We start from the raw sequence: 45,119 nt of genomic DNA, 5'->3' as shown, positions 1-45,119 counted from the left end.
TCGGGACAACACAACACGAGAGCGGAACGACCGGACGGAATAAGACCGGTCGTTCACAGCGTCCTCGCTGTGTAATTGCCCACCGGGTCAGTGACCCCGTGGGACTTTCAAAGGAACCTCCAACCTGCCGAAGCAGGCCGGGGTATCAACATATCTGGCGTTGACTTTTGGCACGCTGTTGAGTTCTCAAGGAACGGACGCTTCCTTTGTACTCACCCTCTCGGGCTTTCCTCCGGGCTTTCCCTTCGGTCTTGCGTTTCCGACTCTATCAGACTCTTTCGTGTCCGATTCCCGGTCGAAGCGGGTCCTGCTCCGCTTTCCAGTTCTTCGCTTTCGCGTTTCCCTTTCCGGCGAGTCCGACTCTATCAGGCCTTTTCGCTTTCCTTGACCAGTCCCTGCAGACATGCAGGTGCCCAGTCAGGGTTTAGAGTCAGGACTTAAAAGTCGCTGCCGACCCCCGACTCAAAGTCGCGTTGGGGCCAGGCAGGAGTACGACAGTACAGGCCGCCGGGAGTCGAGGCAAATCCTTTCCGGTGCGTCTCTAAGGCCGCGAACCCCTAGGACTCGGGCGGAACCGGGACTTCTTATGACTTACGCTGCTGAACAGCACGCCGTCGCCCACAGGCTGTGACGGCGCCGATCAAGCTCCACCCCTGGGAGGCTCCCTATGACCACTGTGACGTCCCCTCTTGCCGGACGTGCCATCGGGCTCGCTGCGGTACCCGACCCGGTCTTCTCCGGCGCGATGGTGGGCCCTGGAACTGCCATCGATCCCGTGCGCGAGCCGTCCGAGGCCGTGTCTCCGGTCGACGGCATCATCGTCTCCCTGCACCCGCACGCGTTCGTCGTCGTGGACGAGCGCGGCCACGGTGTCCTCACGCACCTCGGCATCGACACCGTTCAGCTCAATGGCGAGGGCTTCGAGCTGCTTGTGAACAAGGGGGACACGGTCACCCGCGGTCAGGGCATCGTGCGCTGGGACCCCGCGGGGGTCGAGGCGGCCGGCAAGTCGCCCGTGTGCCCGGTCGTGGCGCTTGAGGCCACCGCCGAATCCCTCTCCGACGTCCGCGAGGACGGCGATGTGAAGGTCGGCGACACCTTGTTCGATTGGCAGTGACGGACCCGACGCTATGACAGCCGACTGGATATCCATCGCGGCGGCACGGACCACCGCACGACCGGAGACGGGTGAAATGGAGACAACGCTGCGAGGCGTCGGTGTGAGCCATGGGGTGGCGATCGGCGAGGTTCGTCATATGGGTACGGCGGTGCTCGAACCGCCGGCCAAGCAGATTCCCGCCGAGGAGGCCGCGCGCGAACAGGGGCGCGCCCGGCAGGCCGTGGAGGCCGTGGCGGCCGACCTGATCGCGCGCGGCAACCTGGCCGGTGGCGAGGCTCAGCATGTGCTCGAGGCCCAGGCCATGATGGCGCAGGACCCCGAGCTGATCGCCGACGTGGAACGGCGCATCGCCGTCGGCAGCACCGCCGAGCGTGGTGTCTACGACGCGTTCGCCGCGTACCGGGCGCTGCTCGCCAACGCCGGGGAGTACCTGGCGGGGCGCGTCGCCGACCTCGATGACGTGCGCAACCGGATCGTGGCCCGGCTGCTCGGTGTGCCGATGCCCGGTGTGCCGGACAGCGACGAACCCTATGTGCTGATCGCCCGGGACCTGGCGCCCGCGGACACGGCGCTGCTCGACCCGGCTCTGGTGCTCGGCTTCGTGACCGAGGAGGGCGGGCCGACCAGCCACAGTGCGATTCTCGCCCGGGCGCTCGGGGTGCCCGCCGTGGTGGCGCTCCCCGGTGCCGGTGAGCTCGCCGAGGGCACGGTCGTCGCCGTGGACGGCAGCACCGGTGAGATCTTCGTCGAGCCCAGCGCCGAGAAGCGTGCCGAGATGGAGAGTGCCGCTGCGGCGCGCAGGGCCGCGCTGTCGGCTTCGTCCGGTCCGGGTGCCACCTCCGACGGTCACAAGGTCCCGCTGCTCGCCAATGTCGGCGGGCCCGGCGACGTACCGGCAGCGGTCGAGGCCGGTGCGGAGGGCGTGGGGCTGTTCCGTACCGAGTTCCTGTTCCTGGACGACAGCGAGCAGGCGCCGTCCGAGGAGAAGCAGGTCGCTGCGTACCGCGCGGTGCTGGAGGCGTTTCCCGAGGGGCGGGTCGTCGTACGGGTGCTGGATGCCGGGGCCGACAAGCCGCTGGACTTCCTGACTCCGGCGGACGAGCCGAACCCGGCGCTGGGCGTGCGTGGGCTGCGGAGTCTGCTGGACCACCCCGAGGTGCTGCGTACCCAGCTGACCGCGCTGTCGAAAGCGGCCCAGGGGATGCCCGTCCACCTTGAAGTCATGGCGCCGATGGTGGCGGACCGTGCGGATGCCAAGGCCTTCGCCGACGCCTGCCGAGAGGCCGGTCTGCAGGCGAAGTTCGGTGCGATGGTGGAGATTCCGTCCGCCGCGCTGCGGGCGCGTTCGATCCTGCGGGAGGTGGAATTCCTCTCGCTGGGCACCAACGACCTGGCGCAGTACACCTTCGCCGCCGACCGTCAGGTCGGCGCGGTGTCGCGGCTGCAGGATCCGTGGCAGCCCGCGCTGCTCGATCTGGTCGCGCTGTCGGCGGAGGCGGCCAGGGCCGAGGGCAAGAGCTGTGGTGTCTGTGGTGAAGCCGCCTCCGATCCGCTGCTGGCCTGCGTCCTGACGGGGCTGGGTGTGACCTCCCTGTCGATGGGTGCCGCGTCCATTCCCTATGTACGCGCCACGCTCGCGAAGTACACGCTCGCGCAGTGCGAGCGCGCCGCTTCCGCCGCTCGTGCGGCGGACTCCGCCGAGGAGGCGCGGGTCGCGGCTCAGATGGTGCTGTCGGGCGAGTAGTCCGCGCGGCGTTCTGTGGTGAAGGGGCTCCCTGCCGGTGGTGGCGGGGAGCCCCTTCGGTCTGTCAGTGGTGCGCTTCCGGCTCGTCCGCGCCGAGTTCGAAGCCTGCGCAGTACTCCACGTGCGGCTCCGGGGCGACCGGTTCGCCGGTGTCGGCGTCGGTGCAGTAGGCGCTGAATACCTCACCGGCGCTGAGCGGGACCAGGTTGCCGCGGGTCAGCCGCCAGCCGTGCACCCGGTCCTGGGCGCCGGCGCTGCTCGTACGGAGCACGACTCCCCCGGGCCTTTCGAGTGCGACGGCCACGGCGAGCACCGTGACGAACTCCGCGCCTTCCTCGGATTCGAGCCGGGCGGGGCCCGCGGTGCCGCGCTCGGTGTGCAGGACGGCGAGCAGGTGCTCGTTGTCGGTGGGGGTGCTGCAGACCAGGTGGTGAGTACCGGGGCCCGCTGTCTCCAGAATGCGGAGCAGCAGGTGCGAGGCCCGGTCGAAGGCGGCGTGGCCGATGTCCTGGCCGCAGTCCGCACACTCGCCGAGGCCGGCCAGGAGCGTCGTGGCGTACTCCCAGGTGGCCCTGCGGACGGCCCGGCCGACCAGGATCGGGATCAGGGTGTCGATGGGTTGTCCCGAGTACGCGACGGTGGCGCCGGCCGATGCGATCTCGGCGGTGAAGCGGCTGCGGCTGGCCGGGGCGTCGGGGGCGATTCCCGACTCGGCGCAGAACTCCGCGTACTCCTCGGGGTCGAAGAGGGCGACCGTGGCGTGCATGCCCTGTGCGGAGAGGGCTTTCAGCAGGCTTTCGACCTGCTGGAGATAGATGGTGTGGTCGTCGAAGGTGAAGGTGCGGTAGCGCCGCATCGCCGCGAAGTCCTGCTCGTCGGCCAGGAGGCCGATGGTGCTGGCTGCTTCGCGGCGCAGCGTGCGTCGCATGGATGTGCCGTGCCTGCTGTTCCCGTTGTTCCTGATGTGCGCCATGAATCCCCCAGTGCGCCGTCAATCATTGCTCACTCAGAGTAATCATGGGCACTGACAACGCGGACGGTCAGTGACGCTTGCGGGCGAGCTCCTCGTAGAAGTGGAGGAGTTCGAGGTTGTCGATCGAGCCTGGGTTGACCGCCTTGGCCAGGGGTGTGCCCTGCAGGAGCCGCTTGACCGGGACCTCGATGCGCTTGCCGGTGAGAGTGTGCGGGATGGCGGGGACTTCGATGACCTCGTCGGGGACATGGCGCGGGGAGAGGTTCTCCCGGATGGTCCGCTTGATGCTGTCGCGCAGCTCGCCGTCGAGCCGCGCGCCTTCGGCGAGGTGGACGAAGAGCGGCATCCAGTAGCCGCCGTCGGGCTCTTCGAGGCCGATGACGAGGGATTCGCGGATCTCGGGGAGCCGCTCGACGGCCTCGTAGATGTCGGCGGAGCCCATCCGTACACCCTGGCGGTTCAGGGTGGAGTCGGAGCGTCCGTGGATGACGACCGAGCCGTGGTCGGTGATCGTGATCCAGTCGCCGTGCCGCCAGACGCCGGGGTACATGTCGAAGTAGCTGTCGCGGTAGCGGCTGCCGTCGGGGTCGTTCCAGAAGCGGATGGGCATGGAGGGCAGGGGCGCGGTGACGACGAGTTCACCGACCTCGCCGATGAGCGGTCTGCCGGCGGGGTCCCAGGACTGGAGGTCCGTGCCGAGGCACGGGGCCTGGAGTTCGCCGATGTGCACGGGGAGGGTGGGGACCGCGCCGGCGAAGCAGCTGCAGACGTCCGTGCCGCCGCTGACGGAGGCGATCCACAGATCGTCGGCCACCTCGTCGTGGAGCCAGCGGAAGCCGTCGGGCGGGAGCGGGGAGCCGGTGGTGGCGACGCACTGGACGCGGGAGAGGTCGTAGTCGCGGCCCGGGTGGATGCCGGCCTTGCGGCAGGCCATGACGTAGGCGGCCGAGGTGCCGAAGAGGGTGGCTCCGGTCTGTTCGGCGACGCGCCACTGGGCGCTGACGTCGGGGTAGCCGGGGCTTCCGTCGTACAGGACGAGGGTGGTTCCGGTGAGGAGGCCGGAGACGAGGAAGTTCCACATCATCCAGCCGGTGGAGGTGTACCAGAAGAAGCGGTCCTCGGGGCCGAGGTCGCAGTGCAGGCCGATCTGCTTGAAGTGTTCCAGCAGGATGCCGCCCTGGGACTGGACGATCGCCTTGGGGAGCCCGGTGGTGCCGGAGGAGTAGAGCACCCACAGCGGGTGGTCGAAGGGGACCTGTTCGAAGACGGGCGCGGTGTCCGCGGAAGTGAGGGCGGACCATGCGAGGGCGCCCTCGGGGGCCTCGGTGCCCAGCAGCGGGATGTGGACGACGGCGCGCAGGGTGGGCAGTTCGCGGCGCAGCTCGGCGACCGTGTCGGCCCGGTGGTGTTCCTTGCCTCCGTAGCGGTAGCCGTCGACCGTGAAGAGGACGACGGGTTCGACCTGCTGGAAGCGGTCGAGGACGCTGCGGGCGCCGAAGTCCGGGGCGCAGGACGTCCAGACGCCGCCCACGGCCGCGGTGGCGAGGAAGGCGATGACGGCCTCGGGGATGTTGGGGAGGTAGCCGCTGACGCGGTCGCCGGGTGCGACGCCGAGAGCGCGGAGTTCGGCGGCGAGCGAGCCGACCCGGCGGCGGAGTTCGGACCAGGAGACGGGGACCTGGGTATGGGTCTCGTCGACGTGGAGCAGGGCGGGGGCGTCCGCGCGCAGGGGGTCCTCGGCGGTGCGCAGTGCGTGTTCGGCGTAGTTGAGGGTGGCGCCGGGGAACCACTGGGCGCCGGGCATGGTGCGGTCGGCGAGGACGGTCTCGGACGGGGTGGAGAACCGTACGTCGAACCATTCGGCGACGGCCCGCCAGAAGGTGTCGAGTTCTGTCACGGACCACTGGTGCAGTGCCGGGTAGCCGCCCTCGGCCGGTGCTCCGTAGCGCTGGGACGCCCAGCTCTGGAAACGGGTGACGGCGGCGGCCGCGATGCGGTCGGGGCCGGGCTGCCAGAGGGGGGCTTCGTGGGCTGCTGCGGTCATGGGGCGGCTCCCTGGCTGTACGGGTACGCGGGATGGGCGTGGGTCGCGCACACGTGCTGGGGTGTGCGCGTGAGGCGGCTTTTACGGACGATGCCATGTGATCGTCTTTCGCACCAGGGTTCCCCACCCATGGTCGTGTGTCCGGACATGTGGTCCGGCCACTGGTCCGGCCCCGGGTGAACGGAAGTTGAACGGAGCCCTCATCCGGCCCGTCGGATGGCAGGGTGAGCCGCATGGACGGTCGTGACCTGGTGCGCTCGGTGAAGATGGTGGGTTCGGTGCGGGGGCTGCGTACGGTGCGCTCCTCCTGGCGGCGCCGGAGTGCGGACGCGCGGGCGCTGCCGCCGCGTGGTGCGGAGCGGGCGCGGGTGCCCGGCCCCGTGGTGGGGGCGGAGCCGGAGCCGGGTGGGGGTGTGGTGCGGTTCGCGCGTTCGGAGTTGCGGGTGCGGGTGGCGGTGGGCGGTGCGGTGTTCTGGGGCTGGGACGGGGCGGAGCCGTTGCCGTCGTACGCGCTGCCCGGTGCGGCGCCGGAGCCGGATCCGCGGGCGGTGCTGGAGCCGGACAAGGACGGCGGCTGGCAGGTGGTCTCGGAGCGGCTGACCGTCGCGGTGTCGCGGCACGGGGCCGTGGAGCTGCGTACTCCCGGTGGGGTGGTGCTCCGGCGCGAGCTGCCGCCGCGCTGGTGGGAGCCCGTTGCGGGTGGCGGTGCCCGGTGGGTGCAGCGTTCCGAGGTGCCGGCGGACGCGCGGTTCTTCGGGCTCGGCGGCCGGGCGTCGGGGCCTCGGCTGCGGGACGGTGTGTACGAGCTGTGGAACACCGATCCCGGCGGGCGGTTCGGGCCCGGTGACGATCCGCTGTATCTGACGATGCCGGTGCAGCTCGTGGTCAGTGACGCGGGGACGCATCTGATGTTCCACGACAACTCCTGGTCGGGGCGGGTGACGCTGCGCGAGGGCGAGGAGGGGGCGGGCTCGGGCCATGACCGGCCGGGGATGTGCGAGGTGCGGATGGACGGGGGGCCGTTGCGCTGCTGGGTGGTGACGGGGACGCCGGCCCGGGTGCTGCGGGGCTGGACAGCGCTCACGGGTGCTCCGGCGCTGCCGCCGTCCTGGGCGCTGGGTCCGCAGCACGCCAGGTGGGGGTTCGGGAGCGAGCGGGAGGTGCGGCGGATCGTCGCCGGATACCGGGAGCGGGGGCTGCCCCTGTCCGTACTGCACCTGGACATCGACCACTACGACGCGCACCGGGTGTTCACCGTCGATCACACGCGTTTTCCCGATCTGCCGGGCCTGGCGAAGGAGTTGCGGGAGGACGGGGTGCGGCTGGTGTCGATCGTCGATCCCGCGGTGAAGGCGGAGCCCGGGAACGCGGTGTTCGACGCGGGGGCGGCGGCCGGGGACGACGGGGCGTTCGTCCGGGACGCACGCGGGCATGTGGTGCGCGGGGAGGTGTGGCCGGGCGAGTGCGTGTTTCCGGACTTCACCGATCCGCGGGTGCGGGAGTGGTGGGGCGGTCTGTACGAGGAGCGGCTGGCGCAGGGGTTCTCCGGTGTGTGGCACGACATGAACGAGCCGGTGTCGTTCGCGGCGTTCGGGGATCCGACGCTGCCGCGGTCGGCGCGGCACTCCCTGGAGGGGCGCGGAGGTGATCACCGCGAGGCCCACAATGTGTACGGGCTCGCGATGGCGCGTGCCGGTTACGAGGGGCTGCGCCGGCTGCGGCCCCAGGAGCGTCCGTTCCTGTTCTCGCGTTCCGGCTGGGCGGGGATGCAGCGCTACGGGGGCACCTGGTCCGGCGACGTGGCGACCGGCTGGCCGGGGCTGCGGGCCTCGTTGGCGCTGGTGCTGGGGCTGGGGCTGTGCGGGGTGCCGTATTCGGGGCCCGATGTGGGCGGGTTCGACGGCTCGCCGTCGCCGGAGCTGTATCTGCGGTGGTTCCAGCTGGGTGCCTATCTGCCGCTGTTCCGTACCCATGCGGCGATCGGCGCGGGGCGGCGGGAGCCGTGGGAGTTCGGGCCGCAGGTGCTTCAGCACGCGCGGGCCGCGCTGGAGGAGCGGGAGCGGCTGCGCCCGTACTTCGTGACGCTGTCGCGGCTGGCCGGGCTGACCGGCGCGCCGTATGTGCGACCGCTGTGGTGGCGTTCGCCCGGGGACCGGGCGTTGCGGGAGTGCGAGGACGCGTTCTTGCTGGGTGACGCCTTGCTGGTGGCTCCGGTGCTGGAGCGCGGCGCGGATCGCCGGGCGGTGCGGCTGCCGCGGGGGCGTTGGTACGACACGGCGACCGGTGAGGTGTACGAGGGGCCGGGGCAGGTGTTGCTCGATGCGCCGCTGTCCCGGGTGCCGGTGCTGGCGCGGGCGGGTTCGGTGCTGCCGGTGCGGGGTGCGGACGGTGGTGTGGAGCTGGAGGTGTGGGCCCCGGCGGCGGGGCGCGGCGGGGGCGGGCCGGTGGTCCTGGACGCGGGGGACGGCTGGGAGCGGGCGGAGGTCGAGCGGTACACGTCGCGGTGGGTGGACGGGCGGGTCGTGGTCGAGCGGGAGGGTGTCGAGGGGCCGGTGCGGTACCCGGTGCGGGTGCGGGGGTTGTAGGACGGTCCGTGGTGTGCGCGGGGGTTGTGGGGCCGGTCAGTGGTAGCCGCCGTCGAACCAGGTGCGGACGGCACGGGTGTGCAGGGGGAAGGCGAGCTCGGTGGGCGCGCGGAGCAGCTGGAAGCCGGAGGTCTCGGCGGTGGGGCCGGAGGGCGGGAGGGCGGCTGCGGGGCGCGGCGGGAGGAGGCCGAAGAGGAGCAGGTGTCCGTCCGGGGCGCTGACGGCGTCGGCGAGGCGGACCTCCCGTTCGTCGGCTCCGATGCCGGTCTCCTCGCCGAGTTCCCGTACGACCGCGTGTTTCCAGTCCTCGTCGTGGTCGATGTAGCCGCCGGGGAGGGCGAGCCCGCCGCGGTGGGGCGGGATGGTGCGGGTGATCACGACGAGGGCGGTGCCGTCGCGGTCGGTGACGGGGAGCAGGGCCACGGCGACCGGCAGCGGATTGCGGTAGGCGGTGCTGCCGCAGGCGGTGCACGTGCGGGGCCAGGTGGCGGAGGCCGCGTAGGGTGCTCCGCAGCTGCCGCAGTGGGAGTCCTTGGCCGGCTTCCCGGGCTTGCTTCCCGGCTTGTTTCCCGGCTCACTCTCGGACTTGCTCTCGGGCTTGCTCTTCGGCTCGGACACGCGCGGACTGTACCGGATCGTCCGGCGGACTCCCCCGTACTGCTGGATTATGTGCTCATGACAGGTCTTGCTTCCGCTTTCCGTGTCCTGGCGGCCGCTGCCGCCACCCTGCTCGCCGTCACCGCCGCCGCCCCCACGGCTCAGGCGAGGCCCGAGCCCAAGGCACCCGAGGAGTTCGTCGCGCTGAGCTCGGTGGATCCGACGATCATCCAGGAGATGCGCTACCCCACCGCCCACAACTTCATGGGCGTCCCGGTGGACGGCTACCGCAAGCCGCTCTGCATCCTGACCCGGCCCGCGGCCCGGGCCCTGCACGACGCACAGACCCGGCTGCTGCGCCGGGGCTACTCGCTGAAGGTGTACGACTGCTACCGGCCGCAGCGGGCGGTCGACCACTTCGTACGGTGGGCGAAGGATCTCGACGACGAGACCATGAAGGGCGAGTTCTACCCCCGGGTCGACAAGACACGGCTCTTCGCGGACGGCTACATCGCGGAGAAGTCCGGGCACAGCCGCGGCAGCACGGTGGACCTGACGCTGGTGAAGCTGCCCGCCGCGCCGACCCCGCCGTACCGGCCCGGCAGCCCGCAGGTGTCCTGCTACGCACCCGCGGCCGAGCGGTTCCCGGACAACTCCGTGGACATGGGCACCGGATTCGACTGCTTCGACACGCTTTCCCACACCGACGACCCGCGTATCCAGGGAACGCAGCGCGCCAATCGGCAGTTCCTCAAGAAGACGCTCACGGACGCCGGTTTCGTGAATCTGGCCGAGGAATGGTGGCACTACACCTTCAAGCCCGAGCTGTTCCCGGACACCTACTTCGACTTCCCGGTGACCCAGCGGTCCGTCGCGGGGCACTGACGCCGGTGCGTGGAAGCGGACGGCCGGGACCACCCCCGTGGGTTCCGGCCGCCCGCTTCTTCCTCTCGGACGCGGACCGGCCGTGTCCGGTTGCGGTCCCAGCCACTACGGTGCCCGTATGTCACAGCAGACGTTCGATTCCTACGAAGAGTTCTGGCCCTACTACGTGGCGATGCACTCCAAGGCCGCGACCCGCTGGGTCCATCTGACGGGCACCCTGACCGGGCTCGCGGTCACCGCATACGGTCTGGCGCGAGGGCGCAAGAGGTACGCGGCCGCGTTGCCGCTGATCGGGTACGGGACCGCCTGGCCCGCGCACTTCCTGATCGAGAAGAACAATCCGGCCACCTTCGGGCACCCCGCCTGGTCGCTCCGCGGCGATGTGCAGATGATCCGGATGATGCTGGCGGGACGCGACCGGGAGCTGGCCGAGACGGCCGCCGAGTGGCTCGCCGAAAACGGCTGCCGCCAGGAGTGCCAGGGGTCTTGACGGTCCGTCACAGCCGGAGAGGACTCCTGGCCCAGTCACACGACGACGCACGCCCGTACCCCGGTCGGCGGGGGTACGGGCCGTGTCGTTCCGGGCCTGCCCGGCCCTGGACCGCCGGACAGTTGCTACGTCGCGGCGGGCTCACGGACACGGTTCTCGCGTGTCACCGCGTCCTCGACGACGGCCACCAGCACGTCCCGTACGGAGCCGCGGTCGCGCGCGTCGCACATGAGCACCCGCACCTCCGGGTCGAGGTCCAGCGCCGCCTGCACCGTCTCGGTGGGGAACTTGTCGGCTCCCTCGAAACAGTTGACGGCGACGGTGAACGGAATGGCGCGGCGTTCGAAGTAGTCGACCGCCGCGAAGCAGTCCTCCAGCCGCCGGGTGTCCGCGAGCACGACGGCCCCCAGCGCGCCCTGGGCCAGTTCGTCCCACAGGAACCAGAAACGGTCCTGCCCCGGGGTGCCGAACAGGTACAGCACGAGGTCCTCACGGAGGGTGATCCGGCCGAAGTCCATGGCCACGGTGGTGGTGGTCTTCGCCTCCACACCCGCCAGGTCGTCCACCGGGCGGCCCGCCTCGCTGAGTCGTTCCTCCGTACGCAGCGGCCTGATCTCGCTGACCGCGCCGACCAGAGTCGTCTTGCCCACTCCGAAGCCGCCCGCCACCAGGATTTTCAGGGTAACGGGCTCCACGGGCCGCTTCTTGCGGCTAGAGCGCCCGAAGGCCATTGATCACCTCGCGAAGAATGTTCACATCCGGCAGCTCGGCCGGCGGAACGGGACGGGTTACGTGCACCAGCTCGTCCTCGACGAGGTCGCCGACCAGCACCCGGACCACCCCGACGGGGAGATCCAGGCCGGCCGCGAGCTCCGCGATCGACTGGGGCATGCCATTGCAGAGTTCGATGATCTCCACGTGCTCCGGGGAGAGCGTCTGGTCCCGGCCGGGATCGTCGGCCTCGGGTTCGGGGACGACGATCGCGATCAGGTCGAGCCGATGACGGGAGGCACTGCTGGTTCGGCCCCGGGTCATCGCGTACGGACGGACCACCGGCCCCGCTTCGGCGTCGTACCAGCGCGAGGCCTGCGGGTCGGTGGGCGTTGCCGGAGATCTGGAGGATTCGGCGCTCACCGTTCACTCACCCCCCGGCGGACAGACCGGTCGTCCGGGGAGCGTTGGCCAGGTGGGCGCCGACGCGCTTGACCATCAGCGTCATCTCGTACGCCACCTGGCCCACGTCGGAGTCGGCGTCGGCCAGCACCGCGAGACAACTGCCGTCACCGGCCGCCGTGACGAACAGGAACGCCTCGTCGAGTTCGACGACGGTCTGGCGGACCCGGCCGGCGTCGAAGTGCCGGCCGACCCCCTTGGCGAGACTGTGGAATCCGGAGGCGACGGCCGCCAGATGTTCACTGTCCTCGCGGGTCAGGTCCTTCGACGTGCCGGTGGCGAGGCCGTCGCTGGAGAGCACCAGCGCCTTGTGGATACTGGCGACGCGCTCGACGAGTTCGTCGAGCAGCCAGTTGAGCTGGCCGGAGCCCTGACGTGCGGCGTTGGTTGCTGCGACGTTCGGTGCGGTCATCGACCGTCCCCTCCCGGAGTGGTTCCTCGTGCTGTGTCACCGGGGCCGGTCACGTCCTCGGCGTTCTGCCGTCGGCCGCGTTGCCAGCCGCGCTGGAGCGAAGCCATGCGGCTGCGCACCTCCTCCGCATCACGCTCGAAGTCCTGATCCGGTTCCGTTCGGGCCGGCTCGGTGTCGCGGACGACCGATTCCTCGCGCAGTTGCGGGGCGAGACTGGCCTGCCGGATACGGCGGGGCAGACCACCCACGGTCTCCCGGACGCTCGGGGCTCTTCGGGACACGGAATCCTCGGGTGTGGCGGGCTCGGTGGGTTTCCGGAAGCCGGTGGGCTGCCGGGGTTCGGTGGCCGCCCCGGGACGCGATCCGTCGGCGTCGGGAGGCGTGCTGCGGGTGGCGGGTCCGCCCGCGTCGGCGGAGCCCTGCGGGATGCCGTGCCCGGCGTTCGCGGGACGGGCGCGGCCCGCTTCGTCGACCCGTCGGCCGTTGTCGGTGATCAGGGTCGGCGGCTTGCGGCGGGGCAGCGGCACCGGGCCGGCCGGGCGCATCGGACGTACGCCCGCCGTCGGCTCGGCCGAGTGGTCGGTGGCCTGCTGGTGCTGTTCGCGGTCGGCCTCGCGCCGGAGGTCGCGGGCGCGGAAGATGCCGCCGCGTTCGCTCTCGGTGTCGTCGATGTCGGAGGAGCCGCCCAGCAGCGGATCGAGCACGGGGTCGCCGTCGAAGCCCAGCGTTCCGACAGGGCCTTCGAGCTCGACGGGCCCGTCGAGGAGGGCCGGGTCGATCAGGCCCGTCGGCACGGGGGCGAGGCCCGGGGACCTGCCGGCGGCCCGGCGGTCCGGTGCGCCGTCCCTGCGGTCCCGGTCGCTGCCGGACACCTCGCCGGCCGCCCTGTCGCCGCTGCCGATCGCCCGCTCGGCCCGGCGGTCGAGGCGGAAACCGGTGCCGTGCGTGTCCGGGGCGTCGGTGAGCAGCGCCGCCGGGATGAAGACGACGGCGGTCGTGCCCCCGTACGGAGAGGTCTGGAGCGAGACACGGACGTTCTGGCGCTGGGCGAGCCGGCTGACCACGAACAGGCCGAGCCGGTCGGTGTCGGAGAGTTCGAACTCGGGGGTCTCGGCGAGCCTGAGATTGGCGTCCAGGAGGACTTCGGCGGGCATGCCGAGGCCGCGGTCGTGGATTTCGAGCGTGAAGCCGTTGGAGACGCGTTCGCCGTGCACCTGGACCGCGGTGTGCGGGGGCGAGAACACGGTCGCGTTCTCCAGGAGTTCGGCGATCAGGTGGGTGAGGTCGGCGACGGCGGGGCCGCCCACACCGATACGGGGCAGCCGGCGGACCTCGATCCGCTCGTAGTCCTCGACCTCGGCGACCGCCGCCCGCACCACGTCCATCAGCTGGATCGGCTTGCGCCACTGGCGGGACGGGGCCGCGCCGGAGAGGATCACCAGGCCCTCGGCATGGCGTCGCATGCGGGTGGTCAGGTGGTCGAGGCGGAAGAGGTCCGCGAGTTCGTCGGTGTTCTCGGTGCGGCGCTCCATCGCGTCCAGGAGCGTCAACTGCCGGTGCAGCAGCACCTGGTTGCGGCGGGCGAGGTTGACGAAGACCTCGGAGACGCCGCGTCGCATGTCCGCCTGCTTGACCGCCGCCTCGACGGCCGCCCGTTGCAGTGTGTTGAGGGCCTGGCCGACCTGGCCGATCTCGTCCCGTTCGTACTGGAGGTGCGGGGCCTCCGTCTCGACGTCGACCTGTTCCCCGGCGGCGAGGCGGCGCATCACGCTCGGCAGCCGTACGCCGGAGACCTCGTGGGCGTCCTTGCGGAGCCGGGAGAGGTCCCGGATCAGCTCACGGCCGATGCGTACGGAGACGAACACCGAGGCGATCAGGGCGAGGAAGCCGAGGACGCCCGCGACGCCGGCCTTGATCAGGACGCTGTAGCCGGCGGGCTTGCCACGGTCCTGGAAACGGTTGTTCATCTCCGTGGAGTCGTTGGCCAGCCGCTCCAGGACCGGTGGGGCGGCCTCCTGCCAGCGCTCGGCGTCGACGGCGCGCGGGTCCTGGGTGGGGCCGCCGTCGATGAGGGTCTTCTCCGCCGTCCGCAGCGGCTCGCTGTCCGGACTCGCCCAGTACTGCTCCACGCGCCGGCGCTCGGAGGCGGGCAGCGCGTCGATGTTGATCTCGTAGAGCAGCTTGCGATTGGCCACGAGGTCGGAGATCTGGCGGAGCTCGGAGGCGGTGAGCCGTCCGGCGATCAGCGAAGAGGTGACCAGGGCGTCTTCGCGGGAGAGCATTTCGCGGGCTCGTGAGATGCCGACCAGCGCGCGGACCTGCTTGTCCATCGACACGTTCTCCATCGTCCGGAGGCCGGTCAGGAAGCGGTAGCACGGGTCTATGAGCCGACCGTAGAACTCCATCGCCTTGGAGCGGTCGATGGTGCGTCTGTCGACGGATTCGCGAAGCGCGCCCAGGCCCTCGACGGTGCCGAGGATCGAGTTCAGCTGTGCGTCGTCCTCGGAGCTGAGCGCGTCGCGGATGTCCTCCTGCCGGGCGCTGTCCTGGACGCCGGCGAGGACGCGGTCGGTGGCCGCGCGTTGGCGTTGCAGGAGCGGGAGGGCGTCGGAGGCCCTGGGGTCGGCGAGGAAGACCAGAGTCTGGCGGCGCTCGTCCTGAATGGCGCGGACGGTGTCCTCCAGAGGATGAGCGACCTTCTCCACGATGGTGCTCGCGCTCAGCAGGTGACGGGCCTCGCGCCCCGTCAGGTAGGTGGCGAATCCCCAGAGTCCGGTGAGGGAAACAAGGGGCACCAGCAGCAGTGCCACGATCTTCCTGCGGATGGACTTTCCGCGAAAGCGCATGGACTCCCCCAGCTCGACCCCGCGGGGCGGGGGTCGTGTTTCGTCAACAAACGGCGCGAGCCTACTACTGACGGAGTAGCAACTCGAAGGGTTGTCCGGACTATTTTCAGCCGCGCTATCCTATGTTGATCACGGGTTGCCCTGGTATTCCGGGCAATGAAATTCGCGAAAGCGGCAGAAGAGCCCAGCCATGGCTTCACCCTGCCCCCTAAGGCAGTTGGCTGGAATTCTTCGCTTCGCAACGGCTCGGGGGAATCTTCACGGCTGTTCACTCGTCTCTCTGTACGGGGCAGGGGCAACACAGGGAGAGCCAGAGCCTGTTCGGCGGGATCATGGTCGAGGTCACGATGCCTGATCCGCCGGGCGGGCGCCGCGGAACGGACGCCGCGAGGCAGGATGGTCCGATCCTCCGGCGTAGAAACGGCGCATGCCGGGCAGCAACCCTGAAGTCGGACAGCGGTGGGGAGTTGAGAGTCCTTGAAAACGGAACAGCGTCGGGGAGCGATGCCACCGGCACCGGCCGCGACGGCGAACTCGGCGGCGGGCGGGGCGAAGATCCCGCGCCAGCAGCTGTGGGTGGAAGAACCCGCGACGCGGCGGCGGATGCCGGACCCGGTGCGCGGCTCCGCCGTGCGTGCCGTGCTCATCATGTCGCTGACGATCATCCAGGCCATGGTGGCGTTCCTGTGCACGCTCGCCGGGTCCTGGCTGGCCTTTCCGATGGTGCTGAGCAGCGTGGCCGGCACCGTGGTCGCGACCTGGTCGGTGCTGGACGTCTGGGTCACCCGGCAGGTCTGGAATCAGCGCAACGGCGTGATTTCGGTGCCGAGCAGTTCGGCGCGGCAGCTGCGCCGTGAGCGGCGCAGGGCGCGGCGGGCGGAGCGGGCCGCGCAGCGGGACGAGGCCCGGATACGCCGCCGGGGCGCGGAGAGCCTCTCCCGGGCCTGAGCGCCGGCGGGCCGCGGCCGCGAGCGTCCTCCGGCCCCGGCCCCGCGCGTCCCCGCCCGCCCTACTTCTCTTCGGCCGTGTCGGGGGGTGTCGTGGCGCGCTTGAACATGCGGGTGGCGGTGATCTCGCCGTGCACCGTCTCGCCATTCGGGTCCTGCTGCGGCAGACCGGGGCGCAAATGCTCCTCCACGCTGATGTATTTCAGCCCGGCACGCAGATCCGCGTCATTGCGCAACCGGATGACCAGCGGGAATTCGGCGAGCGCCGTGGTGTCGAACAGTCCGGTCGTGTAAAGCAGCTGCACGCCCAGGGCGTCCGACACCGCGCGCTGGAGCTCCAGCAGATAGGTCGCGTTGGCGCGGCCGATGGGGTTGTCCAGGAAGAGGGTGCCCGCGTGCCGGTGCTGGTGCCGGTCACGGCCCCGGTCGTTGCTGCGCAGCGCGGCCATCGTGCAGTACAGGGCGATGGCGGCGGTGAGCAGCTGGCCGCCGGAGAAGACGTCGCCCATCTGTCCGACCGGGACGCGCTCGGCGCGGAGCACCGCGTCCGGCTTGAGGATCTCCACGGCGATGCCCTTGGGCTCCAGCGCCGCCTGCACACCGCGCAGCAGCAGGGACATGCCGTCCCTGCGCAGATCGGAGTTCTTCCTCAGCGCGGCGCGGGTCGCCTCGTCGACGACCTCGCCGAGCCGCTCGGTGAGCGTCGTCTGGTCGGGTTCCTCGAAGCGGATCCGGAGGAACTCCTGACCGGACCACTCCCCCAGTCCTTCGGGGAGCCGGGAGAGCCGCTGGGCGGATCGGAGGGTGGTGAGCGCGGACTCCACGAGACCGCGGAGCCGGTCGACGATGGAGTCGCGATTGCGCTCCAACTGGGCCAGCTCGTCGGTGAGTACCCGGAGCCGGGGCGCGAAGGCGGCGGCCCACTTGTCGGCGTGCTCGGGCAGCGCCGCGGCGGGCAGCTCGCGGATCTGCTGACGGGCGGGGGTGCGGACCTGTTCGAAACGCGTGGAGTTGGCGTGCCGTACGAGGATGTCGCTCGCTTCCCGTACGGCGCTCTCGGCGGCGGACAGGTCGGCGGCGCAGCCGCGCAGTGAGCGGCGTGCGTCGGCGGCGGACTGGCGGGCCTCGTCGAGGCTGCCGGGGTACGGCTCGGGGGCCTCGGTGTCGTCGTCCGCGCCGTGGTCCCGGAGCACGTCGCGCAGGAGGGCCGCCGTCTCGTCGAAGCCGCCTGCCGAGTCCTCCGCGGTGCGGTGGGCGTGCAGCAGCTCGGCGTGGGCGGCGCGGGCGGTGTCCAGGGTCGCGGTGGCGGAGGCCAATTCGGCCGTGGCGGTACGCAGGAGGGTCTGGGCCCGGTCGGCGTCGGCGGGGACCAGCTCCTCGGGGAGTTCGGTGTGGTGGGGCTCGCCGTCGGCCGGGGCCAGGCGCTCGGCCTCGCCGCGGAGCCGGCCCAGCTGCTCGCTCGCCGTGGAGGCCCTGGTCTCCAGGAGCTGGACCAGGGACTCGGCGCGGACGGCGGCCGCCTGCCGGGAGGGGCCGTCCGCGCCGTCGGTGCCTTCGAGGAGCTGGGCGGCGCGGGTGCGGACCTTGTTGGTGAGCCGGTCCAGTTCGGCGAGGGCGGCGCTCTCGTCGCTCTCCGCGCGGGCCTGTTCGGCGCGCAGATCCGCGCCGACGCCGACCTTCTCGTACAGCTGGGACGCGGCCCGGTACGCCTCGCGCAGGGCGGGGAGCGCGGGGCGCGGGTTCTCGTCGCCCCCGGGTTCCGGGAGCTGTTCGGGGGCGCCGGCGATCTCCGCCCGTTCGGCGCGCAGGGCGCGCGCGGTACGCCGGGCGTCGTCGGCGGCGCGCTGGGCGGCCCTGCGGTCCTCGTCGGCGGCGCGGGCCCGCTCCAGGCAGACGGTGGCGCGGGCCTCGGACTCGGCCGCCTCGTCGACGAGTTCACGGAGCTTCACCTGCCAGCCCGCGCGCTCGCGGAGCCGGTACGCGAGGCCCGCGAGGGCGTCGGCGGCGCGGCGGGCCCGCTGCGCGGCCTCCTGGCGCTCGTCACGGACGCGGGCGGTGTCCACGGCGGCCTCGTCCGCCTCGGCGCGGACCGTACGGGCTTCGGCGAGCTCGGCCTCGGCGGTCTGAGCGGCCGTGCGGGCGGTGCGGGCGCCCTCGGCGAGCTCGGCGAGCATGCCGGGCGGGCAGTCGGCCCGCCAGGAGCCGATGCGGGCGGCGAGGGAACGGTCGCCGGTGAGGCGGGCCACGAGGGTGCGGATGTCCTCGTCCCGGGCCGCGGCCCGGCTCCTGAGGGCCTGCCGCTCCTCGTCGGCGGCGTGCTCGTCGTGCATCGCCGGGTTCGGCGGGACGAGGAACACGCCTTCGGTGCCCGCAGCCGGGCCCGTGCCCGCCGCCGGGACGGGGGCGAGCAGCGCGGCGGCGGTGCCGACGGCGACCGCGGAGCGCGGCAGCAGTGCGGCGCCGCTCAAGACCTCGCGGGCGCGGGCGTGCGAGTCGGGGTCGGTGATGACCACGCCGTCGACGAGCTCGGGACGGGTGGCGAGGACGGCCGCGTGGTCGGCGGGGTCGACGGCCTGGGCGAGGTAGCGCCAGCCGGGCAGGGCGGGGATACCGTGCTCGCCGAGGTACTCCACGGTGGCGAGGACGTCGGGTCCGGGCGGCAGCAGTCCGCCGTCGCCGAGTGCGCCGAGGATGCGGGAGTCGTCGGCGGCCGCGGTGCGCAGTTCGAAGAGGCGGCGTTCGGCGGAGGCGATGGACTGGTCGAGCAGCTCCCGCAGTTCGGCGGCGCTGCGGTCGAGTTCCTGGGCGGTGAGCGGCTGTTCGTGGGCGGTGGTCTGTTCGGCCGTGGCGGTGTGGGTGCCCTGGGCCGTGTGAGCGGGGTGAGTCGCCTCGCCCGTCTGGCCGGGCGCCTCCCCGGCGGTCCGTCGGTCGGTGGTGTCCGCGCCGGGCGGGGTTTCCAGGTCCGTTCCGGCCGCGCCGCGGCGGGGCCGGGGCACGCCGGTGCCGTGGGCTGCGGGCAGGCCCAGCAGGTCGGCCAGCCGGTGGTCGGCGGCGATCGACTCGGCTGCCCTGAGCTCGGCCTCGTAGGACTGTTCCGCGGCCTGTGCGGCATCGGCGGCGCGCGCCGCCGCAAGTTCGGCGCGGCTCTCGGCGGCCGCGGCCTGCCTGGCCACGTCGGCCGCCGAGCGGGCGGCCTCCCTGGCGGTGTCCCACGCGGCGACGGCGGAGGTCTCGGCGTCGCTGGCGGCGAGGGCGGCGCGCGCCGGGTCGGCGTCCGGTGCGGTGTCGTCGAGCCAGCCGGCCCGTACCGCCTGTGCCGTCTCCTGCTCGACCTCGGCGAGGCGCTGGCGCAGATGTCCGGCCTCGCTGCGGGCGCGCTGGGCCTCGGTGGCGGCGGTGGTGGCATCCCGGTGGGCGGTCTCGCCCTCGGCCTGGAGGGTGTCGGAGCGCTCCTCCTCCTCGTTGGCGAGCGTCTCGCCGGCCTCGGCGGCGGTGTGCAGGGCCCGCACGAGGTCGGCGGCGGCCCGGGCGCGGGCGGCGAGCGCGGGCGCGGCGTCCCGCTCGGCCTCGCGAATGGCGGCGGCCACCCGTGCGGAGCGGTCTGCGGCGGCGCGGTGGCGCAGCACCGCCTCGGCGGCCTGCCAGGCGGAGTGCAGGGTGCGGGCGTCACCCAGTTCTCGGCGTTGGGCCGCTGCGCCCTTCTCGGCCGCGGTCAGGGCCAGGGAGGCATGCCGGAAGGCCAGTTCGGCGGCGATCAGGGCGCTGCGGCTGCGGGCCTGTTCGGCCGTGGTGACGGTGTGCGCGGCGCCCGTCACCTGCTGGGCCAGCTCGGCGGTCCGGCCGCGTTCCTGCCCGGCGCGGGCGGAGAGCCTGCGGGCGAGCGTACGGGTGCGGCGCTCGGCGCCCGCGTGGATGTCCCGGGCACGGGAGCGGGTGCCGCCGGTCTCCACGATCCGGCCGAGGAGGTCGACGGAGCCTGCGGTGAAGTCGCGCTCGGCGGTCAGTTCGGCGCGGCGGCCCAGCTTGTTGCCGAAGCCGCTCACCAGGTCGGCGAGGCCGTCGGTGTCGCGGGTGTCGGTGACGGCGCGGAGCAGCAGGTCGGTGAAGTCGGAGTCCTTCTTGACCGCGAAGAGCCCCGCCGCCTCGCCCTCGTCGGCGTTCATCTCGCGCTGGTAGCGGAAGAGTTCGGGGTCGAGCCCGAGGTCTCCGAGGTGCTCGTTCCAGCGGTCGTGGATCTCTTCCCAGTGCACATCGAGGTGCTGGTAGAACTTGCCCGCCTCGGTGAGGGCGTCGCGGAAGCCCTTCATCGTGCGCCGTCTGCCCTGCGCGCCGGAGACGCCTTCGACGGGCCGGCGTACGGACGTCGCCTCGGCGACCGGCAGGGAGTCCAGGCTGAGGCCGGGTCCGGGCCGGAAGGAGTACCACGCCTCGGCGAACTTCCGCGGGTCGTTGGAGACCTGACGGCCACGCCATTCGCTGACCTTGCCGACGACCACGCACTCGCCGGTGAGGGTGTGCTGCCACTCCAGGGCGACATGCCCGCAGTCGTCGGCGAGCAGGAACTTGCGCAGCACGCCGGAGCTGGCGCCGCCCAGGGTGTTGCGGTGGCCGGGCAGCATCACCGAGAAGATCAGCTTCAGCAGCACCGACTTGCCGCCGCCGTTCTCCAGGAAGAGCACACCGGCGGGGGCGGGGCGGCGCGGCGGGCCGACCGGCTCCTCCTCGAAGAACTCCGCCTGGGCCGGCGCGGGGTCGGGCACGGGCTCGCCCACTCCGCGCAGGTCGAGCACGGTGTCGGCGTAGCGTGCGCCGGCAGGCCCGATGGAGTAGAGGCGGACCCGGGACAGCTCGTACATGGCGGCGGACTCTCGTCGTTCAGGCAGCGGAAGGGAGAGGGCGGTGGCGGGGCGGGCCGGTCAGGCGTGGAAGGGCAGACCGGCGTCGGCGGCCAGCTCCAGGTCGTCGGCGCCGGGCGGCGGCAGCAGCGTCGCCGTGCCGTCGGTGACCGGTACGACGCCGAGCTCCAGCAGTTCGGCCATGGCGGCACTGCCGGCCATGTCGCGGACCTGGAGCTGGTAGCGGGCGGTGGTGCGGAAGGCTCCCCCGGCGTCGTCCCCGGTGCGCTGGAGGAAGCCGGAGTCGGTGAGGAAGGCGACGGCCTTGCCGACGATGCCGGTGGTGGAGCCGGCCAGTCGCCGGGCGTCCTTGGTGGCGCCGGTGGAGCTGCGCCGGGCGTAGATCCGCCAGGCCGCTTCGAGTCCGGGGGCGTCGGTGGCCGGGTCGGTGTTGTCGCCGTGCTCCTCGGCGCGCTCCTCCAGGCGGTGGCAGGCCTGGCGGACGAACGAGTCGACGCCATTGACCGTGATCCGGCCGATGTACGCGTCGTCGGCGAGGTCCTCGGGGCGGGGGAAGGCCATCGCGGCGACGGCCAGGTGTGCGAGCCCGTGCAGGAAGCGGTCGGCGGAGTCGGACGAGGCGCGGCGGGCGTAGTCGCCCATGCGGACGGCGAAGACCGAGTCCTCGCCGGCGGTCACGGCCATGCCCGCGCGGGTGGACACCTCCAGCACGACCAGGCCGAGTCCGGTCGCCACGGCGTCGGCGAGCCGGGCGAAGGCGGGCTCCTCCCGGTAGCGGCGGAGCAGTTCGGCGTATTCGGCGTCGCGTGCGGGCAGCAGCTTGGGCTGGAGGCCGAAGGCGACGAGGCGGGCGGCGTCGGCCGCGTCGGCCGGGGTGACGGACGCGGTGGCCGCGGGGCCCACCGGCTCGGCGGGCCCCGAGCCCTCGGTCGCGTACCCGGCGGTCGGCTCGCCCCACGCGTCGGCGTGCTGTGCGCGGTGGTCGCTCACGACTGTCGCTCCTTGCTGCGGAAACTCTTCGGTACGGGGTGGACGGCGCCGGCTCTCGCGGTGTCCGTCCGGTCGGTGCCCGCGGCGTGGGTACCGGCGGGGGCCGTCAGGGTCGGCGTGCGATGTGCCGCGCGTACCGCGCCGGTCATGACGCCTCTGTGCGGTCGGCGGCCATTCCGGCCGCGTCCAGCAGGGCCGTGCCCACGATCAGGTCCGCGCCGCCGAACTCGGCGTCGTCGAGCTGCATACCGTCGTCGACGGAGAACAGCAGGCGCTGTTCACCCTGCCGGTAGGCGGTGCCGACCGGCGGGCTCGCGGCGTGCACCGCGAGCAGGGCGACCAGGTAGGGCAGTTCGGGATCGCGGAGCCGGGCCTCGGCGAGGAGTCCGGACAGGCGCCGCGGGGCGTCGTGCTCCAGGTCCAGGAGCTCCATGGCGCTCGCGAGCTGCTCCTCGCTGAACCTGCTGTCGTCGGGGGTGGCGATCAGATCGGGCTCGGGCATCTCGGCGCCCAGGTGTTCCCGCTCCAGGGGCGGGGTGAGCAGCATGTCGACGAGGTCTCCGACCCGTACCGAGGTGGGGGTGCGCAGCCCGGTGCCGCGGGCGAAGAAGGCGTCGGTGACGCGGATCGCCTGTTCGACGGGGAGCGGCAGCAGTGGGGCGACCAGCTGGCCGTACAGATCGAGGCCGGCGCGGGCCGTGGGAGTGGCGAAGGCCTGCCGGTCCTGTTCGGCGCGGAACAGCGGTCCGGCTTCCAGCAGGCGGGACTGCAGCTGGGTGTGGCGGCGGATGCAGTCCTTGACGATGTCGACGAGCTCGGCGGCGCGGCGCTTGTGCTCGGGCTCCTCCGCCTCGTCGCGCGCCTTGCGGATGTTGGTGAGGATCGCGTTCTCGTGGCGGTAGCGGTCGGCGACGTGGTCCAGCGCTTCGGCGATCATGTCGGGGACCGCGTTGAGCCAGTCGACCGCGCGGACGTTGCGCCGGGTGGCCTCCAGCGTCTTGCGGAGGGTCTCCGCGTACTGCACGGTGCGGTAGCGGGCCTGTTCGGCGGCGAGCTGGGCGTCCGCGAGGCGGCCCCGGCTGATGAGGACCTCCAGCTTCACCTCGGCGGCGATCTGGGCGCTGGTGACGTCCGTGTCGAGGGCACCCACCAAAACGTTGACCGCTTCGTCGGTGGCGCGGAGGTAGACGGTGCCGCCGTATCCCGGGACCTCTTCGATCAGCTTGAAGTCGTAGTCCCGGCGGACATAGACCCCGTCGGGGCCGAATGTGCCGTACACCGCACGGAATCCGCGGTCCACGCTGCCGACGTTGATCAGGTTCTCCAGCACCCAGCGCGCGACCCGCTCGTGCTCGGCCACGGGGCGGCCCGGGGCCTGGGCGGCGACGCGGGGAAGCAGCCTGGTCACTATCTGGTCGTGGTCGGCACCCGTGTCGAAGTCCATGTTGAGCGTGACGAGGTCGATCGCGGCGAGGGCGACCTCGGCCATCGCGTAGACCGTGTACTCACCGGCCAGATTCGCCTTGCGCACATCGAGGTCGTGCAGCGGCGCCGTGCAGGCGAGCGCGCGCAGCCGCCGCGAGAGCCCCTCGTCGGCGGCCGGGCCCGGGGCGGGCCGCGGCCCCGCGCTGAGCTGGGGCGCAGCGTTGTCCGTGTAGGCAGGCGAAGTCACGGTGCACAGATTAGGTCCTCACACCGACAACGGTCGAAACGACGCAGAAGCGACCCCTGGCCCAGGGCCGGCCGGTAGTGGCGTCACGGCCGTTCCCCACCGCTCTCCGCACCGTCGTCGCGGCCCGGCTCCGGGGTTCCGTAGCCCCCGCCGCCCGGTGTGCGCAGCACCAGTACGTCCCCCGGCTCCAGCTCGGCCGTGTCGCAGCCGCGCAGCGGTGTGGCCGCCCGGTCGTCCGGGTGCTCGATGTGCTGGTCGCCCGGTGCGCCGGGTTCGCCGCCCGCCATGCCGTACGGCCGGATCCGGCGGTGGCCGGAGAGCAGCGCCACGGTGACGGGTTCCAGGAAGCGGATCCGCCGCTCCACGCCGCAGCCGCCGTGCCAGCGCCCGCCGCCCCCGCTGCCCTCGCGCACCCGGAAGCTCTCCAGCAGGACGGGGTAGCGCCATTCGAGGACTTCGGGGTCGGTGAGGCGGGAGTTGGTCATATGGGTCTGTACGGCGTCGGCACCGTCGAAGCCGTCGCCCGCGCCCGAGCCGCTCGCCACCGTCTCGTAGTACTGGACGCGTTCGTTGCCGAAGGTGAGGTTGTTCATGGTGCCCGAGCCCTCGGCCTGGATGCCGAGGGCCGCGTACAGGGCGCCGGTGACGGCCTGGGACGTCTCCACGTTTCCCGCGACGGTGGCCGCCGGGTGGACGGGGGCCAGCATGGAGCCCTCCGGAATCCGGACCTCCAGGGGCTTGAGGCAGCCGCTGTTGAGGGGGATGTCCTCGGCGACCAGGGTCCGGAAGACGTACAGCACGGCCGCCATGACCACGGATTTCGGTGCGTTGAAGTTGCCCGGCTGCTGCGGCGAGGTGCCGGTGAAGTCGACGACCGCGGAGCGGGCGGCCCGGTCCACGGTGAGGGCGACCTCGATGAACGCGCCGTTGTCGGTCTCGTAGCGACAGGCGCCGTCGTGCAGTCCGGCGATGATCCGGCGGACGGACTCCTCGGCGTTGTCCTGCACGTGCCCCATGTACGCGGCGACGGCTTCGGGCCCGAACTGCTCGACCATGCGGCGGAGTTCGGCGATGCCCTTCTCGTTGGCGGCGATCTGGGCGCGCAGGTCGGCGAGGTTGGCCTCCGGGTCGCGGGAGGGGTACGCGGCGGTGGTGAGCAGCTCGCGCGTCTCGTCCTCGCGGAACCTGCCGTCGCGTACCAGCAGCCAGTTGTCGAACAGCACCCCCTCCTCGTCGATGGTGCGGCTGAAGGCGGGCATGGAGCCGGGGGTGATGCCGCCGATCTCGGCGTGGTGTCCGCGTGAGGCCACGAGGAAGCACAGCTCCGGCCGCTCGCTGTCGGCCCCGTCGAACACCGGTGTCACCACGGTCACGTCGGGCAGGTGGGTTCCCCCGTGGTACGGATCGTTGATGGCGTACGCGTCACCGGGACGCATCGTGGCGCCGTTGCGCCGCAGGACCTCCTTGATGGACTCCCCCATCGAGCCGAGGTGGACGGGGATGTGCGGGGCGTTGGCGATCAGGTTGCCGTCCGTGTCGAAGAGTGCGCAGGAGAAGTCGAGCCGCTCCTTGATGTTGACGGAGTGCGCCGTGTTCTCCAGGCGCACCCCCATCTGCTCGGCGATCGACATGAAGAGGTTGTTGAAGACCTCCAGCATGACGGGGTCGACCCTGGTACCGACGGCCGTGCGGTCCGGGCGCGGGCGGACCCGGGTGAGCAGCAGATGGCCGGTGCCGGCGAGAGCGGCCCGCCAGCCCGGGTCGACGACGGTGGTGGCGTCCGCCTCGGCGATCACGGCGGGGCCGGTCACGGTGTCCCCGGGACGCAGTTCCTCGCGGCGGTGGAGCGGCGTGTCCTGCCATCGGCCGTCGGCGAACATCCGCACGGTGTCGCGCGGTCGGGGCTTGGTGCCCGCGCGGGGCGTGGGCTCGGCCGCGCGTGGCTCGTGCCGGCCGGCCGTTCCGGTCGCCTCGACCGAGACCGCCTCGACGACCAGGGGTTTGTCCATGGTGAACGCGTAGCGCGCCCGGTGCTCGGCGGTGAACGCCTCGGCCATGGCGGGTGCGGTGTCCAGGTCGACGGGGAGGCTCGAATCCGTACCGGCGTAGCGCAGCAGCACGCGGGCACGGGTGCTGATCGCACTGTCGGGGACGGCGTCGGCGCGCAGTTCGGCGCGGGTCCGGGCGGCCAGTTCGTCGCAGAGTTCGCCCACCTCGGTCCGGGCCGCCTCGTTCAGTTCCGCCTCCACCGACTGCTCGCGCATCGCGGTGGCGTCGGCGAGGCCGATGCCGTACGCGGACAGCACACCCGCCAGCGGCGGTACGAGGACGGTGTCGATGCCCAGGGAGTCGGCGACGGCGCAGACGTGCTGGCCACCGGCGCCGCCGAAGCCGGTCAGGGCGTAGCGGGTGATGTCGTGCCCGCGCTGCACGGAGATCTTCTTGACCGCGTTCGCCATGTTGAGCACGGCGATCTCCAGGAAACCGGCGGCGGTCTCGGCGGCCGTGCGCCGTGTTCCGGTGGCCCGCGTCACGTCCTCGGCGAGCGCGTCGAAGCGTTCGCGGACCAGGTCGGCGTCGAGCGGGAGGTCACCGTCCGGTCCGAAGACGGCGGGGAAGTGCGCGGGCTGGATCCGGCCGAGCATCACATTGGCGTCGGTGACGGTCAGCGGGCCGCCGCGGCGGTAGCAGGCCGGGCCGGGGGTCGCGCCCGCCGAGTCGGGGCCGACCCGGTAGCGCCGGCCGTCGAAGTGCAGGACGGAGCCGCCGCCGGCCGCGACGGTGTGGATGCTCATCATCGGGGCACGCATCCGCACACCGGCGACCTGGGTGCCGAGCTCGCGCTCGAACTCGCCCGCGTAGTGGGACACATCGGTGGACGTTCCGCCCATGTCGAAGCCGATGACCCGGCGGAATCCGGCCTGTTCGGAGGTGCGGGCCATGCCGACCACGCCGCCGGCCGGGCCGGAGAGCACCGCGTCCTTGCCCCGGAAGTGGGAGGCCTCGCGCAGCCCGCCGTTGGACTGCATGAACATCAGCCGGATGCCGTCGAGTTCACCGGCGACCCCGTCGACGTACCGGCGCAGGATCGGTGAGAGATAGGCGTCGACGACGGTGGTGTCGCCGCGCGGTACGAGCTTGATCAGCGGGCTCACCTCGTGCGAGCAGCTGACCTGGGTGAAGCCCGCCTCGCGGGCCGCTTCGGCCACGGCGCTCTCGTGTCCGGGGTGGCGATAGCCGTGCATCAGGACGACGGCGGCGCTGCGCAGTCCGTCGGCGCGGGCGGCCCTCAGCCGTTCGGTGACCGCTTCCCGGTCCAGTGGGGTGACGACCCGGCCGTGGGCGTCGATCCGTTCGGGGACCTCGATCACCCGCTCGTACACGGCCTCGGGCAGCAGGATGCGGCGGTCGAAGAGCCGCGGCCGGTTCTGGTACGCGATGCGCAGGGCGTCCCGGAAGCCTTCCGTGATGACCAGGACGGTCGGTTCGCCGTGCCGCTCCAGCAGGGCGTTGGTGGCGACCGTGGTGCCGATCCGCACCGCGGCGACCCGGTCGGCGGGGACCGGGTCGCCGGGGCCGAGGCCGAGCAGCGCCCGGATTCCGGCCACGGCGGCGTCGCGGTAGCGGTCCGGGTCGTGGGAGAGCAGCTTGCGGGTGACCAGGTGCCCGCCGGGATCCCGGCCCACGACATCGGTGAACGTCCCGCCTCGGTCGATCCAGAACTCCCAGCGTCCGGTCATCCCTCCATACTGACCCGCGGCACGGACGACGGCCCGGACGGCCCGGCCCCCTGCACGCCGGTCGGCTCTACGGCGGTCAGCGCGCTCCGCAGGGCCTCCTCGGCACGCCCGTCGAGGTGTGCGACCGTGCCGCACGCCCGGTGCCGCAGCTCCGCTCCGGCCAGGCACAGCAGCCGGGGCAGGAGATCGGTGCTCCGGCGGGCCAGCCGGCCGGTGCCGGCGGTGGCGAGCCGGAGCCATGAGTCGAGGCGGCTCGGGGGCGGCCGGCGGGGCTCGAGCCCGGGTGCGGCGCCGGTGGCCGGTCCTCGGGCGGCCGGCAGCGCGTGGAAGCCCGCCGCGGCCGTACGGTGACCGCGTTCGGCGGCGACGACGAGCGGCTCGTGACCGCGGCCGACGAGATGCCGGGCCGTCTGGAGGGTGCAGTGGGCCACGCCGTTGACATCGGGCGGGAAGGACTCGGTGACGATGACGACACGCATGTGCGTGTTGTCGCCACGCCGGGCGTGACCGGGCCGACTTGGATCTTTCCGCCCGGGGAACGTCCCGTGAGCGTTTGGGCCGGGGTGCTTGCGGGCCCGCCCGTTCGCGCCGCGCGCCCCCGACGCGCGTCGCTGTTCGTACTCGGTCAGACCGCGGGGGTGTCGGGCCCGATCCGGCTGCGTACCGCCGTCTGCACCTCGGCCTCCTCGGCCGGGTCGGCGGCGAGGCGGCGGAGTCGCTCGGCGACCCTGATGTCGCCGGTCTCCGCGTGGAGTGCGGCGACCTCTCGGGTGGTCTCCTCGCAGTCCCACAGGCATTCGACGGCGAATCCGGTGGCGAAGGAGGGATCGGTGGCGGCCAGTGCGCGGGCCGCCCGGCCGCGCAGATGCGAGGAGGAGGTCTCCCGGTAGACGTGCCGCAGCACGGGGGCGGCGCAGGCGATGCCGAGCCGTCCCGTGCCGTCGACGAGGGTCCACAGGCGTGGTGCGTCCGGTCCCTCGCCCCGTACGGCCTCGCGGAGTGCGCCGAGGACCAGCGGGGCGTCCTGGGCACCGCCCCGGCAGGCGAGCACACCGGCCGCGGAGGCGCCGAGCGCGTCGGGCCGCCGGGCCCAGCGCCGGGCGCGGTCCACCGCCGCGTCGCCGCACATCCGCTCGAAGGCGGCGACGGATGCGTCGGCGACGGTGCGCGAGGCGCTGACCGCCGCGGCCTCGATCAGGTCGAGCACGGCCGGGTCCCTGGCCTCGGCCAGGTAGTGCAGCGCGGCACAGCGTGCGCCCTCCGGGCCGCTGCGGGCGGCCTCGACGATCGTGGGCCGGTCCTCGGGGCCCGCGACGGCGGTGAGGCAGCGGGCGGCCGGCACATGGAGGGTGCTGCCGCGTTCGAGTCCCTGCTGGGCCCAGTCGAAGACCGCCTGGACGCTCCAGCCCGGACGGGGGCCGCCGGGCCGCAGCTGGCGCTGCCAGCGGTCGAACGAGCCCTGTTCCGAGGCGGCTCGGACCCTGGCGCCGACCGCGTCGCGCGGGTCGTCCGCCCACAGCCGCCAGGGGCGGGGCTCGTAGGCGTCCCGTACGGCGGCGGCCAGCTCGGCGGCGCCCTCCTCGGTGGCCGGGAACCGGCCGAGCACGGGTACGGCCAGGGCACGGAGTCCCGCGTCGTCGTCGCGCAGGGCGAGCTCGTCGAGGGCCCAGGCCCAGTTGGCGCCGGTCGCGGCGTACCGCCGCAGCAGGGCCAGGGCGTCGCCGCGTCCGTACGAGGCGAGGTGGCCGAGCACGGCGAGGGCCAGCCCGGTGCGCGAGTCGTCGGTGTCGAGGTGGTCGTCGGGATCGCACAGGTGCCGTTCGATCTCTTCGATGCCGCCGTCGAGGTCGAGATAAAGGCGCGCGTAGTAGAGGGAGCGGTTCTCCACCTGCCAGTCGTGACGCGGATCGCTCAGGACGCAGTGGTTGAGAGCCGCCAGGGCCTCGGGGCGTGGTGCGGCGAGTGCGTGGAGCGTGCCGTCGCCGCGGCCCCTCTGCAGCAGACCGAGCAGGGTGCCGCTCGGCGCTATGAACGGATCAAACATGGAAAAAGCCTCACATCAAGCTGTCGACGCAACCGGGACTGTGCAGTTCCAAGTGCCGGGTGGGCACTACGCCGCGCAGCAACATGATCGGCCGACCGCCGTCTTCTGCTTGGTGTAGACCATCTTCCTCTGCCTCTCGTCGGTGGCCCGGAGCCGGGCCCGCGACGTCATGATGACCCAGCCATTTCGCCACCGCGACCACATTTACGGCGTACCCGGTCAGCGGGAGCCGAAGAGTTCCAGCAGGTCGGCCTTGCCGAACATGCGAGCGGTGTCGAGGGCGGAGGGCGTTCCGGCGGCCGGATCGGCCCCTGCGGAGAGCAGCGCCTCGATCACCGCGTCCTCGCCCTTGAAGACGGCACCGGCGAGCGGCGTCTGCCCGCGGTCGTTGGCCCGGTCCGGGTCGGCGCCGCGGCCGACGAGGGCCGTGACTGCGGCGGCGTGCCCGTGGTAGGCGGCGAGCATCAGCAGCGAATCGCCCCGGTCGTTCGTGAGGTTGGCGGGGACACCGGCGTCGACGTACGCGGCGAGCGCGTCGGTCTCACCTCGGCGGGCGAGGTCGAAGACCTTCGTCGCCAGCTCGACCACCTCGGGATCGGGTGTTTCGCTCATCGGACGGACCGCCTTCCATCAACCGGTTTCACCACTGTCGACCTGCCGCGACGTACGCCGTGGGGGCCGTACGAGTGAACCGACAGGGTACTGCCCGGCCGGGCACTTGACCCGGCCCACCCGTGGCAAAGGATCACGAATGGTGCCGCGGAACAGTACGCGACACCGGATGTTCCACCTCACCGGGATCACCCGGGCGGCCATTCGAGTGAAAATAACGACTTTTCACCCAATTGCAGCTTTTATCGTATAGATACTTCCGGTGAACCTGGAAGGACTCATGGTGACTGTCCCCCCAACCAGGAGAACCACTCATGATCCTGTCCATGTCAGGCGTCGTCATCCTCGGCATCATCGTCTTCCTGTTCTTCAGGAAGGACGGCCTCAAGGCCTCGCACGCCCTCGTCACTGCCCTGTTCGGCTTCTATCTGGCAGGCACCGCCATCGCACCGAGTATCACCGCGGGCGGCGCGAGTCTCGCCGGCCTCCTGGGCGGGATCAAGTTCTGACCCTCCGCGACCGCTCCCACCCCGTCAGGAGACCGACGTGGCCCGGCGACCACTCCCCCGCATTCTGAGCAGCGGCAGCGCCTCGATCACTCGCAGTCGCGAGTTCGCGCGCACGGCCGCCGACAACGCCACGGACGTCCTCCATCCGCTGATCACGATCACTCGTGGTCTGCGGCTGCTGGCCGGAGCCGGACGGCAGAAGTGGGCCGCGACGCCCAAGGACAAGCGTGGCCCCACGCTGTTCCTCGTCGCGGCCTGCGTACTCGCGTTCGCGCTCATGCCGTACGGGGGTCTGATCGCCCTCGTCACGGTGATGGGCGCGGCCGCCTGGACGGGGCGGGAGCGGACACCCGTGAAGACCGGCCCCGACGAGGCCGAGACCGCACGGCTGCGCTCGCTGTACGAGGCGCTCGTGCCGTACTTCTCGGTGGCTGAGGACCCCGGACCGCTCTTCTCCCACGGCGGCGACTGGGAGAAGGCCTTCAGCGGTTACGAATTCGACGGCGACGGACGGCTGACCCGTCTCCAGGTGACGTACCCCGCCTACTTCACCGACAGCGAGGCCGCCTCCCGTGCCCGGATCGAGCGGCTGCTGCACGCCAAGTCCGGCCGCGGCCGCGAATACCACTTCGCCTGGGACGAGGAGGGCAACCGGCTCGTCATGAGTGTCCTCGGCGCCCTGCCCACCTCGATCGGCGCCCAGCGCTTCGTCACCGCCCCCGGCGAGACCGTACTGGGCTTCACCGACGGCGACGCGGTGCAGCGCACCGTTCCGGTGCACGACGGCGACACCACCCGCGACGCCCCACCGGTCGTCTGGCGCACCGGCGCCCGCTCCACCGAGCCGCACCTGCTGGTGATCGGCCAGCCCGGCAGCGGCACCACCACCCTGATGCGCTCCATCGCCCTGCAGGCGCTCCAGCACGGCGACATCCTGATCGTCGAAGGCGGCGGGACCGGCGAGTACGCCTGCCTGACCGGGCGGGACGGCGTGCTGGCCGTGGAGTGCGGGCCGGCCGGCGCACTGACGACCCTGGAGTGGGCCGCCCACGAGACGGAGCGGCGGCTGATCGCCGCGAACCGCGCGCGGCAGGCCGGCCACCCCGTGCCCGACGACATCAGGCGCCCGCTCTGGATCCTGCTGGACCGGCCCGGTGTCCTCGGCCATCTGGCCGCCGCCGACGGCAGGCGCGATCCGCAGGAGCTGCTCCAGGTGCCGCTGCGGCACGGCAGGGCGGCCAACGTGACCGTGGTGCTGACCGATCAGTTCGACGGCCTGGACACCCTCGGCGAGACCGTGCGCACGCACTGCCGGGCCCGGGTCGTGCTCGGTCACTGCTCCCGCGAGCAGGTGGAGTCGGTGCTCGGCACCGAGCCGCACACCACCCCGGCCGCCGATGTCCCGCCCGGCCGCGGATACGCGCGGCTCGGCACCGGTCCGGTGCTCCGGCTGCAGGTCCCGGCCACGCCCGATCCGTACGACGAGGCGACCGGCGAGGCGGAGCGGCAGGCGGTCCTCGGGCTGCTCCCCGAGCGGCAGGAGCCGGTCGTCGAGGCGGCCGTGCCGGCCGCATCGGGCGTCCCGGAGCCGGTGCTGCCGCGCTCCGTGACCGTGGCGGCCGACGGCATGGCGGTCACCGACTGAACGCACGTGCCCGCGGGGTGAGGGACCGGCGGTCCCCCACCCCGCACCCGTTTCCGGGTCAGGCGACGAACGTCCGCGGCGCCTCGGCCCCTGCGGCCGCCCCCGAACCGACCAGCTGCGCCGCCGCCGCGAGCCGTACCGCCGCCTCGTCCGCGACCGGCCCCGCGACCGTGAACGGCAGCCGTACGTACCCCTCGAAGGCGCCGTCGACCCCGAACCGGGGACCGGACGGGACGCGTACGCCGACCCGCTCCCCGGCCACCGCCAGCCGGGAGCCGGAGAGGCCGCCGGTCCGCACCCAGAGCGTCAGGCCGCCGAGCGGAACGGAGAACTCCCAGTCGGGCAGCTCCCGGCGGACCGCGGCGACGAGCGCGTCCCGGTTCTCCCGCGCCTGCTCGCGCCGGACCTGCACGGCCTCCTCCCAGCCGCCGGTGCGCATGAGCCAGTTCACGGCGAGCTGCTCGAGGACGGGTGTGCCCATGTCGGCATAGGCGCGGGCGGCGACCAGGCTGCGGATCACGTCCGGGGCGGCGCGCACCCAGCCGATCCGCATGCCCGCCCAGAATGCCTTGCTCGCCGATCCGACCGTGATCACGGTGGAGCCCGCCGGATCGAAGGCGCAGACCCGGCGCGGCATCCGCACATCGGGGTCGAGGCAGAGCTCGTTCATGGTCTCGTCGACGACCAGGACCGTACCGGCGGAACGCGCCGCGTCCACCAGCGCACGCCGCCGGTCCTCGTCGGCCAGCGCTCCGGTGGGATTGTGGAAGTCGGCGACGACGTAGGCGAGCCGCGGCGCCGCGTCCCGCAGCACCTGCCGCCACCGGTTCATGTCCCAGCCGCCGAGCCCCTCCTCCATCGCCACCGGCACCAGCCGGGCACCCGCCTCCCGCATCAGCTGCAGGATGTTGGCATAGCTCGGGGACTCCACCGCGATCCGCTCGCCGCGGCCCGCGAAGAGATGGCAGATCGCGTCGATCGCGCCCATCGCACCGGTGGTGACCATGATCTGTTCGGGCATGGTCGGGATGCCGCGTCCGGTGTAGCGGTCGGCGATCATCTGCCGCAGCGCGGGCAGCCCGGCGGGGTAGTCGCCGTGGGTGTGGGCGTACGGCGCGAGCTCCTCGACGGCGCCCTGGACCGCCCGGGTCAGCCACGGCTCCGGGGCGGGCAGCGAGGCGCAGCCCAGGTCGATCATCGAGCCGAGGGACTCCGGGGGCAGCGGCTCCAGACCGCGTGCGGGCAGCGGGTTCCCGGCGGGCACGGCGGTCCAGCTGCCGGCTCCCCGGCGGGACTCCAGGAACCCCTCGGTCCGCAGCGCCTCGTACGCGGCGGCGACGGTGGTGCGGCTGACGGAGAGGGCGAGGGCCAGCTCGCGTTCGGCAGGGAGCCTGGCGGCGACCGGCACCCGGCCTTCGAGGACGAGCAGACGGATCCCGTCGGCCAGCGCACGATAGGCGGGCGGCCTGCGGGCGCCCGGTCCGGCGGGCCGGGGCTGTTGGGCCTGGAGCTGCCGGGCGAGCTGCGCCGCGCCCACCGCCGAAGTCCACTGAGCCATGGAAATCAGTCCACCTTCCTCGGATTGGCCATAGTTGGCAGCCAATCCCCTGCCACAGAGTGACATGCGGCAGTCCACCATCACCACACCAGGGGGCATCTCTTGTCCAACGGCACCGCCCCTCGCGGGGCTCACCTCACCCGTCGCCTGATCCAGCTGTACGCCGGTCTCGCACTGTACGGAGCCAGCTCCGCGCTCCTGGTCCGCGCCGGTCTGGGGCTCGAACCCTGGGGCGTGCTGCATCAGGGGCTCGCCGAGCGCTCCGGACTGTCCATCGGGGTCGTCTCGATCATCGTCGGCGCCGCCGTCCTTCTGCTGTGGATACCGCTCAGGCAGCGTCCGGGCCTGGGCACCGTCTCCAATGTCTTCGCCGTCGGCATAGCCATGGACGGCACGCTCGCGCTCGTACCCGACGTGCACGGCCTCGCCGCGCAGTCCGCCGTGATGGCCGCGGGGGTCGTGGTCAACGGCGTCGCCACGGGGCTGTACATCGCGGCGCGGTTCGGCCCGGGGCCCCGCGACGGGCTGATGACCGGACTGCATCTGCGCACCGGCCGCTCCATCCGGCTGGTGCGGACGCTGATCGAGGTGGCGGTCGTGGCGACCGGCTTCCTGCTCGGCGGCACCCTCGGGGCGGGTACGGTCGTGTACGCCCTGGCCATCGGCCCGCTCGCCCAGTTCTTCCTGCGCTCCTTCGCGGTCGGCGGGAAGCCCGTGGCGGGAAGCGGCAACGACGGGGAGACCGGGACCGGCGGGGAGGACGCCGTCGCGCCCGCGGCGGACAACGGCGACACCACCGTCACCCCCCGGACACCGGAGCAGGCCATACTTCCGCAGTGACCTCCGTACGCCACCCCTATCTGGACCATCCCGCGACGATCGCGTTCGCCCACCGAGGCGGTGCGGCGGACGGGATCGAGAACACCACGGCCGCGTTCCGCCGGGCCGCCCACGCCGGGTACCGCTACTTCGAGACCGATGTGCACACCACCTCGGACGGCCGCCTGGTCGCCTTCCACGACGCCACCCTGGACCGGGTGACGGACGCCCGCGGCCGGATAGCCGAGCTGCCGTGGAGCGAGGTGCGACGGGCCAGAGTGGCGGGCCGGGAGCCGCTGCCGCTGTTCGAGGAGCTGCTGGAGACGTTCCCCGGGGCCCGCTGGAACGTCGACATCAAGGCCGCGTCCGCGCTGGTCCCGCTGGTCGAGCTGATCCGCCGCACGGACGCCTGGGACCGGGTGTGCGTCGGCTCGTTCTCGGAGGCCCGGGTCGCCAGGGCGCACCGGCTGGCGGGCCCCCGGCTCGCCACCTCCTACGGCGTCCGGGGGGTGCTCGGGCTGCGGCTGCGCTCCTATGGGATCCCGGCCGCGCTGCGGGCGGGCGCGGTGTGCGCGCAGGTGCCGGAGAGCCAGAACGGCGTCCGGGTGGTCGACCGGCGCTTCGTGCGCGAGGCGCACGCGCGGGGGCTCCAGGTGCACGTCTGGACCGTGAACGAGCCCGAGCGGATGGCAGCGCTCCTCGATCTCGGTGTGGATGGCATCATGACCGATCACATCGAGACGCTGCGCACGGTGTTGAGCGAGCGGGGGGCCTGGGCCTGACGCCGGCCGTGCCAGGTCTTCACGGGGAGAGACGAGGGGGTGCGGGTTGAGCGCCGAGACCGCGGAAACCGCTGAACCGACGGAACCGACTGCGGATTCCGCCGCTGCCGCGAGCCGCAGAAGTGAACAACGCGGCTGGTATTTCTACGACTTCGCCTGCTCCGTCTACTCGACGAGCGTCCTGACGGTCTTCATCGGCCCCTATCTCACCTCGATAGCCAAGGCGGCCGCCGACGCCGACGGCTTTGTGCACCCGCTCGGCATTCCGGTCCGCGCCGGGTCACTGTTCGCCTACGCGGTCTCCGTGTCCGTGGTGGTCGCGGTGATCGTGATGCCGATCGTGGGCGCCGCCGCGGACCGTACGGGGCGCAAGAAGCCGCTGCTCGCGGCCGCCGCCTACGCCGGGGCGACAGCGACCACCGGCATGTTCTTCCTGGACGGCCACCGCTATCTGCTGGGCGCCTTCCTGCTGATCGTGGCGAACGCCGCGATCTCGGTCTCGATGGTGCTCTACAACGCGTATCTGCCGCAGATCGCCGAGCCGGAGGAACGGGACGCGGTCTCCTCGCGCGGCTGGGCCTTCGGCTACACCTCGGGCGCGCTCGTCCTGGTCCTGAACCTGGTCCTGTACACGGGCCACGACTCCTTCGGCCTCTCCCAGTCCGACGCGGTACGGATCTGTCTCGCCTCGGCCGGCCTGTGGTGGGGCGCCTTCACGCTGGTGCCGCTGCGCCGGCTGCGCGACCGGCGCGTGACGGCAGGCGGCGAGGGGGCGGTCGGTTCGGGCTGGCGGCAGCTGATGGCCACCCTGCGCGACATGCGCCGCCATCCGCTGACGCTCTCCTTCCTGCTGGCGTACCTCGTCTACAACGACGGTGTGCAGACGGTGATCTCCCAGGCCTCGGTGTACGGCTCGGAGGAGCTGGGCCTCGACCAGACCACCCTGATCACGGCGGTGCTGCTGGTGCAGGTGCTCGCGGTGGCCGGAGCGCTGGGGATGGGCCGGCTGGCGCGGTCGTACGGTGCGAAGCGCACGATCCTCGGCTCGCTCGTCGTCTGGACGCTGATTCTCGTCGCCGGATTTTTCCTGCCTGCCGGAGCGCCGGTCTTCTTCTATGTACTGGCGTCGGCGATCGGCCTGGTGCTGGGCGGCAGCCAGGCACTGTCGCGCTCGCTCTTCTCCCATCTGGTGCCGCGTGGCAAGGAGGCCGAGTACTTCTCCGCGTACGAGATGAGCGACCGCGGGCTGAGCTGGCTGGGGCCGCTGGTGTTCGGACTCGCGTATCAGCTGACCGGCAGCTACCGGGATGCGATCATCTCGTTGGTGATCTTCTTCGTGGTCGGTTCCGTGCTGCTCGCGAGGGTGCCGATCCGGCGGGCCGTGGCGGCCGCGGGCAATCCCGTACCGGAACGGATTTAGACGTTGAAGTGAAAGGCCGGTAGTGTACGCCTTTGGCCTGTCCGGAGGACCGTTACTGCGAGCGGAAGAAGCCAAAGCGTTGGGTGACAACTTCCGCCAGATGTGACAAACCGGGCATCGCTGGGTACTTGGAACCCTGGGAAACCTGAAAAAGCAGCGGCACGACGGGCGACGCATGACCGGCAACGGGAATCTTTACCGCCGACCGGACGTTGACCGGATGACGACGACAGCGACACCTGTCCTGTGGGCGACAAGCCCGGGAGGCACGATTCATGAGTGAGCGAGCTCTCCGCGGCACGCGACTCGTGGTTACCAGCTACGAGACGGACCGCGGCATCGATCTGGCCCCGCGCCAGGCGGTGGAGTACGCATGCCAGAACGGACATCGATTTGAGATGCCGTTCTCGGTAGAGGCGGAAATTCCGCCGGAGTGGGAGTGCAAGGCGTGCGGCGCCATGGCACTCCTGGTGGACGGGGATGGCCCCGAGGAGAAGAAGGGCAAGCCTGCGCGTACGCACTGGGACATGCTCATGGAGCGGCGCACACGCGAGGAGCTGGAGGAAGTGCTCGCCGAGAGGCTGGCGGTCCTGCGCTCCGGAGCCATGAACATCGCCGTGCACCCGCGGGACAGCAGGAAGTCCGCCTGACCGACCGCGTAACACCGCAGTACGACAGAGCCGCGGGCCGTGACACCGACTGTGTGTCACGGCCCGCGGCTCTTTCGTGGTGTGCTCCGTCGCAGCGCGACGGGCGCTCCCGCCCGCTCAGGACGTCAGCGGTGGCCGCGGGCCCTCGTCGGGGCGTGCGCCGGGCCGTGCGCCCTCCTCGCGGATGACCTCACCCTGCACGACTTTTCCGTCCGGCCGGTGGATGCGGGCCTGCTGGAAGGCGTCGGAGAGGCTGCCAGGGCTCGCGGCACGCATCCGGCGCTCCAGCGACCGCTCCGCGTACCGGCCGAGCCACGAGCGGACCGGCGGCACCAGCAGCAGAAGCCCCGCGACGTCCGAGACGATGCCCGGGATCATCAGCAGCAGCCCGCCGAGCATCAGGAAGCCGTTGCCCCTGCCGCTTGAGCCGGTGGCCGGCGGGGCGGCGGCCGCCCCGGGCTGCCCCGGCATCTGCTGGAGGGTCTCGGTGAGGTTGCGGAAGGCCCGGCGGCCGGCCCGCTTCATCACGGCGGCCCCGAGCACGATGCCCGCCGCCAGGAGCAGCAGCACGGTGAACCCGCCCGCCGCATCGGCCACGACGGTGAGCAGCCAGATCTCCAGCACCGCCCAGGCGGCGATGGCGAGGGGGACGAGAGTACGGGCGCGGGAGCGCTTGGGGGCGGTCGGGGGCGGTGTGCCGGTCGTCATGGTCCCCAGTGTGCCCGTACGGCCGTCCGAACGGCACAAGGGGGTGATCATGGGCGGCTGCCCCGATGCCCCGCCGCCGTCGGCGGCGGGCCCGGCGGATCAGAGCTCCTTGCGGCCCAGGACCCGGTTCGTACGGGAGGTGACGCCCCAGGAGGTGACCCGCCAGAGCGCCTCGACCAGGATGTCGCGGCTCATCTTCGAGTCGCCGATCTCCCGGTCGACGAAGGTGATCGGGACCTCGACGACGTGATAGCCGGCCTCGACGGCCCGGCGGGCCAGGTCGACCTGGAAGCAGTAGCCCTGCGAGGCGACCTGGTCGAGGCCGATGCCGTCCAGGGTCTCGGCGCGGAAGGCCCGGTAGCCGCCGGTGACGTCCCTGGTCCGCAGCCCGAGGAGGAGCCGGGAGTAGGTGCTGCCGCCGCGGGAGATCATTTCGCGGGACTTCGGCCAGTTGACCACGCGCCCGCCCGGCACCCAGCGGGAGCCGAGCACCAGGTCGGCGCCCTTGAGCGCGGTGAGCAGCCTGGGCAGTTCCTCGGGCTGGTGGGAGCCGTCGGCATCCATCTCCACGAGCACGCCGTAGCCGTGTTCGGTGCCCCAGCGGAATCCCGCGAGGTAGGCGGCGCCGAGCCCTTCCTTGCCCTTGCGGTGCAGCACCTGGACCTGGCTGTCCCCGGAGGCGATCTCGTCGGCGATCTTGCCGGTGCCGTCCGGGCTGTTGTCATCGGCGACCAGGATGTCGGCGTCCGGCACAGCGGCGCGCACCCGGCTGACGATCGGCTTGATGTTCTCGGCCTCGTTGTAGGTCGGAATGATCACCAGGATTCTGCCGAGCGGGCCGTACCGCCGCTGACCGCCGTCGTTCACTTACTGCCCCTTAAGTCCGTACGCAGGTGCACACCATATCCAGCGGACGGGGACCCATCGCCGACACGGTCGGACGGGGCTGTTCGGCGCCGGGGACAGAAGGACGGAAGTGCGGACAGAAACCCGGGTGCGCACGCGGACGGGGGCTACGGATGGGGGCCCAGCGCCCTTCGGGCCGACCTGGGACCCGCTGGCTGCGGGTCGACCTAGAGCCGTTGTCTACTGAACGTCCGGGCCCCACCCGGGTCGCACCGCCGTCCGGATGAAACCTTCCCTCGCCCCCGAGGCGCGGACGCTGAACCTGGCTGTCAGTGACGGTGTGCCGGTGCGGCACACCTCCCCATGACCCAGCGGCGTTCGACGACATGCGTGGAGGTTCAACCGGTCGGACGTCCTGTGGTGGACTCGGCCGAACCTACCGGCCGGTGGGCGCGTTCTGTCAATAGCCGTCTGACCTGCAATATTTACGAAACTTGCCTGGTCAGTAGCGAAGATCCGCAGGTCGCGGCGGAGCGGGGACCACTATCGGCGACGATGCGAAATGTCCGCACGTCACTCGTTCGGCCGCGCATAGACAGTTTGTCCGAAGACCACGGTCCTCAGGCAGACCGGCAGCTCGGCGCCGGGGGTGAGATCGGGCAGGCCGGGCGTCCCCGACCGGGGGTCGGTGGACCAGCGGGCGACCCGGTCGTCCGGGGCCTGGACCACCAGGTCAGCGGTGCGCCAGACCGCGTAGTCGGCCGGGGCGCCGGGCACCAGGATCCCCGCGTCGTCGCGGCCGATGGCCCGCCAGCCGCCCCGGGTGTGGGCGGTGAAGCCCGCCCGTACGGAGATCCGGTGTTCGGACGTGCGGTGGAAGGCGGCGGCCCGTACGGTGCCCCACGGGTCGAGCGGGGTCACCGGGCTGTCGGAGCCGAAGGCCAGGGGCACGCCGGCCCGCAGGAGCGCCGCGTACGGGTTGAGGGACCTGGCCCGCTCGACGCCGAGCCGCTGTGCGTACATGCCCTCCTCGCCGCCCCAGGCCGCGTCGAAGGCGGGCTGGACGGAGGCGGTCAGACCCAGCTCCGCGAACGCGGCGACAGTCTCGGGGGTGAGCATCTCGGCGTGCTCGACCCGGTGCCGGGCGCCCCGGATCCGGGGCAGGCCGAGCGTCTCGGCGGCGGCCCGGACCCCTTCCACCACGGCGGAGACCGCCGCGTCCCCGATGGCGTGGAAGCCGGCCTGCAGCCCCGCCTCGGTGCACGCGGTGACATGGGCTGCGATCTGCGCCGCGTCCAGGTGGGCGGTGCCCGTGTCTCCGGCCGGCCCGTCGGCGTACGGCTCGTGCAGGCAGGCGGTGTGCGAGCCGAGCGAGCCGTCCACGAAGAGGTCCCCGGCCGCTCCGACGGCGCCGAGCTCCCTGATCCGACGGGCGTCCTTCTCGTCGGCGACCTGCTCGGCCCAGTAGCCGAAGACCCGCGGTCCGCTCTGAGCGGCGGCGAGCTTCAGCAGTGCGGCGAAGTCCTCCTCGTCGGAGATGTCGGGGCCGCCGCACTCGTGGACGGTGCCGATGCCGAGCGACGCGGCGTGCCGCAGGGCGGCGCGCTGGGCGTCGGCACGCTGCCGCGGCGAGACGGCGCCGTGGGCCGCGGAGCGGACCGCGTGGTGGGCCGCGCCGGTCAGCGGGGCGTCGGGGTGGTAGCCGGTCAGCCCGGTGACGCCGGGGACCAGGTCGAGCAGGGCGGTGGTGACGACGGCGGAGTGCACATCGATCCGGGGCAGGTAGGCCGGCCGTCCTCCGGCCGCCGCGTCGAGCTCGCCGCGCGACGGGGGGCGCTGCTCCGGCCAGCGCGTGGCGTCCCAGCCGTGGCCGAGGACGACCCGGTCCTCGGGGTGGGCGGCCACGTACGCGCGCAGCAGGCCGAGCGCCTCGTCGAGGGTCCGGGCGCCGGACAGGTCGAGGCCGGTGAGGGCCAGGCCGGTCGAAGTGGTGTGGACGTGGGCGTCGGTGAACGCGGGGGTGACCAGCGCACCGTCGAGGTCGATCACTTCGTCGACGCCGCTCGCGAAGGCGTCGGCGGCCCCTTCCGAGCCCACCCAGGCGACATGGCCGCGTTCGACCACCATGGCGGTGGCGAAGGGGTCGGCGGGGCTGTGGACGTCTCCACCGCGCAGCAGCACGGTGCGGTGTTCGCTCTGGGGGGCGGTGCTCTCGGTCATGGGACCAGTCTCGCGCCTGCGGGGAGCCGCGCGGTCCCCGGCCCCCTCAGATCCGTGGCGGCCGGGCCTCGTACGGCGTGGACAGCACCACCGTGGTCCGGGTGGAGACACCGGCGAGCGAGCGGATCCGGGTGAGCAGGTGCTCCAGCTCCAGCGGCGTGGCGACGCGGACCTTGAGGATGTAGTTCTCGTCACCCGCGACGCTGTGGCACGCCTCCAGCTCAGGGACGTCCGCGAGCCGCTCGGCGATGTCGTCCGGCGCGCTCGGGTCGAAGGGTTTCACCGAGATGAACGCGGTGAGCGGCAGGCCGACGGCCTCGGGGTCGACGACCGCGGCGTAGCCCCGGATCACCCCGCGCTGCTCCAGCCTGCGGACACGCTGATGAACGGCCGATGTGGACAGGCCCGTGGCCTTGCCCAGGTCGGTGTAGCTCATCCGCCCGTCCTTGACGAGCAACTCCACGATCTGTCGGTCCAGCTCCTCCATACGGATCAACCTATTGCCCCAGGTCCCTCCAGGCACAGCGGCAGGAGCTCCGGAAGGGGCCCCTGCGGCAGGCATGTGACGAATGCCACAGGTTTACGGGTGGGTAGCGGGCCACCTGGCGGTTACGGCCGTCGCACGACGGGAAGTGCTTGCTGTGGTCGAGGCCCTGTCGCCTGGTCGGCCCACCTGAGGGGGGAATTTCCCATGCAGAGCCTGAAGCTCACCGGACGTACCGAACCGGATCCCGTCGAGGATGCTGCGCCCGTCGAGGACACCGCTCCCGACGCGTACGACACCTTCGAGATGTACCGGGTGATCTGCCCGGACTGCGCGCAGCCGATCGCGCTGCTGGCGGGCGAGGAGGTGCTGCCGGAGCACGCGCTGTGCCCGACGCCGTGGAATCCGTTCGTGCTGACCGTCTGCGCCGGTACGGGCCGCGCGGCGTCGCAGTCGCGGCCCGCCGACGATTCGCTCGACGCCCAGGAGCAGGAGACGGGCCTGCTGTTGACGCTCCCTCAGGGGCTGGACTGGAGAATGCAGCCGTTCTCGCACGCCGGCGGCCCCGGCTCGCGCCCGCTGCGGATGCGGCGCGACGCCGCCTGACAGCCGCTCCCGCGTGCGCGCGGGACCGGCCCGGACACACATCCGGGCCCCACAGCCCATCTGCGCCCGCACCACGACGGCCCGGCCGCGTGGTGCCCGCTGAGGACCGCCTGCCGCCCGGGGACGGGGCGAACGGGCTCTCGATTCGGCCGGACAGTGACCAGGGCCCGCCCGGCGCCGTTGGCCAGGCATGACCCTGCTGCACTCAACGGCCGGTCCCGGCCGCCGCCGCCTCGCCGCTCCCACCGCCGAAGAATCGGTTCCGCAGCCCGGTTCGCGACCGGTGCCCCAGCCCGTGCCTCCCCGTTCGGTGCCGCGACCGGTGCCGCACTCCACCGATCCGCCCATCTACCGGGCGTTGCTGCGCCATTGGGAGAGCGCCGACCGCACCCTGCCGGGCCGCCATGACCAGGAGTGGAACCGGATCATGGCGACGCCCGTGTGGTCGGACCGGCCGCTGCGGGTCAGCGTGACTCAGGACCCGCGAGGTGGCGTGCGATGACCATCCGCTGGATCTGATTGGTGCCCTCGACGATCTGCAGCACCTTGGCCTCGCGCATCAGCCGCTCGACGGGGAAGTCGAGGGTGTAGCCGTAGCCGCCGAGCACCTGGACGGCGTCGACGGTGACCCGCATGGCCGTGTCCGTGCAGAACAGCTTGGCCATGGCCGCCTGGCGCGAGAAGGGCTTGCCCTCGTCGCGGAGCCGGGCGGCCTCCAGGTAGAGCGCGCGACCCGCCTCGATCTGGGTGGCCATGTCGGCGAGCATGAAGCGCAGCCCCTGGAAGTCCGCGATGGGGCGGCCGAATTGCTGCCTTCCGGAGGCGTAGCCGACGGCCTCGCCCAGGGCGGCCTGGGCGACGCCGATCGCGCAGGCGGCGATGCCCAGGCGCCCGGAGTCGAGTGCGGACAGGGCGATCGCGAAGCCCTGGCCCTCTTCGCCGATCCGGCGCGCGTCGGACACCCGTACGCCGTCGAAGTTCAGCTGGGCGGTGGGCGAGCCCTTCATGCCCATCTTCTTCTCGGGGGCGGCCGCGTTGAGCCCCTCGGCGTCGCCGGGGACCAGGAACGCGGTGATGCCGCGGGCGCCCTCGGCTCCGGTGCGGGCCAGGACCGTGTAGAAGTCGGCGATGCCGCCGTGGGTGATCCACGCCTTGGTGCCGGTGACGACCCAGTCGTCGCCGTCGCGTACGGCCTTCGTGCGGAGCGAGGCGGCATCGGAGCCCGCGGCGGGCTCCGAGAGGCAGTAGGCGCCCAGCAGGCCGCCTCCCAGCATCGCCGGGAGGTGTTCGGCCCGCTGCTCCTTGGTGCCGTATCCGGCGACCGCGTGGCAGGCGAGGGAATGGACGCTGACGCCGAGGCCGACGGTGAGCCGGGCGGCCGCGAGCTCTTCGAGGACCTGGAGGTAGACCTCGTACGGCTGGTCGCCACCGCCGTACGCGGAGTCGTAGGGCAGTCCCAGCAGTCCGGAGTCGGAGAGCAGTGTGAAGACTTCGCGCGGGAACCGGCCCGCTTCCTCCTCCTCGGCCGCCCCGGGCGCGATCTCGCGCTGGGCGATGTCGCGGACGAGCGCGACGAGTTGCCTGGACTCCTCGGTGGGCAGACGGCGTTCCACCAATTGCGAAGCACGGTCGGTCATGACGGCGCTCTCCTCCCTGTCGGGCGTTGCGACGGTCGCGCGCGAGGGGTGTGGGCGGCGCCGCCGGGGGCTTCCGGGCGGAGCCCGGAAAAGCACTGCTGTCCAGCCGACGCCGCCCCCCTCGGATTACGAGAGCTGCTGGCCAGCGGCTGTGGCGGCTTGAGTATGCCCGATCGGACGATATCCGTCACGGGGTGACCGGGCTACTCGGCACCGGGCGGAACGATCACCGGAGTTGGTCCGAACCATTGACCCGACTGGTCTAGTCCATCTACGGTTCCCAGCGGAACGGTCTCTGCGCGTTCATGCCAAGTACACGCGACGGCCGACCGTCAGCCCCCACAAGCAAGTTCCCTCCCCCACGAGGAGACAAGATGTTCGGACTGCATCGTCCACACGCCCGCTTCCGGGCGCTCGCCGCAGCCGCCTGTACCGCCGCCCTCGGCGCCACCCTGCTGGGTGTCGCGGGCACCGCGTCGGCCGGCACTCCCCCCACCACGCGAGCAGCGGCCCCCGCCTCCGTCGGCGCCACCCCCACGGCGGCCGGCGGCAAGGTGGTCGGATACTTCACCAACTGGGGTGTATACGGCCGCAATTACCACGTCAGGAACATCGAGACGTCCGGCTCGGCCGACAAGCTCACGCACATCAACTACGCCTTCGGCAACGTCACCGGCGGCAAGTGCGCGATCGGCGACTCGTACGCCGACTACGAGAAGGCGTACACCGCCGACCAGTCCGTCGACGGTGTGGCGGACACCTGGGACCAGGATCTGCGCGGCAACTTCAACCAGCTGCGCAAGCTGAAGAAGCTGCACCCGGACCTGAAGGTCATCTGGTCGTTCGGCGGCTGGACCTGGTCCGGTGGCTTCGGTGAGGCCGCGAAGAACCCGGCCGCGTTCGCCGAGTCCTGCTACAACCTGGTGGAGGACCCGCGCTGGGCCGATGTCTTCGACGGCATCGACATCGACTGGGAGTACCCCAACGCCTGCGGCCTGACCTGCGACACCAGCGGCCCCGCCGCGCTCAAGGGCCTCACCACCGCGCTGCGCTCGAAGTTCGGCAGCAACAACCTCGTCACGGCCGCCATCACCGCCGACGGCTCCGACGGCGGCAAGATCGACGCCGCCGACTACGCCGGCGCCGCCCAGTCCCTGGACTGGTACAACGTGATGACGTACGACTTCTTCGGCGCCTGGGACGCCAAGGGCCCGACCGCCCCGCACTCCCCGCTCACCTCGTACAACGGCATCCCGAAGGCCGGCTTCAGCTCCGCCGACGCCATCACCAAGCTGAAGGCCCAGGGCGTCCCCGCCTCCAAGATGCTGCTCGGCATCGGCTTCTACGGCCGCGGCTGGACCGGCGTCACCCAGGACGCACCCGGCGGCACCGCCACCGGCGCCGCCCCCGGCACCTACGAAGCCGGCATCGAGGACTACAAGGTCCTCAAGAACAGCTGCCCGGCCACCGGCACCGTCGCCGGCACCGCCTACGCCCACTGCGGC

At 72.2% G+C, this 45,119-nt stretch carries 34 protein-coding genes; 14 read left to right on the top strand and 20 right to left on the bottom strand.

Translation table 11 applies throughout. From position 1 onward, the window contains the following. The first annotated feature begins 667 nt into the window (after positions 1–667). A complete protein-coding gene (locus BT364_RS35815) occupies positions 668–1,117 on the top strand; it encodes a PTS sugar transporter subunit IIA (RefSeq protein WP_072489367.1) in 450 nt (149 codons plus the stop codon). 76 nt (positions 1,118–1,193) lie between these two features. Continuing rightward, positions 1,194–2,864: a phosphoenolpyruvate--protein phosphotransferase gene (gene ptsP, locus BT364_RS35810; RefSeq protein WP_072489366.1), complete on the top strand. Its 1,671-nt coding sequence runs from the start codon at positions 1,194–1,196 to the stop codon at positions 2,862–2,864. Positions 2,865–2,928: 64 nt separating this feature from the next. On the opposite strand, the gene BT364_RS35805 is transcribed toward ptsP, so the two are convergent. Both BT364_RS35805 and BT364_RS35800 read right to left on the bottom strand, forming a co-directional pair. Beyond that, entirely contained in the window at positions 2,929–3,837 is a 909-nt protein-coding gene (locus BT364_RS35805; RefSeq protein ID WP_072489365.1) for a hypothetical protein, read from the bottom strand. A 67-nt stretch (positions 3,838–3,904) separates the two neighbouring features. After that, positions 3,905–5,881 (bottom strand): acetoacetate--CoA ligase, encoded by a 1,977-nt coding sequence (locus BT364_RS35800; protein ID WP_072489364.1) that lies wholly within the window; start codon positions 5,879–5,881, stop codon positions 3,905–3,907. Positions 5,882–6,114: 233 nt separating this feature from the next. Between BT364_RS35800 and BT364_RS35795 the strand changes: the two genes are divergently transcribed. Continuing rightward, entirely contained in the window at positions 6,115–8,466 is a 2,352-nt protein-coding gene (locus tag BT364_RS35795) for a glycoside hydrolase family 31 protein (protein ID WP_072489363.1), read from the top strand. Positions 8,467–8,502: 36 nt separating this feature from the next. Here BT364_RS35795 and BT364_RS35790 read toward each other — a convergent pair whose 3' ends face one another. Next, on the bottom strand, positions 8,503–9,084 hold the full coding sequence (locus tag BT364_RS35790; protein WP_072489362.1) for an NUDIX domain-containing protein: 582 nt from the start codon (positions 9,082–9,084) through the stop codon (positions 8,503–8,505). Between the two features lie 57 nt (positions 9,085–9,141). Here BT364_RS35790 and BT364_RS35785 point away from each other — a divergent pair, with 57 nt between their 5' ends. Beyond that, a complete protein-coding gene (locus BT364_RS35785) occupies positions 9,142–9,948 on the top strand; it encodes a M15 family metallopeptidase (RefSeq protein WP_072489361.1) in 807 nt (268 codons plus the stop codon). Between the two features lie 118 nt (positions 9,949–10,066). Further along, the gene (locus tag BT364_RS35780) at positions 10,067–10,438 is read left to right on the top strand and encodes an Mpo1-like protein (protein ID WP_072489360.1); all 372 of its coding nucleotides are present in this window, start codon (positions 10,067–10,069) and stop codon (positions 10,436–10,438) included. A gap of 125 nt (positions 10,439–10,563) precedes the next feature. Here the strand turns inward: BT364_RS35780 and BT364_RS35775 are convergent, their stop codons facing one another. The 4 genes from BT364_RS35775 to BT364_RS35760 are packed head-to-tail and all read right to left on the bottom strand — an operon-like array spanning position 10,564 to position 14,869. Next, positions 10,564–11,169, bottom strand: a complete 606-nt coding sequence (locus BT364_RS35775; protein ID WP_072489359.1) for a GTP-binding protein — start codon at positions 11,167–11,169, stop codon at positions 10,564–10,566. Next, positions 11,150–11,572: a DUF742 domain-containing protein gene (locus BT364_RS35770; RefSeq protein ID WP_072489358.1), complete on the bottom strand. Its 423-nt coding sequence runs from the start codon at positions 11,570–11,572 to the stop codon at positions 11,150–11,152. Before BT364_RS35770 ends, BT364_RS35775 begins: the two co-directional genes overlap by 20 nt. A 7-nt stretch (positions 11,573–11,579) precedes the next feature. Continuing rightward, a complete protein-coding gene (locus BT364_RS35765; protein ID WP_072489357.1) occupies positions 11,580–12,023 on the bottom strand; it encodes a roadblock/LC7 domain-containing protein in 444 nt (147 codons plus the stop codon). Continuing rightward, positions 12,020–14,869 (bottom strand): nitrate- and nitrite sensing domain-containing protein, encoded by a 2,850-nt coding sequence (locus BT364_RS35760; RefSeq protein WP_072489356.1) that lies wholly within the window; start codon positions 14,867–14,869, stop codon positions 12,020–12,022. The genes BT364_RS35765 and BT364_RS35760 overlap by 4 nt, the downstream gene beginning before the upstream one ends. Positions 14,870–15,373: 504 nt before the next feature. Here BT364_RS35760 and BT364_RS35755 point away from each other — a divergent pair. Next, positions 15,374–15,817 (top strand): hypothetical protein, encoded by a 444-nt coding sequence (locus BT364_RS35755; protein WP_072489355.1) that lies wholly within the window; start codon positions 15,374–15,376, stop codon positions 15,815–15,817. Positions 15,818–15,878: 61 nt separating this feature from the next. On the opposite strand, the gene BT364_RS35750 is transcribed toward BT364_RS35755, so the two are convergent. The 7 genes from BT364_RS35750 to BT364_RS35720 form a co-directional block, all read right to left on the bottom strand. Beyond that, positions 15,879–20,672, bottom strand: coding sequence for a hypothetical protein (locus BT364_RS35750; RefSeq protein WP_072489354.1), 4,794 nt, complete (start codon positions 20,670–20,672; stop codon positions 15,879–15,881). A 60-nt stretch (positions 20,673–20,732) separates the two neighbouring features. Then, complete coding sequence (locus tag BT364_RS35745) at positions 20,733–21,662, bottom strand: hypothetical protein (RefSeq protein ID WP_072489353.1); 930 nt, start codon at positions 21,660–21,662, stop codon at positions 20,733–20,735. Between the two features lie 145 nt (positions 21,663–21,807). Continuing rightward, on the bottom strand, positions 21,808–23,334 hold the full coding sequence (locus BT364_RS35740; protein ID WP_072489352.1) for a hypothetical protein: 1,527 nt from the start codon (positions 23,332–23,334) through the stop codon (positions 21,808–21,810). 83 nt (positions 23,335–23,417) lie between these two features. Next, entirely contained in the window at positions 23,418–27,074 is a 3,657-nt protein-coding gene (locus BT364_RS35735) for a hydantoinase B/oxoprolinase family protein (protein ID WP_072489351.1), read from the bottom strand. After that, complete coding sequence (locus BT364_RS44470) at positions 27,071–27,553, bottom strand: hypothetical protein (RefSeq protein WP_072489350.1); 483 nt, start codon at positions 27,551–27,553, stop codon at positions 27,071–27,073. Before BT364_RS44470 ends, BT364_RS35735 begins: the two co-directional genes overlap by 4 nt. 146 nt (positions 27,554–27,699) lie before the next feature. After that, on the bottom strand, positions 27,700–29,118 hold the full coding sequence (locus BT364_RS35725) for a hypothetical protein (protein WP_072489349.1): 1,419 nt from the start codon (positions 29,116–29,118) through the stop codon (positions 27,700–27,702). A 219-nt stretch (positions 29,119–29,337) separates the two neighbouring features. After that, on the bottom strand, positions 29,338–29,730 hold the full coding sequence (locus BT364_RS35720; protein ID WP_072489348.1) for an ankyrin repeat domain-containing protein: 393 nt from the start codon (positions 29,728–29,730) through the stop codon (positions 29,338–29,340). 314 nt (positions 29,731–30,044) lie between these two features. Here BT364_RS35720 and BT364_RS35715 point away from each other — a divergent pair, with 314 nt between their 5' ends. Both BT364_RS35715 and BT364_RS35710 read left to right on the top strand, forming a co-directional pair. Continuing rightward, positions 30,045–30,239: a hypothetical protein gene (locus tag BT364_RS35715; RefSeq protein WP_018103962.1), complete on the top strand. Its 195-nt coding sequence runs from the start codon at positions 30,045–30,047 to the stop codon at positions 30,237–30,239. Positions 30,240–30,276: 37 nt separating this feature from the next. Continuing rightward, positions 30,277–31,884: an ATP-binding protein gene (locus tag BT364_RS35710; protein ID WP_072489347.1), complete on the top strand. Its 1,608-nt coding sequence runs from the start codon at positions 30,277–30,279 to the stop codon at positions 31,882–31,884. A gap of 58 nt (positions 31,885–31,942) precedes the next feature. Here BT364_RS35710 and BT364_RS35705 read toward each other — a convergent pair whose 3' ends face one another. Then, positions 31,943–33,442, bottom strand: coding sequence for an SCO1417 family PLP biosynthesis transcription factor (locus tag BT364_RS35705; protein WP_072489346.1), 1,500 nt, complete (start codon positions 33,440–33,442; stop codon positions 31,943–31,945). Between the two features lie 102 nt (positions 33,443–33,544). Between BT364_RS35705 and yczE the strand changes: the two genes are divergently transcribed. The 4 genes from yczE (at position 33,545) to BT364_RS35685 (ending at position 37,113) form a co-directional block, all read left to right on the top strand. Then, positions 33,545–34,282, top strand: coding sequence for a membrane protein YczE (gene yczE / locus BT364_RS35700; protein ID WP_072489345.1), 738 nt, complete (start codon positions 33,545–33,547; stop codon positions 34,280–34,282). After that, positions 34,279–35,043: a glycerophosphodiester phosphodiesterase family protein gene (locus BT364_RS35695; RefSeq protein ID WP_072489344.1), complete on the top strand. Its 765-nt coding sequence runs from the start codon at positions 34,279–34,281 to the stop codon at positions 35,041–35,043. Before yczE ends, BT364_RS35695 begins: the two co-directional genes overlap by 4 nt. Positions 35,044–35,089: 46 nt before the next feature. Continuing rightward, positions 35,090–36,463, top strand: a complete 1,374-nt coding sequence (locus tag BT364_RS35690; RefSeq protein ID WP_072489343.1) for an MFS transporter — start codon at positions 35,090–35,092, stop codon at positions 36,461–36,463. Between the two features lie 275 nt (positions 36,464–36,738). Continuing rightward, positions 36,739–37,113 (top strand): RNA polymerase-binding protein RbpA, encoded by a 375-nt coding sequence (locus tag BT364_RS35685; RefSeq protein ID WP_007262928.1) that lies wholly within the window; start codon positions 36,739–36,741, stop codon positions 37,111–37,113. 117 nt (positions 37,114–37,230) lie between these two features. Here BT364_RS35685 and fxsA read toward each other — a convergent pair whose 3' ends face one another. The 4 genes from fxsA to BT364_RS35665 form a co-directional block, all read right to left on the bottom strand. Beyond that, positions 37,231–37,821: an FxsA family membrane protein gene (gene fxsA, locus BT364_RS35680; RefSeq protein ID WP_072489368.1), complete on the bottom strand. Its 591-nt coding sequence runs from the start codon at positions 37,819–37,821 to the stop codon at positions 37,231–37,233. A gap of 99 nt (positions 37,822–37,920) precedes the next feature. Continuing rightward, a complete protein-coding gene (locus BT364_RS35675; protein ID WP_072489342.1) occupies positions 37,921–38,688 on the bottom strand; it encodes a polyprenol monophosphomannose synthase in 768 nt (255 codons plus the stop codon). A gap of 552 nt (positions 38,689–39,240) precedes the next feature. Continuing rightward, positions 39,241–40,887, bottom strand: coding sequence for an amidohydrolase (locus tag BT364_RS35670; protein WP_072489341.1), 1,647 nt, complete (start codon positions 40,885–40,887; stop codon positions 39,241–39,243). A 46-nt stretch (positions 40,888–40,933) separates the two neighbouring features. Further along, the gene (locus tag BT364_RS35665; protein WP_072489340.1) at positions 40,934–41,374 is read right to left on the bottom strand and encodes an Lrp/AsnC family transcriptional regulator; all 441 of its coding nucleotides are present in this window, start codon (positions 41,372–41,374) and stop codon (positions 40,934–40,936) included. Positions 41,375–41,578: 204 nt separating this feature from the next. Between BT364_RS35665 and BT364_RS35660 the strand changes: the two genes are divergently transcribed. Beyond that, positions 41,579–41,977 (top strand): hypothetical protein, encoded by a 399-nt coding sequence (locus BT364_RS35660; RefSeq protein ID WP_072489339.1) that lies wholly within the window; start codon positions 41,579–41,581, stop codon positions 41,975–41,977. A 464-nt stretch (positions 41,978–42,441) separates the two neighbouring features. On the opposite strand, the gene BT364_RS35650 is transcribed toward BT364_RS35660, so the two are convergent. Continuing rightward, entirely contained in the window at positions 42,442–43,614 is a 1,173-nt protein-coding gene (locus BT364_RS35650) for an acyl-CoA dehydrogenase family protein (protein ID WP_072489337.1), read from the bottom strand. Between the two features lie 374 nt (positions 43,615–43,988). On the opposite strand from BT364_RS35650, the gene BT364_RS35645 reads away from it, so the two are divergent. Beyond that, the coding region (locus BT364_RS35645) for a glycoside hydrolase family 18 protein (protein WP_072489336.1) at positions 43,989–45,119 on the top strand (1,131 nt) is incomplete at its 3' end.

This window comes from Streptomyces atratus, from assembly GCF_900119365.1.
Lineage (GTDB): Bacteria > Actinomycetota > Actinomycetes > Streptomycetales > Streptomycetaceae > Streptomyces > Streptomyces atratus_B.
Note: the sequence above shows the minus strand (reverse complement) of the source record. Positions and strands in the feature narration are given on the sequence as shown.

Coding starts and splice junctions, on each gene's coding strand:
- BT364_RS35735 (WP_072489351.1), bottom strand. CDS start 27,074: ATGACCGGACGCTGGGAGTTCTGGATCGACCGAGGCGGGACGTTCACC.
- BT364_RS35685 (WP_007262928.1), top strand. CDS start 36,739: ATGAGTGAGCGAGCTCTCCGCGGCACGCGACTCGTGGTTACCAGCTAC.
- BT364_RS35720 (WP_072489348.1), bottom strand. CDS start 29,730: ATGAGCGAAACACCCGATCCCGAGGTGGTCGAGCTGGCGACGAAGGTC.
- BT364_RS35660 (WP_072489339.1), top strand. CDS start 41,579: ATGCAGAGCCTGAAGCTCACCGGACGTACCGAACCGGATCCCGTCGAG.
- BT364_RS35780 (WP_072489360.1), top strand. CDS start 10,067: ATGTCACAGCAGACGTTCGATTCCTACGAAGAGTTCTGGCCCTACTAC.
- BT364_RS35765 (WP_072489357.1), bottom strand. CDS start 12,023: ATGACCGCACCGAACGTCGCAGCAACCAACGCCGCACGTCAGGGCTCC.
- BT364_RS35760 (WP_072489356.1), bottom strand. CDS start 14,869: ATGCGCTTTCGCGGAAAGTCCATCCGCAGGAAGATCGTGGCACTGCTG.
- BT364_RS35725 (WP_072489349.1), bottom strand. CDS start 29,118: ATGTTTGATCCGTTCATAGCGCCGAGCGGCACCCTGCTCGGTCTGCTG.
- fxsA (WP_072489368.1), bottom strand. CDS start 37,821: ATGACGACCGGCACACCGCCCCCGACCGCCCCCAAGCGCTCCCGCGCC.
- BT364_RS35775 (WP_072489359.1), bottom strand. CDS start 11,169: ATGGCCTTCGGGCGCTCTAGCCGCAAGAAGCGGCCCGTGGAGCCCGTT.
- BT364_RS35800 (WP_072489364.1), bottom strand. CDS start 5,881: ATGACCGCAGCAGCCCACGAAGCCCCCCTCTGGCAGCCCGGCCCCGAC.
- BT364_RS35785 (WP_072489361.1), top strand. CDS start 9,142: ATGACAGGTCTTGCTTCCGCTTTCCGTGTCCTGGCGGCCGCTGCCGCC.
- BT364_RS35665 (WP_072489340.1), bottom strand. CDS start 41,374: ATGGAGGAGCTGGACCGACAGATCGTGGAGTTGCTCGTCAAGGACGGG.
- BT364_RS35715 (WP_018103962.1), top strand. CDS start 30,045: ATGATCCTGTCCATGTCAGGCGTCGTCATCCTCGGCATCATCGTCTTC.
- BT364_RS35705 (WP_072489346.1), bottom strand. CDS start 33,442: ATGGCTCAGTGGACTTCGGCGGTGGGCGCGGCGCAGCTCGCCCGGCAG.
- BT364_RS35670 (WP_072489341.1), bottom strand. CDS start 40,887: ATGACCGAGAGCACCGCCCCCCAGAGCGAACACCGCACCGTGCTGCTG.
- BT364_RS35805 (WP_072489365.1), bottom strand. CDS start 3,837: ATGGCGCACATCAGGAACAACGGGAACAGCAGGCACGGCACATCCATG.
- BT364_RS44470 (WP_072489350.1), bottom strand. CDS start 27,553: ATGCGTGTCGTCATCGTCACCGAGTCCTTCCCGCCCGATGTCAACGGC.
- ptsP (WP_072489366.1), top strand. CDS start 1,194: ATGGAGACAACGCTGCGAGGCGTCGGTGTGAGCCATGGGGTGGCGATC.
- BT364_RS35650 (WP_072489337.1), bottom strand. CDS start 43,614: ATGACCGACCGTGCTTCGCAATTGGTGGAACGCCGTCTGCCCACCGAG.
- BT364_RS35815 (WP_072489367.1), top strand. CDS start 668: ATGACCACTGTGACGTCCCCTCTTGCCGGACGTGCCATCGGGCTCGCT.
- BT364_RS35795 (WP_072489363.1), top strand. CDS start 6,115: ATGGACGGTCGTGACCTGGTGCGCTCGGTGAAGATGGTGGGTTCGGTG.
- BT364_RS35755 (WP_072489355.1), top strand. CDS start 15,374: ATGCCACCGGCACCGGCCGCGACGGCGAACTCGGCGGCGGGCGGGGCG.
- BT364_RS35750 (WP_072489354.1), bottom strand. CDS start 20,672: ATGTACGAGCTGTCCCGGGTCCGCCTCTACTCCATCGGGCCTGCCGGC.